This is a genomic window from Tropicimonas sp., from assembly GCF_047971885.1.
Classification (GTDB): domain Bacteria; phylum Pseudomonadota; class Alphaproteobacteria; order Rhodobacterales; family Rhodobacteraceae; genus Tropicimonas.
Genome location: NZ_JBKEAE010000133.1, coordinates 1 through 47,541, shown reverse-complemented (window position 1 = coordinate 47,541; position 47,541 = coordinate 1). Strand labels below are relative to the sequence as shown.

Annotated in this window: 45 protein-coding genes and 1 pseudogene; 23 read left to right on the top strand and 23 right to left on the bottom strand. The window is 66.7% G+C overall.

Annotated elements, in window-relative coordinates:
• A partial coding sequence (locus ACK5IR_RS11525) for a calcium-binding protein (protein ID WP_416929020.1) occupies positions 1-2,683 on the top strand: 2,683 nt, incomplete at its 5' end.
• Positions 2,684-2,944: 261 nt separating this feature from the next.
• Here ACK5IR_RS11525 and ACK5IR_RS11520 read toward each other — a convergent pair.
• The 5 genes and pseudogenes from ACK5IR_RS11520 to ACK5IR_RS11500 form a co-directional block, all read right to left on the bottom strand.
• Positions 2,945-3,465: pseudogene (locus ACK5IR_RS11520) on the bottom strand (IS5 family transposase); the annotation flags it as partial.
• A 186-nt stretch (positions 3,466-3,651) separates the two neighbouring features.
• Complete coding sequence (locus tag ACK5IR_RS11515; protein ID WP_416929018.1) at positions 3,652-4,539, bottom strand: TonB family protein; 888 nt, start codon at positions 4,537-4,539, stop codon at positions 3,652-3,654.
• The gene (locus tag ACK5IR_RS11510; protein ID WP_416929016.1) at positions 4,536-4,916 is read right to left on the bottom strand and encodes an ExbD/TolR family protein; all 381 of its coding nucleotides are present in this window, start codon (positions 4,914-4,916) and stop codon (positions 4,536-4,538) included. The genes ACK5IR_RS11515 and ACK5IR_RS11510 overlap by 4 nt, the downstream gene beginning before the upstream one ends.
• Entirely contained in the window at positions 4,913-5,290 is a 378-nt protein-coding gene (locus tag ACK5IR_RS11505; RefSeq protein WP_416929014.1) for an ExbD/TolR family protein, read from the bottom strand. Before ACK5IR_RS11505 ends, ACK5IR_RS11510 begins: the two co-directional genes overlap by 4 nt.
• A gap of 6 nt (positions 5,291-5,296) precedes the next feature.
• Positions 5,297-6,001, bottom strand: a complete 705-nt coding sequence (locus ACK5IR_RS11500) for a MotA/TolQ/ExbB proton channel family protein (protein WP_416929012.1) — start codon at positions 5,999-6,001, stop codon at positions 5,297-5,299.
• A gap of 388 nt (positions 6,002-6,389) precedes the next feature.
• Here ACK5IR_RS11500 and ACK5IR_RS11495 point away from each other — a divergent pair, with 388 nt between their 5' ends.
• Complete coding sequence (locus ACK5IR_RS11495; protein ID WP_416929010.1) at positions 6,390-8,114, top strand: alpha/beta hydrolase-fold protein; 1,725 nt, start codon at positions 6,390-6,392, stop codon at positions 8,112-8,114.
• Between the two features lie 36 nt (positions 8,115-8,150).
• Here the strand turns inward: ACK5IR_RS11495 and ACK5IR_RS11490 are convergent, their stop codons facing one another.
• Positions 8,151-8,450 (bottom strand): DUF2218 domain-containing protein, encoded by a 300-nt coding sequence (locus tag ACK5IR_RS11490; RefSeq protein WP_416929008.1) that lies wholly within the window; start codon positions 8,448-8,450, stop codon positions 8,151-8,153.
• Positions 8,451-8,597: 147 nt separating this feature from the next.
• On the opposite strand from ACK5IR_RS11490, the gene ACK5IR_RS11485 reads away from it, so the two are divergent.
• The 4 genes from ACK5IR_RS11485 to ACK5IR_RS11470 are packed head-to-tail and all read left to right on the top strand — an operon-like array spanning position 8,598 to position 12,190.
• Positions 8,598-9,503, top strand: a complete 906-nt coding sequence (locus ACK5IR_RS11485; RefSeq protein ID WP_416929006.1) for a siderophore ABC transporter substrate-binding protein — start codon at positions 8,598-8,600, stop codon at positions 9,501-9,503.
• Positions 9,504-9,517: 14 nt separating this feature from the next.
• On the top strand, positions 9,518-10,471 hold the full coding sequence (locus tag ACK5IR_RS11480; RefSeq protein ID WP_416929004.1) for an ABC transporter permease: 954 nt from the start codon (positions 9,518-9,520) through the stop codon (positions 10,469-10,471).
• Entirely contained in the window at positions 10,464-11,426 is a 963-nt protein-coding gene (locus ACK5IR_RS11475; RefSeq protein ID WP_416929003.1) for an iron chelate uptake ABC transporter family permease subunit, read from the top strand. Before ACK5IR_RS11480 ends, ACK5IR_RS11475 begins: the two co-directional genes overlap by 8 nt.
• Positions 11,423-12,190 (top strand): ABC transporter ATP-binding protein, encoded by a 768-nt coding sequence (locus ACK5IR_RS11470; RefSeq protein WP_416929001.1) that lies wholly within the window; start codon positions 11,423-11,425, stop codon positions 12,188-12,190. The genes ACK5IR_RS11475 and ACK5IR_RS11470 overlap by 4 nt, the downstream gene beginning before the upstream one ends.
• 32 nt (positions 12,191-12,222) lie before the next feature.
• Here ACK5IR_RS11470 and ACK5IR_RS11465 read toward each other — a convergent pair whose 3' ends face one another.
• From ACK5IR_RS11465 to ACK5IR_RS11445, 5 genes are all read right to left on the bottom strand, one after another.
• Positions 12,223-12,387 (bottom strand): hypothetical protein, encoded by a 165-nt coding sequence (locus tag ACK5IR_RS11465; RefSeq protein WP_416928999.1) that lies wholly within the window; start codon positions 12,385-12,387, stop codon positions 12,223-12,225.
• Positions 12,384-13,526: a YeeE/YedE thiosulfate transporter family protein gene (locus ACK5IR_RS11460; RefSeq protein ID WP_416928997.1), complete on the bottom strand. Its 1,143-nt coding sequence runs from the start codon at positions 13,524-13,526 to the stop codon at positions 12,384-12,386. Before ACK5IR_RS11460 ends, ACK5IR_RS11465 begins: the two co-directional genes overlap by 4 nt.
• Positions 13,526-14,464, bottom strand: coding sequence for a sulfurtransferase (locus ACK5IR_RS11455; RefSeq protein WP_416928995.1), 939 nt, complete (start codon positions 14,462-14,464; stop codon positions 13,526-13,528). The genes ACK5IR_RS11460 and ACK5IR_RS11455 overlap by 1 nt, the downstream gene beginning before the upstream one ends.
• A 253-nt stretch (positions 14,465-14,717) precedes the next feature.
• The gene (locus ACK5IR_RS11450; RefSeq protein WP_416928993.1) at positions 14,718-17,081 is read right to left on the bottom strand and encodes a PIG-L family deacetylase; all 2,364 of its coding nucleotides are present in this window, start codon (positions 17,079-17,081) and stop codon (positions 14,718-14,720) included.
• Between the two features lie 18 nt (positions 17,082-17,099).
• Positions 17,100-18,269, bottom strand: coding sequence for an ROK family protein (locus ACK5IR_RS11445; RefSeq protein WP_416928991.1), 1,170 nt, complete (start codon positions 18,267-18,269; stop codon positions 17,100-17,102).
• A 122-nt stretch (positions 18,270-18,391) separates the two neighbouring features.
• Here ACK5IR_RS11445 and ACK5IR_RS11440 point away from each other — a divergent pair, with 122 nt between their 5' ends.
• From ACK5IR_RS11440 to scpB, 7 genes are all read left to right on the top strand, one after another.
• Positions 18,392-19,648 carry an extracellular solute-binding protein gene (locus ACK5IR_RS11440; RefSeq protein WP_416928989.1) on the top strand — a complete coding sequence of 419 codons (1,257 nt, stop codon included), beginning with the start codon at positions 18,392-18,394 and terminating at the stop codon, positions 19,646-19,648.
• A 21-nt stretch (positions 19,649-19,669) separates the two neighbouring features.
• On the top strand, positions 19,670-20,563 hold the full coding sequence (locus tag ACK5IR_RS11435; RefSeq protein ID WP_416928987.1) for a carbohydrate ABC transporter permease: 894 nt from the start codon (positions 19,670-19,672) through the stop codon (positions 20,561-20,563).
• On the top strand, positions 20,563-21,441 hold the full coding sequence (locus ACK5IR_RS11430) for a carbohydrate ABC transporter permease (RefSeq protein WP_416928985.1): 879 nt from the start codon (positions 20,563-20,565) through the stop codon (positions 21,439-21,441). Before ACK5IR_RS11435 ends, ACK5IR_RS11430 begins: the two co-directional genes overlap by 1 nt.
• 53 nt (positions 21,442-21,494) lie before the next feature.
• On the top strand, positions 21,495-22,979 hold the full coding sequence (locus tag ACK5IR_RS11425) for an argininosuccinate lyase (protein WP_416928982.1): 1,485 nt from the start codon (positions 21,495-21,497) through the stop codon (positions 22,977-22,979).
• 3 nt (positions 22,980-22,982) lie between these two features.
• On the top strand, positions 22,983-24,068 hold the full coding sequence (locus ACK5IR_RS11420; RefSeq protein WP_416928980.1) for an ABC transporter ATP-binding protein: 1,086 nt from the start codon (positions 22,983-22,985) through the stop codon (positions 24,066-24,068).
• Positions 24,069-24,131: 63 nt separating this feature from the next.
• The gene (locus ACK5IR_RS11415) at positions 24,132-25,055 is read left to right on the top strand and encodes a DUF1403 family protein (protein WP_416928978.1); all 924 of its coding nucleotides are present in this window, start codon (positions 24,132-24,134) and stop codon (positions 25,053-25,055) included.
• Position 25,056: 1 nt separating this feature from the next.
• Positions 25,057-25,674, top strand: coding sequence for an SMC-Scp complex subunit ScpB (scpB, locus tag ACK5IR_RS11410; protein WP_416928976.1), 618 nt, complete (start codon positions 25,057-25,059; stop codon positions 25,672-25,674).
• A 226-nt stretch (positions 25,675-25,900) separates the two neighbouring features.
• On the opposite strand, the gene ACK5IR_RS11405 is transcribed toward scpB, so the two are convergent.
• Complete coding sequence (locus ACK5IR_RS11405) at positions 25,901-26,539, bottom strand: GntR family transcriptional regulator (RefSeq protein ID WP_416928974.1); 639 nt, start codon at positions 26,537-26,539, stop codon at positions 25,901-25,903.
• A 26-nt stretch (positions 26,540-26,565) separates the two neighbouring features.
• The gene (locus tag ACK5IR_RS11400) at positions 26,566-27,477 is read right to left on the bottom strand and encodes a dihydrodipicolinate synthase family protein (RefSeq protein ID WP_416928972.1); all 912 of its coding nucleotides are present in this window, start codon (positions 27,475-27,477) and stop codon (positions 26,566-26,568) included.
• 103 nt (positions 27,478-27,580) lie between these two features.
• Between ACK5IR_RS11400 and ACK5IR_RS11395 the strand changes: the two genes are divergently transcribed.
• The 4 genes from ACK5IR_RS11395 to ACK5IR_RS11380 are packed head-to-tail and all read left to right on the top strand — an operon-like array spanning position 27,581 to position 31,819.
• A complete protein-coding gene (locus tag ACK5IR_RS11395; RefSeq protein ID WP_416928970.1) occupies positions 27,581-28,984 on the top strand; it encodes an FAD-binding oxidoreductase in 1,404 nt (467 codons plus the stop codon).
• Positions 28,981-29,502 (top strand): TRAP transporter small permease, encoded by a 522-nt coding sequence (locus ACK5IR_RS11390; protein ID WP_416928968.1) that lies wholly within the window; start codon positions 28,981-28,983, stop codon positions 29,500-29,502. The genes ACK5IR_RS11395 and ACK5IR_RS11390 overlap by 4 nt, the downstream gene beginning before the upstream one ends.
• Complete coding sequence (locus ACK5IR_RS11385; protein ID WP_416928966.1) at positions 29,499-30,776, top strand: TRAP transporter large permease; 1,278 nt, start codon at positions 29,499-29,501, stop codon at positions 30,774-30,776. Before ACK5IR_RS11390 ends, ACK5IR_RS11385 begins: the two co-directional genes overlap by 4 nt.
• 38 nt (positions 30,777-30,814) lie before the next feature.
• Positions 30,815-31,819 carry a TRAP transporter substrate-binding protein gene (locus ACK5IR_RS11380; RefSeq protein ID WP_416928964.1) on the top strand — a complete coding sequence of 335 codons (1,005 nt, stop codon included), beginning with the start codon at positions 30,815-30,817 and terminating at the stop codon, positions 31,817-31,819.
• A 64-nt stretch (positions 31,820-31,883) separates the two neighbouring features.
• Here the strand turns inward: ACK5IR_RS11380 and ACK5IR_RS11375 are convergent, their stop codons facing one another.
• From ACK5IR_RS11375 to ACK5IR_RS11355, 5 genes are all read right to left on the bottom strand, one after another.
• Positions 31,884-32,774 (bottom strand): sugar phosphate isomerase/epimerase family protein, encoded by an 891-nt coding sequence (locus ACK5IR_RS11375; protein ID WP_416928963.1) that lies wholly within the window; start codon positions 32,772-32,774, stop codon positions 31,884-31,886.
• A 70-nt stretch (positions 32,775-32,844) separates the two neighbouring features.
• Positions 32,845-33,492 (bottom strand): nucleoside/nucleotide kinase family protein, encoded by a 648-nt coding sequence (locus ACK5IR_RS11370; protein WP_416929022.1) that lies wholly within the window; start codon positions 33,490-33,492, stop codon positions 32,845-32,847.
• Positions 33,493-33,512: 20 nt separating this feature from the next.
• The gene (locus ACK5IR_RS11365) at positions 33,513-34,214 is read right to left on the bottom strand and encodes a class II aldolase/adducin family protein (protein WP_416928961.1); all 702 of its coding nucleotides are present in this window, start codon (positions 34,212-34,214) and stop codon (positions 33,513-33,515) included.
• The gene (locus tag ACK5IR_RS11360; RefSeq protein ID WP_416928959.1) at positions 34,211-35,623 is read right to left on the bottom strand and encodes an FGGY family carbohydrate kinase; all 1,413 of its coding nucleotides are present in this window, start codon (positions 35,621-35,623) and stop codon (positions 34,211-34,213) included. The genes ACK5IR_RS11365 and ACK5IR_RS11360 overlap by 4 nt, the downstream gene beginning before the upstream one ends.
• 5 nt (positions 35,624-35,628) lie before the next feature.
• A complete protein-coding gene (locus ACK5IR_RS11355) occupies positions 35,629-36,666 on the bottom strand; it encodes a LacI family DNA-binding transcriptional regulator (protein WP_416928957.1) in 1,038 nt (345 codons plus the stop codon).
• A gap of 185 nt (positions 36,667-36,851) precedes the next feature.
• Between ACK5IR_RS11355 and ACK5IR_RS11350 the strand changes: the two genes are divergently transcribed.
• The 4 genes from ACK5IR_RS11350 (at position 36,852) to ACK5IR_RS11335 (ending at position 41,494) form a co-directional block, all read left to right on the top strand.
• A complete protein-coding gene (locus ACK5IR_RS11350; RefSeq protein ID WP_416928955.1) occupies positions 36,852-37,856 on the top strand; it encodes a substrate-binding domain-containing protein in 1,005 nt (334 codons plus the stop codon).
• 101 nt (positions 37,857-37,957) lie between these two features.
• Positions 37,958-39,475, top strand: coding sequence for a sugar ABC transporter ATP-binding protein (locus tag ACK5IR_RS11345; RefSeq protein ID WP_416928953.1), 1,518 nt, complete (start codon positions 37,958-37,960; stop codon positions 39,473-39,475).
• On the top strand, positions 39,468-40,475 hold the full coding sequence (locus tag ACK5IR_RS11340; protein WP_416928951.1) for an ABC transporter permease: 1,008 nt from the start codon (positions 39,468-39,470) through the stop codon (positions 40,473-40,475). The genes ACK5IR_RS11345 and ACK5IR_RS11340 overlap by 8 nt, the downstream gene beginning before the upstream one ends.
• Positions 40,472-41,494: an ABC transporter permease gene (locus tag ACK5IR_RS11335; protein WP_416928949.1), complete on the top strand. Its 1,023-nt coding sequence runs from the start codon at positions 40,472-40,474 to the stop codon at positions 41,492-41,494. The genes ACK5IR_RS11340 and ACK5IR_RS11335 overlap by 4 nt, the downstream gene beginning before the upstream one ends.
• A gap of 34 nt (positions 41,495-41,528) precedes the next feature.
• On the opposite strand, the gene ACK5IR_RS11330 is transcribed toward ACK5IR_RS11335, so the two are convergent.
• From ACK5IR_RS11330 to ACK5IR_RS11320, 3 genes are read right to left on the bottom strand one after another with little or no spacing between them, the layout of a single operon-like run.
• Positions 41,529-42,236 (bottom strand): 5-formyltetrahydrofolate cyclo-ligase, encoded by a 708-nt coding sequence (locus ACK5IR_RS11330; RefSeq protein ID WP_416928947.1) that lies wholly within the window; start codon positions 42,234-42,236, stop codon positions 41,529-41,531.
• Between the two features lie 24 nt (positions 42,237-42,260).
• Positions 42,261-42,749, bottom strand: a complete 489-nt coding sequence (locus ACK5IR_RS11325) for a hemerythrin domain-containing protein (RefSeq protein WP_416928945.1) — start codon at positions 42,747-42,749, stop codon at positions 42,261-42,263.
• A gap of 15 nt (positions 42,750-42,764) precedes the next feature.
• Complete coding sequence (locus ACK5IR_RS11320; RefSeq protein ID WP_416928942.1) at positions 42,765-43,223, bottom strand: group III truncated hemoglobin; 459 nt, start codon at positions 43,221-43,223, stop codon at positions 42,765-42,767.
• Positions 43,224-43,309: 86 nt separating this feature from the next.
• Here ACK5IR_RS11320 and ACK5IR_RS11315 point away from each other — a divergent pair, with 86 nt between their 5' ends.
• Positions 43,310-43,732, top strand: coding sequence for an Rrf2 family transcriptional regulator (locus ACK5IR_RS11315; RefSeq protein WP_416928940.1), 423 nt, complete (start codon positions 43,310-43,312; stop codon positions 43,730-43,732).
• Between the two features lie 50 nt (positions 43,733-43,782).
• On the opposite strand, the gene ACK5IR_RS11310 is transcribed toward ACK5IR_RS11315, so the two are convergent.
• Positions 43,783-45,375, bottom strand: coding sequence for a fucose isomerase (locus ACK5IR_RS11310; RefSeq protein ID WP_416928938.1), 1,593 nt, complete (start codon positions 45,373-45,375; stop codon positions 43,783-43,785).
• Positions 45,376-45,698: 323 nt separating this feature from the next.
• On the opposite strand from ACK5IR_RS11310, the gene ACK5IR_RS11305 reads away from it, so the two are divergent.
• Complete coding sequence (locus ACK5IR_RS11305) at positions 45,699-46,337, top strand: GntR family transcriptional regulator (protein WP_416928936.1); 639 nt, start codon at positions 45,699-45,701, stop codon at positions 46,335-46,337.
• Positions 46,338-46,942: 605 nt separating this feature from the next.
• On the opposite strand, the gene ACK5IR_RS11300 is transcribed toward ACK5IR_RS11305, so the two are convergent.
• Positions 46,943-47,541: IS630 family transposase (locus tag ACK5IR_RS11300; protein WP_416928934.1), on the bottom strand; the 599-nt coding region annotated here is incomplete at its 5' end.

Genomic DNA, 47,541 nt, shown 5'->3' with positions numbered 1-47,541 from the left:
AGTTCTGGCCGACCTTGAGAACGCGTCGGTCAACACCGGCGAGGCGGCGGGCGATACCTATCTGAGCGTAGAGAACCTGTATGGCTCGAAATACAACGACGATCTGCGCGGCGATGCCGGGGCCAACACGCTGTGGGGCGCGACCGGTGCCGACAAGCTCTATGGCCGTGGTGGCGACGACGTGCTGCTGGGCGGTCTTGGCGCCGACCGGCTCGACGGCGGCGCGGGTACCGACCGGGCGCAATATTCGGGCGCGGCATCGGCCGTGCGCGTCGATCTCGGCAACAGCGCGATCAACACCGGCGAGGCAATGGGCGACAGCTATGTGAGCATCGAGAACCTGTGGGGCTCGGCGCATGACGACGACCTGCGCGGCAATGCCGGAGCCAACGCGATCTGGGGCGACGGCGGCAACGACGTTCTGCGCGGCTGGGCCGGCAACGACACGCTTTACGGCGGGGCAGGCAACGATATTTTGCTGGGTGGGCTCGGCGCCGACCGGCTCGACGGTGGCGACGGCATCGACCGGGTGCAGTATTCCGACTCCACGGCAGGGGTGCGGGTCCACCTTCAGGTCCCGTCGGCATTCAACACCGGCGAGGCGGCGGGCGACACCTATGTCGGGATCGAGAACCTGCATGGCTCGAAGTTCAGCGACGAGTTGTATGGCACCGGCGGCGACAACATGATCTGGGGCGATCAGGGACACGATGCGCTCTGGGGCGGTGACGGAAACGACGTGCTGTTCGGCGGTATTGGCGCCGACCGGCTCGACGGCGGCGGCGGCACCGACCGGGCGCAGTATTCCGACGCAACCGCGGCGGTACTGGCCGACCTCGACGATGCGTCGCTCAACACCGGCGAGGCGGCGGGCGACACCTACAAGAGCATCGAGGACCTCTGGGGATCGCAGTACAACGACAGCCTGCGCGGCAACGCCAAGGCCAACAAGCTCTGGGGTCGCGACGGTAACGATCAACTGCACGGCCGCAACGGCAACGACACGCTCTATGGCGGTCTGGGCAATGACGACCTCTACGGCAACCAGGGCGCCGACCATCTCGACGGTGGCGAGGGCACCGACCGGGCGGGCTACATCTATGCGCTGACCGGGGTCACGGTGGATCTGGCCGATGCGTCGAAGAACACCGGCTACGCGGCGGGCGATACATTCGTCAGCATCGAGAACCTGCTCGGCTCGAAACACGACGACCGCCTGTCAGGCAACGGCGTGATCAACACCCTGTGGGGCGGCGACGGCGATGACCGGCTCTATGGCCGGGGCGGCAACGACGTGCTGCTTGGCGGGGCGGGGGCCGACTGGCTCAACGGTGGGACGGGCACCGACCGGGCGCAATATTCCGCCGCGACGGCGGCGGTGCGGGCCGACCTGTCCAATGCCAGGATCAACACCGGCGAAGCCGCCGGCGACCGCTACGTCGATATCGAAGGGCTGTTCGGCTCGAAATACAACGACGATCTGCGCGGCGACGATCTGGTAAATACTCTCTGGGGCGATGCCGGCAATGACGTGCTGCATGGCTGGCGCGGAGACGACCACCTGCTTGGCGGGGCCGGCAACGATACCCTGCTGGGCGGTCAGGGCGCCGACAGGCTGGATGGCGGAGACGGCATCGACCGGGCGCAGTACAATACCGGTTCGGCCGGTGTCGTGGCGGACCTTCAGGTTGCCGCGAACAATACCGGCGACGCTCGGGGCGATATCTATGTCAGCATCGAGAACCTCTACGGCTCGAAATACGTTGACGACCTGCGCGGCAATGCCGGCGCCAACGTGATCTGGGGCGACGGCGGCAACGATGTGCTGCGCGGCCGGGCCGGTGCCGACCATCTCGTCGGCGGCGCGGGCAACGACGTGCTTCTGGGCGGTATCGGCGCGGACAGGCTTGATGGCGGCGACGGAACGGACCGCGCCCAGTACAGCGAGGCTTCGGCCGGTGTCAGGGCGGATCTCGGCAATGCGGCGAACAATAACGGCGAGGCGATAGGGGATGTCTATGTCAGCATCGAGAACCTCTACGGCTCGAACCACAACGACGATCTCTGGGGCAACGGCGCGGCCAACGTGCTGTGGGGCGATGGGGGTAACGACGCGCTGCGCGGCTGGGCCGGCAACGATACGCTTTACGGCGGGGCCGGTAACGACGTGCTCTATGGCGGGACCGGGGCTGATATCCTCGACGGCGGCGCCGGAACCGACCGGGTACAATACTCGGGCGCGGCAGCGGCCGTGCGCGTCGATCTGGCCAATGCGTCGGTCAATACCGGCGAGGCGGCGGGGGATACGTTTGTCGGTATCGAGAACCTCTATGGCTCGAAATACAACGACGACCTGCGCGGTAATGCCGGTGCCAACACGCTCTGGGGCGATGCCGGCAACGATACCCTCAACGGCCGTGCCGGCAACGATGTCCTTTCCGGTGGCGCCGGCGCGGACGTGTTCGTGTTCGGAAAAGACTACGATCAGGATCGTATCGTCGGCTTCGAGAACAATATCGATACTGTCAGGCTGCTCGGCTTCGGCGTCACCAGCTTCGCCGCGGCGCGCAACTTCGCCACGGAAACCGGCGGAAACGTCGTCTTCGACTTCGGAAGCGGCGACAGGCTGACCGTCGAAAGCATAACCCTCAACGCCCTCGCAGACGACATCGCCTTCGCCTGACAGGCTGCCGAAATAGCCGGGACAATGTCCCATGCACCGGAGCAGAAGTTCGCGAGTGCACCCTGAGCCGGGTGTGCCGCGGGCTTTGTTTTGTACTCCGGACTGCGAGTGCCCGGGGCGGTCGGGCGAGGTTGTTGGCGGTATCGTGAGGATGAAGCGGGAACGCATCCGCTCGACGCCGTGATAGACGGTTTTGGCATGGCGAAGGGCTTTGTTGCGTAAATCGGGGAGTGATCGTACTTCCCCTTTCGCTGGACGGACTTATTCTACGGGCTCTGTGACAGGTATGCCAGGAGCGGTGTAGCGGTTGAGAACGGCTGCACGGACCTGGCTTTCCGCGACCTGCCGATCAGAGTCTCTTGCCATCAGGGATTGGCCAGGAAGTTTGATGCAATTGATCCTGGTCTCGACGCGGCTTCGGCGGTGATATCCGCTCCATCGCCGCCACAGTGCTCGGCCCGGATAGCGCGATGCGTTGACCGCTTCGTTCCGGGCGATGGCCGCCGCGCTGGCGGGCTTCCACGGTTTGGCGTTCTTGCGGGGCGGTATGACGGCCTGGGCACCACGTGCGGCAATCGCGTCATGGCATTTGCGCGTGTCATGGGCCCGTCCGCGGTCACTGACCCACCGTCCTGTTCGGGTGGAATTTGGTACAGCAACTCGGGCAGCACAGGTGCATCGCCGATATTGCCGGTGGTGACCCCGACGGCCCGAACCTCCAGTGTTTCTTCGTCGATCCCAATGTGTATCTTACGCCAAATCCGGCGCTTCGGTTCCCCGTAAGCTGCGGCGTCCAGATTATCTCAGGATCAAACCAGATCGACAGCGATCCGCGCTGCTTCAGCGCGCTATTGTACGATTGACAGTCGTGGACTTGTACTTCGTCGGGGCCCAACTGCTCATACCACCCGGCTATCATGCTGGATTCGCAAGATGAATCCCCTACGTATTTGCGCAGCAAAGCCCACTCAGTTGAATACGAGGGTCACCGAGAAATTATGCGCGTTCCCCGGCAATCCTGCCGGCGCGCTCGGGAAACGCCCGGCGCGGCGCACCGCCTGTATGGCGGCCTGATCGAAGGCGGCGATGCCGGAGCTTCGGGTAACCGACACGCCCTGAAGCTGCCCCGCGGCGCTGACCGTCAGGGCAATGCCGACCCGCGCCTTCTGGCGTCGTCCCGAAGGATAGCGTTTGGCGCGCTCGATCCGGCTGCGGATTTTGGCGCCCCAGACCTGCTTGAGCGATGCGGCCTGCGATTTCGACACGCCGGTCGAAACCGCCTGGCTGCCGCGCCCCGCCTGGGCACCGCCGCCGGATCCGGCCGCCCGTTGCCCTGCCTGGCCGGCCGAGGCCTGCTGCGCCTTGCGGCCGGGCGTGGCGGTTGGCGAGGGCGGTGTGCGTACCGGGTCCGGGGTTTTCGCCTGCGCAACCGGCGGGACCGTGCGCCGCTTCGGCATCGGTGTCGTTTCCGGGGCCAACTCGGTTGCCCGCTCCGGGTCCGGCGGTGGCGGAGGCTGGCGGATAGCGGCGATCCGGTCGGGCTGGACCGGGCTGATTTCCTCGGGCTGGCGCAACTCCGGCAGGGCGACCAGATCCGCCGGCGCGGGGGGCGGATCGAAGGCGACGGGAAGCGAAGGTTCGGGTTGCCGAGGCGCGGGTGCGGCCACCTCGGGCGGGCGTTTCCAGTCGGCGACCATGGTTTCCACCTGCTCGGTTGCCGCGAGGATGGTGACGAAATCCTCGCCGCCTGCGCCACCCGCCTCGGCACCGCCCCGGGGCATCTGAAGGAAGAACGCGAGGTGAATCGCCAGCGCGAGGGCGATGAAAACCCAGAATTCCGCTAGTCGCAGCGTCATCCGCCCACCATCACTTCGACGCGCTGGAATCCCGCCCCGGCAAGCTGGCGCAGCAATTGCGCCAGACGGGCCGCCTCCAGATCCGCATCGGCGCGTATCTGCAGCGGGGTGGACTTTTCGCGGATCTCGATCAGCAGTTCCAGCGCCGGGGCGCCGGTCAGACCGCTATAGCCCGGCAATCCGTCGCGATTTATGTACAGGCGGTTCTCCGATGCCGGGTCGATGGCATCGGGCGCGGTGGGCAGGACAACCTCGAACGGTTCGGGCGGCGCGATCTGTGCCGTCATCAGGAAGAAGATGAGCAGCAGAAAGACCACGTTGATCATCGGAACGATGCTTTCGCGCGGCGGACGGTGGCGGCGACCTCTGATGTTCATTCGACCAGCACCACGGTTCCGAAACCGGCAGCGTTCAGCGCCTGGGTGACATCGACGACGCGCTGCAATGTGGCGCCATCGCGGCCCTGAAGGATGATCGTGTCGCTGCGCGTCTCGGTCATCATCCCGAGCCGTGCGGGCAGCGTATCGGGGGCGATCTCGACACCGTTCAGCATCAGGCCCTCCGGCAGGATCTCGACCAGTCGCGGCGGGCCGGAATAGCCCGCCCCCGCGCCCGAAAGCGGTAGCGGAATGGCCCTGTCGCCGCCGAAGCGCGAGGCGAGCATGAAGAACACAAGCAGCAGGAACACCACATCGACCATCGGCGTAAGCGACGGGTGGCGGCGTTTTCGTTGCGGACGAATGCCTGGCATCGGCGCTTACTCGGCGGCTGCCGCCAGCGATGCGACGTTCCGCTTGCGGTGGCCGGTGACGAAAATGCGGCTGACGCCATCCTCGACATCGGCGCCCATGCTGTCGATGATCCCCTCGAACCATGCGTGCGCCATCGACGCGGGGATCGCTACCGCCATGCCGGCAGCGGTGGTCAGCAGCGCCTCCCAGATGCCGCCGGCCAGCGTTGCCGGGTCGGCGCGCGCGCCCGCCTCCTGCAGGGCCTGGAAGGCCGCGATCATGCCCAGAACGGTGCCGAGCAGGCCAAGCAGCGGTGCGATCGTGGCGATCAGTTCCAGTGGCCTGAGCCCGCCACTGGCGTTTTCGATCTCGCGCCGGGCATAGCGGGTCGCATCCTCGCGGGCGGCTTCCTCGTCATAGGTTTCGCGCGCATGCAGGGCGGCATGGACGCAGCGGGAGCGCAATCCCCGTCTGCCGGCGACAATCGCCCTCGCCTCGGCCGGCCTGCCGTCCTCGTAGGCGGCGACAGCATCGCGGGCCCGGCCGCGCGACCAGGCGCCGATCAGCGCCAGCCGCCAGGTTTTCCACAGGATCAGGGCGACGGTGATCACCGAAAGCGCGGCAATCGCCCAGATCGTTGGTCCGCCGTCCCGGAGGAACTGTATCGCCGGCGCGGTGAACGCCTCGGCATGGTCGAGGAATGTTACGGGACCGGCGGATGGTTCGGGCATGTCGGCTGTCGCGGGCATCCCTCCAGCCGCAGGGATGGTATCGACAATGTCGGCAGGTTGTCCCGGCGTGTCGACAGGGGCGGGCGGCGCGGCAACCTCCGGGATGGTGCCGGCCGCATCGGGGCCGGCGGGCGACGCAGGCGTATCGACCACCCCGGGAGGCCCGTGATCTGTCGGGGCACCATCGGCACCACCCGTCCCGGCAGTCGGCGCGGATACTTGTTGCTCAGATGCCACCTCGAACCTCCATTCGATATTCCGGGGGCCGGCCCCGCCTGACTCGCATTGCGTAATAACGCAGTATTTTTATCAAGTAAAAGCCTCATACCAGAATTTCTTCGAAAGAACCCGCAGCGATGCCGAAACCGGCGCTCGACGAGGAGTTGAAATGAACCCAGATGCATCTGATTCATCCCACTTCACCCCCGGCCGGATGTCGGACCAGTCGCGGACCGAGGTGATGAATGCCCGCATCCGGGCGCTCCTGCTGCCTCTGGCGCTGTTGCCGGCCCATGCTGCCGCCCTTGACCATATCGCGATTGATACCCTGCCGATCAGGGTGCCGCAACATGTCGTTATATCCAACGGTACAGAACGAAGCTATGGCATCCACGTTTCCGCGGGAACCTATCTTCAGGGCGATCTGGCGGTTGCGCTGGGCAGGATTTCGCTGCACCTCGAAACGCCGGAACATGTGCATCTGCGGTTGCTGGAGGAAAACGCGCGCGGGACGCGCACCTTTCGCCACGTTTCGGACGGGGCGCCGCTGCTGCTGACCATCAGTGCAGGCGACGATGCGCCGGCCGAGGCGACCCTCACCCTGACCCACGCAATCCCGCCCGGGGAGCAGGAAGGACAGGATGCACTGCCGCAAAGCCCCACTCTGCGCGCCCTGGCCGGGGTGCTGGCGTCCGGCGGCGACACCGATAGCTTCTGGGCCGACATGGCGGCGCGCGGCACCCCGCTCAGGGAGCCGGCGCCGGACGGCAGCAGAAACCAGATACTTGTCACCTTTCTCTACCGGGGCGCGGCGCGGAATGTCCGGCTCTGGGGCGGGCCGTCGAACGATCACGACTGGCTCGAACGGCTGGGCGACAGCGAAGTCTGGTACAGGACCTATCTGGTACCCGACAGCCTGCGGCTGTTCTACCGGCTTGCCCCGGATGTGCCGCGGATCCCCGGCAACCCGGGCGAGCGCCGCCGTGCCCTGCTGGCAGTCGCACAGGCCGATCCGCTCAACACCACACCGGTTCCGGGCGACGCCCCGGATGCCTATGGCCGGTACAGCTATCTGGAACTCGGTGGGGCGCCGCCGCAACCGGGCTATCCGCCTGACTTGGTTATATCCGGACGGATAGAACACTATCCCTTCACCAGCGCGATATTGGGCAATATGCGGGATATCACGCTCTACCTCCCGGCCGGCTTCGATCCGGAGGATCCGGCCAATGTGCTGCTGTTCGTTTTCGACGGCGCGGATTACCTGAGTGCACGGGCGCCGATCCCCGGAATGCTCGACCGGCTGATCGCACAGGGCCGCCTGCCACCGGTAGCGGCGGTTTTTGTCGATGCGGTCGATCCCGACCTGCGCGCGCGGGAACTGACCTGCGATCCCGGCTTTGCCGACATGCTGGCAACGGAACTGCTGACAGAGGTTGTCACCCGGACCGGGCTGGCGCAGGATCCGGGCAGAACGGCGGTGGCGGGCTCGTCCTTCGGCGGGCTGGCAGCGGCCTGCGCCGCGTACCGGCATCCGCAGGCGTTCGGCAATTTCCTGTCGCTGTCGGGGTCCTACTGGTGGCAGCCGGCGGACTATCCGCCGGATGGTACGCCCGCCGATGCCATGCCCCATGTTTCGGACCTGTTCGCACGCGCCCCGCGCCTTCCGCTGCGCGCCTATCTTTCGGCCGGGACATTCGAGGCCGGCAAGGGGGGCGATACGGATATTCTCGGCGGGACCCGCCACTTGCGCGATGTGCTGCGGCTGAAGGGGTACGAGGACGTGTTTTACCGCGAATACGCCGGCGGGCACGATTACGCCATCTGGCGCGGCAGCCTGACCGACGGACTGCTCGACCTGTTCGGCACATCCGGACAGGACACGGGGAGGTGAGCTTCGGTCGCGGAACCGCCGGACGGGTGGCCGGGCTCAGGCGTCGGGTCCGGAAAGCACCCAGTCCATCGTCGTGAAAGCCTCGCGAAAGGCGAAGCGTTCGAGATGGCTGTCGACCACCGCCCGGCAGCGGTCGGCTGCATCCCTGTCGCCGGTGTCGCAGGACACGAATAGATGGCTCTGGTCGGCCCTGAGTTCGACCCGTCCGAAGGGGAACTGAAGGCACCCCCATTCGGGTTCGAAGCTGACGTCGATCTTGTGGGCAAAGTGCTTGCAGAGCTGCTGCAGGTACCTGCTGCCGTGGGCAGTTGTGAAGGTTCCGGTAAGGGAGTACATGGCTATTCCTGATTTTTTTCGTCAGAGTAATCGCTGGACCCTTCCGGCTCAAGCAATTAGACACCGAATCGAAATGCGGGGTCGAAATGCGGGATGCGGGCCCTTGCCAGTGTAACGCCCCTTGGGCCCCTCAGCAGGAGCATTTCGATGCGTTCTTTCATCGCCGGTGCAATCGTTTCCCTCGCCGTCGCCATGGCATCCGCCCCGGGCATGGCCGATCCGGTGACGATAGAAACCGCAACCGGGCCGGTTTCGCTTCCTGCCGCCCCGCAGACAATCGCCGTGTTCGACATCGCGGCGATCGATACCCTGTCGGCACTGGGGGTGGAAATCGCCGGTGTGCCGCGCCCGCATTACGTTTCGTATCTCGATGATGTGGCCGCCGGGGCAACCCCTGTCGGTACGCTGTTCGAACCCGACTACGAGGCGCTGGCATTGCTTTCGCCCGAGGTGATCGTGGTGGGCGGCCGGACCGCCGCGCAGGTTGGGGCGCTGTCGCGTATCGCACCGGCCATCGACATGACGATCTGGGGCGACGATCAGGTTGCGCAGGCGCTGGCCAGGCTCGACGCCTATGGCCGGCTGATGGGGCTGGAGGATCGTGCGGCCGCGGTCAGGGCGACCTTCGAAGGCAGGCTCGCCACCGCAAAGGCGGCGGTCGCCGGCAAGGGGAATGCGCTGATCGTTCTGGCCAACGGACCCAAGATTTCGGCCTATGGCGCCGGTTCGCGCTTTGGCTGGCTGCACCGCGAGCTGGGTCTGCCCGAGGCGAAGGAGGGCGTGGATGCCCAGACCCATGGCGAGGCGATCTCGTTCGAGTTCATCGCCGAGGCGGATCCCGACTGGCTGATCGTCATCGACCGCGGCGCGGCGGTGGGGGCCGGTGGCGCGGGGGCTGCCGAAACGCTCGACAACGAACTGGTTTCCGGAACGAGGGCATGGCGCGATGGCCATGTGGTCTATCTCGATCCCGGCCGGCTCTATATCGCGGGGGGCGGCATCCGCTCGATGACCGGAACGCTGGAGGAACTGACCGAGGCGTTCGGCGGCTGATCCGCCCCGGCATCATGCGGACGCCCTATCTGATTACCCTGGCCGCGCTTGTGGCGCTGGCGCTCCTGTCGGTTCTGACCGGCGTGGCCGAGTTCGATCCGCGCCATCTGGCGCACGACCCCGAAGCCATGCGGCTGCTGCTGACCAGCCGCCTGCCCAGAACGCTGGCCGCCCTGCTGACCGGCGCATCGGTGGCGGTGTCGGGGGTCATCATGCAGCTTCTGGTCCGCAACCGGTTCGTCGAGCCCGGCACCACCGGCACGACCGAGGCCGCCATGCTGGGTCTTCTGGTCGTCACGCTTGCCGCACCCGCCCTGCCCATCTTCGGCAAGATGCTGGCGGCGGCGGTCGCCGCCCTGCTCGGTATGGGCGGCTTTCTGCTGCTGATCCGCCGCCTGCCGCCGCATCAGCCGTTGCTGGTGCCGCTGGTCGGGCTGATCTATGGCGGGGTCATCGGTGCCGCAGCGGTCTTCGTCGCCTACCAGGCGGACATGTTGCAGTATCTCGGCGTCTGGATGAGCGGCGAATTCTCCGGCATCCTTGCGGGACGCTACGAATTGCTGTGGCTCGCCGGGCTGATGGCGATTGTCGCCTATGTCTCGGCCGACCGGTTCACCGTCGCCGGGCTTGGCCGCGAGACCGCCATCGGCCTCGGGCTGAACCACGGGCGGGTAGTGGCGCTCGGGCTGCTCACCGTGTCGATGGTGACGGCGCTGGTGGTGGTGACGGTCGGCATGGTGCCGTTCGTCGGGCTGGTGGTGCCCAATATCGTGGCGCGGATGATGGGCGACAACCTGCGCGCCAGCCTGCCGGTGGTGGCGGGCATGGGGGCGGGGTTCGTTCTGGGCTCGGATATCCTCGGGCGCGTCGTCCGCTATCCCTACGAGATCCCGGCCGGAACCATCTTCGGCGCCGTCGGTGCAGCCGTCTTCCTGTGGCTGCTGCTGGGGAGACCGTCGCGTGCCTGACCGCCGCCTTGCCCTGCTTGCCGGACTACTTGCCGCCGCCTGCGCGTTCTTTCTGTTCTGGGGGCCCGGCGGCAGGAGCGGCTTCATTCTCGAACTGAGGGCGGTCAAGCTTGCCGCGCTGCTGGTTGTCGGTGCCGCCATCGGCACGAGCACGGTCGTCTTCCAGACTGTCACCGGCAACCGCATCCTGACGCCGGCGATCATGGGCTTCGACGCGCTGTTTCTGCTGTTGCAGACGGTGCTGGTTCTGGTGTTCGGCGGTTCCGGATATCTGGGCATGCTCGGGCCGGGCAAGTTCGTGCTTGAAACCGTGCTGATGATGGCGGCGGCGATGGCGCTTTTCTCGCTGCTGCTGGGCCGTGGGCGCGAGGATATCCACCGCATGCTGCTGGTCGGCATCATCTTCGGCGTCTTCTTCCGCACCCTCACCAATTTCCTGCAACGGATTGTCGATCCGTCGGAATACGCCGTTGTCCAGGGGGCGATGTTCGCCAGCTTCAACTCGGTCGATCCGCAGCAACTGGCGATCGCGGCGCTGGTGTCTGCGGCGGCGCTCGGCGTGCTGGTGCGGCTGACCGGCCGGCTCGATATCGTGGCTCTCGGGCGGATTCCGGCGGTCGGTCTCGGGCTTGGATACGACCGCCTCGTCTTCACGCTCATGGCACTGGTCGCGGCGCTGGTTTCCGTCTCGACGGCGCTGGTCGGACCGACCAGCTATCTGGGGGCGGTCACCTTCCTCGGGCTGGTGGTCGCGAGCCTCGCCCATTCGCTGATGCGCAGCCACCGACACGCGCTGCTGCTGCCCGCCGCGGCGATGATCTCGGCGCTGGTTCTGGTTGCCGGCCAGGGCCTGTTCGAGCGGGTATTCCACCTGCAATCGACCCTGTTCGTGATCGTCGACTTCTTCGGCGGAATGTTTTTTCTGTTCCTTCTGCTCCGGGGATATCTGCGATGATTTCGGTTCGGAACCTGAGCCACCGGATCGGCGATGCGACGATCCTGCGCGATATCACGCTCGACCTGCCCGAAGGCGGCATCACGGCGCTGATCGGGCCGAACGGCGCCGGCAAGTCCACGCTGCTGAACCTGATCGCGCGGCTGGTGCCGATCCAGCGCGGCGCCATTGCCGTGGACGGACTGGATGTGGCGGCAACCCCGTCGCACAGGTTGGCGCTGAAGCTCGCCATCGTTGCCCAGCAGCTTGGCGTCGCCAGCCGGTTGCGGGTGCGCGACCTGATCGGCTTCGGGCGCTGGCCGCACCACAACGGCCGGCCGACGGCAGGAGATGCCGCCGCCGTATCGCGGGTCATCGCGGATTTTGCCCTCGGCGATCTCCAGCACCGCTTTCTCGACGAGCTTTCGGGTGGCCAGAAGCAGCGCGCCTTTGTCGCCATGGGGGTGGCGCAGGATACCGACTGGCTGCTGCTCGACGAGCCGCTGAACAACCTCGACATGTTTCACGCCCGCGTGCTGATGGCGCGCATCCATGCCCTGACCCGTCAGGCGAGCGGGCGCCGGCGCGGCGTGGTGATGGTGGTGCACGATATCAACTATGCCGCGGCCTGGGCCGATCACATCGTGGCGCTCAGGGATGGGGCGGTGGTCGCCTCGGGCGGCCCTGTCACGGTACTGACCGGACCGGTTCTTTCGGACCTGTTCGGCATGGAGATCAGGGTGGCGCAGATGGCGGACAGGCCGCTGGTACTGCATCACCTGTAGCCCGGGCGCGGTCCGGACCGGACGACCGGCGCTCAGTCTGGCAAGGCGCCGCAGAACCCGCCCGTGGCCGCCGCCCCCGATCCGAAGGCGATCGGTGCCGGGGCCTGATAGGGGTTGGGCGGGAAATGTGCCAGATCGAAAACCAGCAGCGCGGCCAGCCCGGCAATGGCGAGCGAGGCGGTGAAACGGCGGGTCATGCGCGCGCCTCCAGCCCGACGAGCGGCCTGATCCGCACGCCGAGGAAGGCGCCGGCAAAGGCCGCCACGAACCACACCCAGCCGTGCAGGCTGCCGGTCGAGATGCCCGAGAAGAACGCCCCCACATTGCAACCGAATGCCAGGCGCGAGGAATAGCCGAGCAGGAACCCGGCCACCACGGTCGCGGCCCAGGCGCGTGCCGGATATCGCGGCAGCTTCTGGCTCAGTCCGCCCTGCCGCCACGCCGCGACACCGAAGGCGCCGGCGACGAGGCCGATATCGGTCAGCGAGGTATAATCGGCCAGAACGCTCTGCCGCACCCGTTCGGCCGACCCGGCCGCCGACCAGAAGGGCGAGCCGGACAGATCGCCGCCGAGCGCCGTCACGCCCTTGGCCACCCACAGGCCCAGCCCGTAGACAACCCCCCACGGCTGCCCCGCGACCAGCAGGTTGCCGATGGCAAGCGCCGCCAGAACCGCCGCCGCCACCAGATAGCGCGCCGGCACCCGCCGGGTACCGGGCTTTGCCAGCGCCAGAAACAGCAGCGCCGACAGGGCCAGCGCCGCGAGCGTGATGCCCAGCCCGCCAAACCCTTCGAGTTGCAGGACCGGCAGCGCCCCGAGCGAGGTCCACCAGATCAGGTGCCAGGCGCCGGCAAAGCTGCCGATGCAGAAGAAGGGCAGCGCCAACAGGCCGACGGGATTGCCCGAACCGGCGTTGACCAGCGTGCCCGAGCCGCAGCCCAGTACCACCTGCATCGCCGCGCCGAAGACGAAGGCGCCGCCGATCATCGCCCAGCCGACAGGCGCCTGTGCCCCCACCAGTTCACCTGGATGCGCGGCGAGCAGCGGAAAGGCCACTACCGATACCAGCGCGATCGACAGAAGCTGCGCCAGAACGCCGCCGGGTTCGCGCCGCAGGATCATCGCCCGCCACGGCCCGGCAAAGCCGAAGCGCAGCCCTTCGAGCGCGATGCCGAAGCCGAGCCCGATGGCCAGCACCAGCCCGAACCGCACGCCGGAAAACAGTGCCGTCGCCGCCACCAGGGCCAGCGCGGCGAGGATCAGCGCGGTGCGCCTGACCCATGCGCCTCGGGCATCCGCTGCCGCCGGACCGGACGCGACCGATGCGACCGACATCAGTTTCCGCCCTTCAACTGGTGCAGAAGGTTGCCGAACAGTCCCGGCACATTGGCCATCTCGCCATCGGTCTGCGAATATTCGACCATCGAGCCGGGATAGAGCCTGACGTTTTCGATCCCGGCAACCTCGGACAGCGCGAACCAGTCGGTCGCCGCCCAGTGACCTGTGTTGCAGAACGAGACGACCCCTTCGTCCGCATCCACCCCAAGCGCCTGTTTCAGCGCGGCGATATCGCCCGAGGTGTCGATGGCGGTCGCGCCCGGGCGGAAGAAGGTGGTGTAGGGCAGGTTCTCGGCGCCCGGCAGGGTGCCCGGGCGCCTTGCCGCGCCATGGCTCCGCTTGCCGTCGAAGAACGCCTGCGGGCGGGCATCGATCAGCACGGCTTTTTCCTCGCCGCCGACGATCCGCGCCACCTCGTCGGTGGTCGCGGTCCAGCGGTTGTCCCAGATGATGGAAAGCTCGGTCGCTTCGGGGATGACGGCGCTGTCCGAAAGCGGCAGCCCGGCGTTGACCCAGGCCATCGCACCGCCGTTCAGGATCGACAGATCGGAAAAGCCGGAGCTTTTCAGCGTCCAGTAAACCCGTGCCGAGGCGCCGAAATCGGTGTCGGTGTCGCCTTGCGAGACAACCACGACCGGGCGGGCCGGATCGAGGCCGAGCCCTTCATAGGTGGTCTCCAGCGTTTCGACCGGCGGCACCGCGCCCGGATTCCCGGCCGGGCCGCGGAACAGCCCGTAGGGGGCCGATACCGCACCGGCGATATGACCGGCGTCATAGCCCTCGGCCCGGATATCCAGAACGACCGGCGCATTGTCGCCGCCCAGCACCGCGTCAAGCCCGGCCGGGGTGACAAGCGGGCCGAGGGCTTCGGCATGGGCCAGCCCTGTGCCGAGGGCGGCAATACAGGAAAGAAGGCGAACGATATTCCGGTTCATCGGTGAGTCCTCGGGATTTGGCAACCGGCCCCTCAATCCAGCGAAAACGCCCCCGGCGCAAGCCCGCGTGGTGGCACGGGATTCTCCCGGGCGGGAAACGGTTCCGTTGCCGGGGGGACTGTGGCAACAGGGTTCGAGATGGCGCACAAATCCGGAACGGCAGCACCCCGCCCGCCGCGACGGTGGACCAGCCGTTCTTTTTGGTGCCCGGTCCGTTCGGAAATCTCTGCGGTTGAGGCGCCGCCCGCCGCTCCTATCGGCGCCGGGCAAGCAGGTTCGCCATCAGTCGGAAGGCGCCGGGAACCAGATTCTCCATCTGATGATGCAGGGTCAGCGCGCAATGGATGTGCCGGCCCTTTCCAAGGTCGGCGACCAGCAGGATACCGCGATGCGGGTCTTCGCCCGGATCGGCCATTTCGAGCAGCGGCCTGTAGGCGCGGTCCCAGTTGCGGGCGAAATAGAGCCCGCGCTCCTTCGCCCAGCCGGCCCAGTCCTCGGCCCCGATGCGGTTGGGGGTGCTCAGCAATTCATGCGCCTCAAGCTGGCGGACCGGGGCGGTTTCGTCGGTGACGCGCCAGCGCAGCGAGGGCTGGCCGATCTCGATGCGCCGTGGCGGTATCCTGTGCGGGTCCCAGTTGTCCCACGGGCGGTGGTAGAGCGTCAGCAGCGTGCCGCCCGCCTCGATCCAGCGGTGAAGGCGCGGCATGGCGGCGGCCAGACCGGCGCGGAACCGCATGGCGAAGATGCCGACAACGATGGTGTCGAAACGCGCCAGCGCCCCGTCGCCGGCAAGGTCGGCATCGGCCAGTTCGGTCACATCGGCACCCATGGCTGCCAGCCAGTGGCCCACCCGGTCGTTGCCCCCGCCCACATAGCCTATGCGCACATCGGGCAGTTCGGCGGTCAGGACACGGATCCGCAACACGGTGGGCGCAGCACGCGCCGTCGGGCTGATGTGGGGGTGATCGATCCGGTGCAGGCTGAAGGCCTGGCAGCCGCCGACGTGCACCGGCAGACGGTAGAGCCCGGGTGCTACCTTCGCCGGCAGGGCAAGCAGAACGCCGGTGTCCGAGGTTTCGGCACGCCAGCCGCACGGCAGATCCAGCGTGGCTTCCGCCCCCTCCGGGCTGACACCCGTGAACCTGACGGCGATCTCGCGGCGCGCTGTGGCGAGGTTTACCACCGCGGCATTCGGGGCAACCGGCGCCACCGGCGATGGAACGGCCATGGGCTCGGCCTCGAAGGGCAGGCGAACCCCGACATCTTCGCCATGGGTCGAAAACCGCAGAAGCAGCGCCGGCGCGGGAGGTGCGGCGGGATCGAAGCTGGCCCGGTACGGATCGCCCATGGCCGCGTCGCGCCGGGGCGAAAGCGTACCCTCCGCGCGGTGCCAGCCCTGCGGCAGGTCGGGAAGAAGCGTGGCCTTGTCCGCCGCGCCCTTCCCCAGTTCGAGGGTCAGCGCCGTATCCTGCCCGGGGGTGAGGAAAACCTCGCCCACCCGCCCGCGCGCCTCGATCCCGAGCGCCAGCCGCAGCACATGGCCAAGCTGCACCTGCTTGGCGTCGAGCCGGTGCAGAAGCTCGCCTCGCATCGGCCCGGGGCAATTCGCGCCGGCGCGCCTTGTGGCGGCCAGCGCATCGGCAGCGGCGGCGGCCACATCGGCAAACCGGGGATAGGCGGCAACCGCCCGGTCCACCGCCGCCCCCGCCGCCGCCAGATCGGCCGCGATCGCCCCGGCTCCGGGCAGCGCGGCCAGATCGGCCAGCGTTGCCGGAAGCCCCGCCGCAAGTGCTGTGTCCGGGCCGGGAACATGGCTTTCGGCCAGGTGCAGCGGCCAGTTGCGCCCCTCGCCCGGAGGCACCCAGCGGCCCATGCCCTGTGTGCGGTGAAAGGCGCGCGACTGCTGGCCGATCCGCGCCCAGTTCCAGCCGCTGACCGGATCGCCACCGGCCCCGTCGATGGCAAGTGTCGCGGGTGGCGGCGGCGCATCGTCGTCATAGGCGGCTCCCGCCCCCGACCACGCCGGCAGGTAGAGCTTCTTCACCTGCCAGACCGGCAGGTTCGACGGATATTCCGGGTCGCCGGCAGCGGCCATCACCTCGTGGGCGGCGCGTGTCATGGCGCGGTGATGCCCGTGCTGGCCCGGCACGTCGAGAAAGGTCGGGCACAGGATATCGGGTTGTTCCGTCCGGACGATCTCGACAAACCGCGACAGCGTGCGCGCATGGCCCCATTTTCCAAGCGTTTCACCGCCGCTTTTCGAAAAGCCGAAATCGGTGACAGGGTCTTCGGGGTGCTGGCCCAGCCAGTAGAGCCGCATGCCCAGAATACCGCAGGCGCGCTCCATCTCGCGCGTCCTGAGCGCCCCGAGGTCGGCCCCCGCCTCGGTGCCGATGTCGTTCTGTCCGCCCTCGCCCCGGGTGGCACAGACATAGGACAGGTTGATCCCGTCGCGAAAGGCGAGCGCGGCCAGCATCGGGGAGATTTCGTCGTCGGGGTGCGCGCCGCTCTGCATGAAGCGGATCACGGATGTCAGCGGCCTGAGCGCCCACCACAGATCGAGGATGCGCGGATGGCGGCGGTCGGCGTCAAGTCTGATCTGGTCCGGGGTTGGCATCGGCGATCCTCGCGGGCATCAGGTGGCGACGGTTATCTTGGGGACGAAAGCCTGTTCGAGAACCAGCGCCGCCGCCCCGAGCGTCGCTGTCATCCGCCCCGAGGCGCCGCGCATAAGTCGCGGATGGCGCCGGTCGCCGCGGTTCGAGACCGAGTGCCCGGGAAGCCGCACGGCTCCGATGAGGCGGTCGAGCAGGCAATCGGGCATCGCGCCGCCGAGGATCACCGTTTCGGGGTCGAACAGGTTTTCGACGATGCCGACCGCCGCCGACAGCGGCTCGGCGGCGCGATCGAGCCAGTTTGTCAGCGCAGGCTCGCTGGCCGAACAGAGCCGCTCCAGATCGTCGACCGTGGCGGCCACGATCCCCGTTTCGGCCAGGCTGCGCTGCACCGCATTGCGGCTGACCAGGGATTCGAGCGCTACGTATCGCCCGCCCGCCGGGACCATCAGGTGCCCGATCTCGCCGGCGTTGCCGTAGGCGCCGGTGACCAGCGCACCGTCGCATACAACGCCGAGCCCGAGCCCGGTGCCGAAATAGAGCAGCGCGAAATTTCCCAGCCCCTGCGCCACGCCCCGTACCCGTTCGGCCATCGCCGCCGCGTTGGCATCGTTTTCGACCAGGACCGGCAGACCGAGCGCCGCGGAAAACCATGCATCGACCGGGCTGTCGCCCCAGTGCGGCAGTTCCGAGCCGGCATCGCGGATCCCGGTTTCTCCGAACGGCCCCGGCATGACGATCCCGGCACCCATGATGCGCCCGGACCCGACGTTTCCCGCCGCCGCGACCTGCCGGGTCAGGTCGCGCACGGTGTGCGTGACCGTCTCGCGGTCGGTCGCCCCGAGCGCGCGGCGTTCGGCGGCGACGCATTCGCCGCACATGTTGAGCATGGTCGCAAAAACCGCCGCCGGGCGGATTTCCACCCCGATGGCATAGCCGCCCGCCGGGTTCAGGGCATATTGCACCGCCGGCAGACCGCGCCCCGCCGCCCGCCGCCCGCATTCCACGATCAGCGCATCGTCGAGCAGGTTGGCGATGATGTTCGATACCGCCTGCGTCGAAAGCCCCGAGGCGCGCGCGATCTCGGCCCGCCCGATGCTTTCGGCCGCCCGGACCCGGCGCAGCACCACCTGGCGGTTGTGGTTGCGCGCCCTTTCGGCATTCGCCCCTATCGCGATGTCTGCCAGCATGCCATTCTCCTTGCAGCCGCCATTAACTCAACTCACTTGAAAACTCAACATGATTGAGTTAACGCTGCCGATAAGCGGCCGGGCCACTGCCCGGACCGTCGGGTGAAACAGGGAGAATTTCCATGATTGCTGCAAAAGCGAAGGCACTTGCGCTTGCAACGGCCGCGACCGCACTGTTCACATCCGCCGCCGATGCGGTCGAGATCGAATACTGGCAGTATTTCTACGACACCCGCGTCGAGGCGATGGAACAACTGATCGCGCAGTTCCAGCAGGCCAACCCCGACATCACCGTAAAGATGACCACCTTTCCCTATGCCGACTACCGCACCAAGGTCGCCGCAGCGGTGCCCGCCGGCGAAGGGCCCGATGTCGTGCAGCTTTTCTACGGCTGGCTCAACGATTACGTCGAGGCCAGCCTGATCCAGCCGCTACCCGCCGAGGCCTTTCCCGCCGCCGAGATCGACGCCTCGTTCTTCCCGATGGTGCAGGCGATGAAATCGGATGGCCGCTACTGGGCGCTTCCCACCGCCGTCCGCTCGCTGGCGCTGTTCTACAACGAACGGCTGCTCGACGAGGCGGGCGTGGAGCCGCCACAGACACTCGATGCGTTCATCGAGGCCGCGCACAGGCTGACCGGGAAGGACGCGGCGGGCAATATCACCCAGGTCGGCGTCGCCGCAGGGCTCAATGCGCAGGATCACCACTGGTGGCGCGAGGTTCTGGTACGCCAGTTCGGCGGCGACCCCTATCTCGATGACTACCGGACGGTGAACTACAACGACGAGGCCGGGCTGGCGGCGCTTGATTTCTATGTCGGTATGGGTACGGGCGACGATCCGGTCACCGTGTTCGGCTTCATGGACGAGCCGCAGGCCGCCTTCAAGGCCGGCCGCGCCGGGCTGATGATCGACGGCTCGTTCCGTATCGGATCGCTGGCCGAAACGCGCGGGCTCAAATGGGGCGTGACCGAACTGCCGGCCAACGGCGACGGGGTGCGGTCGAACTATGCCTCCTACTGGGTGAACGCGATCACCACCAGGGCCGAGGGCGAAAGGCTCGACGCAGCGGTGAAGTTCATGCAATTCGTCACCTCGGACGAGGCGATGCAGCTCTGGCTCGACGTGGTGGGCGAGCTTCCGGCCAAACCCTCGGTCGGGCTGATCGAGCGGAACGCCGGCGATCCGGTTTACGGCCCGTTCATTCGCGGGCTCGAATACGCCCACACGACCATCTTCGCCGACGAAAGCGCGCAGCGCCAGCTTATCATGGATGCCGCCGAGCGGATCACCTTGCAGGGGATGGACCCGGCCGAAAGCCTCGCCATCGCCGCGGCAGCGGAACAGAAGATCCTCGACGACTACTACGCCGAAGAGTGAGCGGCACCTGCCGGATGCGCGATGAAACTCTACCGCAATCTCACCATTCGCCAGAAGCAGATCGTCTGGGCCTGGGGGTTCCTCGCCCTGCCGGTCGTTTTCTATGGCGTCATCCGGTTTTACCCGACGTTCAACGCCATCCTCATCAGCTTTCAGGACTGGAACCTGCTGGGCGAGCGCCGGTGGGCGGGACTTGCCAATTACCGCAGGCTGGTGGCCGATCCGGTTTTCTGGAAGGTGTTCGGCAACACCTTTCTCTACCTCATCATCGGCACGCCCGTCAGCCTGGTGCTGAGTTTTGTCGTCGCCTACCATCTCGACCGTGCGCGCTTTATGCACGGCTTTCTGCGGATGCTCTATTTCCTGCCCTTCATGACCAGCGCCGTCGCCATGGCCTGGGTCTGGCGCTGGTTCTACCAGCCGGTGCCGATCGGGCTGTTCAACAATTTCCTCGCCAGCTTCGGCATTGCGCAGGTCAGTTTCCTGAACTCGACCACAAACGCCCTGCCCTCGGTACTGGCGCCGGCGGTCTGGGCGGGGCTCGGGTTCCAGATCATCATCTTCATGGCCGGGCTGCGCGCCATTCCGCAAAGCTATTACGAGGCGGCGCGGATCGATGGCGTTTCCTCGTGGACCGTCCTGTGGGAGATCACGCTGCCGCTGCTCAGGCCGACCATCGTCTTCATCGTCGTCTTCTCGTCGATCGGCTTCCTGCGCATCTTCGATCACGTCTACAACATGACGACGAACAATCCCGGCGGGCCGCTCAACGCCACCAAGCCGCTGGTGCTGATGATCTACGAAACCGCCTTTACCTCGTTCGACATGGGATATGCCGCCGCGCAGACCGTCGTTCTGTTTCTCGTGCTGCTGGTGGTCAGCCTGGTGCAGCTTCGCCTGCTGAGTGACCGCTGATGCCGCAAGCCGATGCCATCCGCGCCACGTCGCAAACGCTTCTCGGGCACGCAGCGCCGCCGCGGCGGGCGAACATGGGTCAGGTGCTGCGCTGGCTGGCGCTGTTCGCCGGCGGGATCCTGATGGTGATGCCCATCGCCTACATGATCTCGACCTCGCTGAAATGGCCGCACGAGGTCTATAACCTGCGCCTGATCCCCGAGGAGCCGACGCTGGAGAACTATACCTATGTGCTGGCCGACGGGCGATTCTACTGGTGGTTTCTGAATTCGATCCTGATCGCCAGCCTCACAACGATGTCGAACGTCCTGTTCGACAGCCTTGTCGGCTATACATTGTGCAAGTTCCGCTTTCCCGGCCGCTACATCGTCTTCATCGCCATCCTGTCGACACTGATGATCCCGACCGAGATGCTGGTCATCCCGTGGTACCTGATGTCCCAGCAGTTCGGCTGGCTCGATACCCGCTGGGGCATCATGTTTCCCGGTCTGATGACGGCTTTCGGCACCTTCCTGATGAAACAGTTCTTCGAGACGGTACCGGACGATTTCATCGAGGCCGCGCGCATCGACGGGCTGAACGAACTGCAGATCTGGTGGATCGTGGCCCTGCCGCTGGTGCGCCCGGCCCTTGCGGCGCTGGCGATCTTCGTCTTTCTCGGCAACTGGACGGCGTTCATCTGGCCGCTGATCGTGACCAATTCGCCCGCGATGTACACGCTGCCGGTGGGGCTTTCGTCCTTCGGCGACGAGGCGGACGTGGCGTGGGAACTGATCATGACGGGGGCGGCGATTTCCACCCTTCCGACGCTGGTCGTCTTCCTCGTCTTCCAGCGCTACATCATCAAGGGTGTGGTCATGGCGGGGCTGAAGGGATGAGCCGCGCTGATGCCCCTGCCCGTCAGCCCCCGTCACAAGCGATGAAAAGCCCCATGTCAGACACCACCGCCTTTCCCGATCCCACCTACCGCGACACGGTGCTTGCGCCGCTGTTCGAGGGGGTGAAAACCCACTACGCGGAGCATATGGGCGCGCTGAACCGCGCCCATCTGGTCATGCTGGCCGAAACCGGGATCCTGCCCCGCGCCGATGCGGCGCGGATCGCCCGGGCGCTGCGCGACATCGACACGGAAACGGACATCGCCGCGCTGAGCTATACCGGTGCCCACGAGGATTATTTCTTTCTTGTCGAGGCGGAGCTTCGCAGGCGGATCGGCGATCCGGGCGGGGCGCTGCACACGGCACGTTCGCGCAACGACATGGATCATACCCTGTTCCGGATGGCCCTGCGCACGCGCGGCGAAGCCCTTGCCGGCGCGGTTCACGACCTGACGGCGGCGCTGATCGCCAAGGCGCAGGCCGAGGCGGAAACGCTCGTCGTCGCCTATACGCACGGCCAGCCGGCGCAGCCCACCACCTTCGGTCATTACCTCGGCGCGGCGATCGAGGTGCTGCTGCGCGATGCCGCGCGGCTCGATGCGGCGCTCGACGGGCTTGAATTCTGCCCGATGGGGGCGGCGGCGATCACAACCTCGGGGTTTCCCGTCGACCGGGGCCGGGTTGCCGATCTGCTGGGTTTCGAAGGCCCGCAGATCAATTCCTACGGCTGCATCGCCTCGGTCGATTACATCACCGGGCTCTATTCGGCGATCAAGCTGGTATTCCTGCATCTCGGCCGCGTGATACAGGACATGCAGTTCTGGTCGGCCTTCGAGGTCGGCCAGCTTCATGTGCCCGATTCCTTTGTTCAGATCTCGTCGATCATGCCGCAAAAACGCAACCCGGTACCGATCGAACACCTGCGCCATCTGGCCAGCGTCACCGTGGGGCGCTGCGATACCATGGTCGGCACCATGCACAACACGCCGTTCACCGACATGAACGACAGCGAGGGCGAGGTGCAGCAGGCCGGCTATGCCGCCTTCGAATCCGGCGGCCGGGTGCTGGCGCTGCTGACCGCCCTGCTGCCGGCCTGCTCGATCGACGACGCCCGCGTGCGGCGCAACATCGATGCGGGCTGCATCACGATCACCGAACTTGCCGATACGCTGGTCCGGAACGAGGGGCTGAGTTTCCGCCAAGCGCACGAGATCGCCGCCGCGACCGCGCGCGCCGTCATCGCGCGGGGTGTTGCGCTCGGCGATGGCCATGCCGCCTTTGCCGAGGCCTTCGCCGATTGTACCGGCCGCGCGCCGTCGCTCGGCGCCGGGGAATATGCCATCGCCGTGGCACCCGAGACCTTCATCGTCCGGCGCGACCGGCCTGGCGGCCCGGCCCTGGCGGCGCTACTCCCGGCGCTGACCGCCTGTACGGAAACGCTCGCCGGCCTGCGGGCCCGGCGCACCGCTCGCCGCAACCGCCACCGCGCGGCGGCGGGCCGGCTCGACGTCGCGTTCGCCCAGCTTGTGGAGACCTGAACCTTGGCCGAACTGATCCTGCGCAACCTTGTCAAGACCTATGGCGGAACGCCGGTTCTGCACGGCATCGATCTGGAGGTCGCGCACGGGGAATTCGTCGTGCTGGTCGGGCCTTCGGGCTGCGGAAAATCGACCACGCTGCGGCTGATCGCCGGGCTCGAGGAGGTCAGCGACGGCACCGTCGAGATCGGCGGGCGTGTGGTCAACAACCTCGAACCCAAGGATCGCGATATCGCGATGGTGTTCCAGAACTATGCCATCTACCCCCACATGACGGTGCGCCGGAACATCGGTTTCGGGCTGCGCAGCGCCGCACTGCCAAAGGCCGAGAAGGAGCGGCGCATCGAGGAGGTGGCGGAAATCCTCGGCATGACGGAATATCTCGGGCGCAAGCCCGGCCAGCTTTCGGGCGGCCAGCGCCAGCGCGTCGCCATCGGGCGGGCGATGGTGCGCGATCCGGCGGTTTTCCTGTTCGACGAGCCGCTGTCGAACCTCGACGCCCAGCTTCGCACCCAGATGCGGCTGGAGATAAAGAAGCTGCACCAGCGGGTTGGTGCCACCATTGTCTTCGTCACCCACGATCAGGTCGAGGCGATGACCATGGCCGACCGCATCGTCATCATGAAGGACGGCCACATCCAGCAGGTCGGCACCCCGGCCGACGTCTATCACAGCCCGGCCAATACCTTCGTCGCCCGTTTCATCGGCGCGCCGTCGATGAACATGATTCCCGGCCACGCCGATGGCGCCGGGGCGATCCGGCTTGCCTCGGGTGGCATCCTTCCGTTCCCGGTGCCGCTTGCCGCCGGGCAACGGGTGACGGTGGGTGTGCGGCCCGAGGATCTGACCCCCGCCGGCGACGGGCCGGCGCTTGTCGAGGGGCCGGTCACGGTGCGCGAGCCACTCGGCCACGAGACGCTGATCTATATCGGCGGCGAACCGGGCGAGATCGTCGCCAAGGCCGATGGCCGCATGCCGCCCGGGATCGGCGAGCCGGTGCGGCTGGGGGCTGCCAGCGAAAACGTGCATGTCTTCGATGCCGCGACCGGCGATGCGATCGGATACCCCTCTAATCCCGCCCATTCGTAATTTCGCGGCGGTTCGCCAACAATATCGTGGCCATAAGCGCCGCTGTGTTCTAGGCTCCGCGCCATGACAGGACAGAGCCGGCACAGCTCCCCTGCGGGGCAGCATCCCCCCGCCCCGCCGCACTGGATCGGCGCGGTGCGCGAGCAGGGCCTCGCCGCCGCCGCGTTCCGGTCGGGTGCGGCGCTTGCCGCGCTGCATCCATGGGTTGCGGCGCCGCGCGATGACCTGCCGCAGGCACTGCTGCGCGACCGGCTTGCGCTGCGGGCGGCCGAGGCCTGTGTCATGCTGAGCGGCCGGACGGAGCGCGCCGCCGAATTACGTGACGAGGTGCATCTTGCCCGGCCCGGCGAAACGCCCGGCCCCGCCGGCAGGATATTCGCGCTGTGGCGCAAGGCGGCCGTGGTGCCGCTGCGCGGCAGGTGGCAGGCACGGCTGGCGGAGTTTCTTCCCGAAACCGTCGTCGCCGTTACGGACGGGCCGATGACGGGTGCCGACCCCGTTGCCGGCGCGGTCGACCGGCTGGCCCGGCTTCTGGCCGAATATCCGCACGAGGAACCGGCGGCGATGATCCTTGCCGACGCCAGTCTTGCCAGCGCGCTTGGCTGGGAGCGGCTGGTGCCGCTGTTTGCCCTGCGGCTGAGCCGCCGCGACCTGAGGGCCGGGCGGGCGGAGTTGCACATGGCCGCGCATCGCGCGGTTGCCGCCGCTGCGGTCGAGGCGGCCCGTAGCGCCGATTCGCTGACGCATCGTGCCGCCCGCCTGCGCGCCGTTGCGCCCAGGCTGCGCGCAAGGGGCGCGGCGGATGCGGTGGCGCTTTTCCTCAGCGAGGATGCGCTGTCGCCGGCCATCGCGCTGTCGCCGGTGATCCGCGGCCGCGCCACCCCGATGAGCGACCGTGCCGCGCGGCGGTTATGCGACAGGCTGGTCGCTCTGGGCGCGGTTCAGGAACTGACCGGTCGCGCCAGTTTCCGGCTTTACGGGCTCTGACATGGCACGGAACCGCGCCGATCCGCCCTTCGATCGCGAGTTGGAGGACCTGCCGCAGGCGCTGCGCTGGCGCCAGTGGATGCGCCGGATCGAGGCGGTTCTTTTCGCCTCGTCCACACCCGTCGGGCGCGAGGCGCTGGCGCGGGTCGTCGGACGGCAGGGAAATGTCGACCTGCTGGTCGAGGACCTGCGGGCCGAGCTTGCCGATCACCCCGTCGAGGTGGTCGCCGTCGCCGGCGGCTGGATGATGCGGACGCGTCCGGACTATGCCGGGGCGATCCGGGCGGCGGCCGACGTGGGCATGCAGCAACTCGACCTGAGCGAGTTCGACATCGCGGTACTGGCCGCGATCGCCTATCACCAGCCCATCACCCGCAGCGGGCTGGGCGAGATATTCGGGCGCGACATAAGCCGCGACCTGATCGGGCGGCTGCGCGACCGCGACCTGATCGCGCCGGGGCCGCGCAGCCCCCGTCCGGGCGCGCCCTATACCTTTGTCACCACCGATGCCTTCCTGTCGGCATTCGACCTGCAATCCCTGCGCGACCTGCCCGACCGCGACCTGATCGAGGATGCGGGCCTTGCGGCGGGGGGCCGGGGCACGCCCGATCCCGCGTAACCCACCCCGGCGGTCCGCTGCCGGCATTGCCAACCGGCCCGGCCCCGTTTCCGCTCATGCCAACGGCCGCAGAACCGACCGTTCGCAAATGCCTGCGCTCCTACACCGCGCGGTGGGGCACTGCCTGATCAAACATGTAGGCTGAAGTTGGCTTTACCCGGACCTCCGCGACGGTGACCGCGTTCCCGACGCGGCGAAAGGTCCCGTCGGTCATCCTGCCGGGCCGTCAGATGCTGACGGCGCGTCGTCTGGCGCTTTCCAGATGCGCCTCCAGCGCCGCTTCGGCTCCGGCGACATCGCGGGTGGCCAGCGCGTCGATCAGCGCCAGATGCTCGTCCATGACCGAAACCACAAGCTCCGGCAGCATGCGTGTGGTTTCGTTGCGGATCAGGCGGATCTTGATCGAGTTCGTCCGGTAGATCGACGCGATCAGGCTGTTGCCGAGCGCGTCGATCATCCGGTCGTGCATGTCCCAGTCCATCTGCTGCGCCTCGGCCAGAAGCGCCGGGGTAACTTGTTGCCGCGCGGCGGCACGGATCGCCAGATGCCGCGCGCGCCAGTCCTCGATCTCTGCGGCGGGTGCGGCGGAAACAAAATTTCCAACCGCTTCGCGTTCGAGAATCAGGCGAAGCTGAAAGGCGTTGCGGATCAGCCCGATATCCACCTGAAGGATTTGCAGGCCGCGGTTGGCAACCGTGCGGATCAGCCCGTCCGCCTCGAGCCGCGGGATCATCTCGCGGATCGCACCCAGCGGCATGCCGGTCAGTTTCACCAGTTCGCGCTGCGACACGAACTGTCCCGGGACGATCCGGCGGGTCAGCAATTGTTCGGTAAAGGTCTCGTAAGCCTGTTCGCGCAAGTTCATCGCCGGTCCCGCTCTTCTTTCCCTCCCTATAGTAGGGAAACGACGCGCGGCGCTAGCCTCCCGACGATTTCGGGTGCGGCGTCGGACAGGGGCGGGCGGGCGCGGGACCAGCCGGCATCGCCCGCCACCGCCCCCACCAGCGCCTTGACCAGTGGCGTGACCGGCACCTTGACGATATCGTCGACCAGCGCATTGAGCGCCGGGTTGGCAATGCCCTGACGCACCAGTCGGCCGATCTGCGCCGGCATCAGGTTGGCCATGCCGCTGATGGCGCCGGCCCCGCCGAGCGGCGCGGCGCGGGCAAGCATCCGCTCGTCGCCGACAAGAATCGCCAGATCCTCCATCGGCAACAGACCGGCGATGTGCTCCCAGTCCCCGGCGCTGTCCTTGACGCCGAGAATAGCATTGCCAAACCCATCCTTGATCCGCCGGATCAGCGGCGCGTCGAAATGGACACCGGTCACCTGCGGGATGTGGTAGAGGATGATCCGCGCATCCTCCCGGTCGAGGCGCGCGACAAAGCCCGCCACCCAGCGGAACAGGGCGTCGTCGTCGATCCCCTTGAAATAGAACGGCGGCGCGAGAAGCAGCCGGTTGACACCCCGGTCCATGGCGATCTGCGCCTGCCAGACCGCCCCCTCCAGATCGCTGGCGGCGATTCCGGCAGTCATGCAATGCGCGGCGATACCCGATTCGAGAACCGCATCGAGCATCGCCACCCGTTCGGACATGCCGAGCGAGGCCCCCTCGCCGGTGGTGCCGAATAACGTCATCCCGTCGGCCCCGGCCCGCATCACATGCGCAGCATGCGCAACGAGACGCGGCAGATCGACGGAGCCATCGCTGGCGAACGGCGTCACCATCGCGGCGGAAACGCCGAAAAGATGGGCGCGCGAGCCGGCAATGGTCTCCGGTTCCGGGATGGTGGGCATGGGCATGGCGATCTCCGGCAAATGTCCGACCAGTGACATGTTGGTCTGTTGACACAAACATATCAAGATGTAAATTATCAACCGTTCGGAAGCACAGGGGGGTGCGATAATGGACGATACGGGCAGGGCGGGAAACGTGGCCCTCATGCTGGGCGGGCTGCCGGAGGCGGCGGCGCGCGCGCTGGTCGATCCGGTGCCACCGCGCAACCGCAACGACTGGTCGGCACTTTCGCCCGAAACGCCCGCGGCGCTGTTCTGTCCCCGCACGACCGCCGAGGTTGCGGCGATCCTGCGCGCCGCCGATGCCGCCGGCGTGTCGGTCGTGCCGCAGGGCGGATTGACCGGGCTGTGCGGCGGCGCCCGCCCGATTGCCGGCGGCATCGCGCTGTCGCTGGAAAAGATGGCCGGAATAGAAGAGATCGACGAAGCATCGGCCACCATGACGGTACTGGCCGGAACGCCGCTCGAAACGGTTCAGCGCGCCGCGGCGGAGGCGGGGATGTACTTCCCGCTCGACCTCGGGGCGCGGGGGTCCTGTGCCATCGGCGGCAATGCCGGCACCAATGCCGGCGGCAACCGGGTCATCCGCTACGGCATGACGCGCGATCTTGTCCTCGGGGTCGAGGCGGTGCTGCCCGACGGAACGGTGGTGAATGCGCTTTCCAAGCTGATAAAGAACAATACCGGCTACGACCTGCGCCAGTTGTTCATCGGGTCCGAGGGAACGCTGGGAATCATCACCCGGCTGACCCTGCGCTTGTTTCCCGCACCTGCCTGCACCCATGCCGCGATCTGCGGCCTGCCCGATTACGATGCGGTTCTGCGCCTTCTGTCGGGCGCCCGGCGCAGGCTCGGCCCGATGCTCTCGGCGTTCGAGGCGATGTGGCCGGATTACTGGCAGATCGCCTGCGCGGTGCCAGGGGTCCGCGACCCGCTGGAAAGCTGCCACCCCCATACCGTGCTGATCGAAACGCAGGGCATGGACGAGCAGATCGACGGCCAGCGCATGGCGGCCTTTCTCGAAGAGATGTTCGAAGCCGGGGTGGTTGCCGATGCGGCGCTGTCGCAGAGCCTGGCGGACGTGCGGGATTTCTGGGGCGTGCGCGATGCCGCGTCGGAATTCAAGGCAACGCTCGGCCCCCATCATGCCTATGATGTCGGCCTGACGACGGGGCGGATGGACGCCTTCGCCCACGCCTGCCGCACGGCGGTCGCAACCGCCGTCCCCGGCGGACGTTCGGTCTATTACGGCCATGTCGGCGACGGCAACCTGCACCTTCTGGCCTGGCTTCCCGGCGCCTCGCCGCAGCCGGGCGAGGCGCTCGACCGGGCGGTCTATGAAACGGTGCGCCGCTTCGACGGGTCGGTTTCGGCAGAACACGGGATCGGCATCACGAAAAAGCCCTATCTGGCCTATTCGCGCAGCGCCGAGGAAATCGCGCTCATGAAACGCCTCAAACATGCGCTCGACCCGCGCGGCACCCTGAATCCGGGAAAGGTGATAGACGCATGAAACTCCTGCGCTTTCTGGATGCAAATCTCGAACGGTTCCTTGTCGCGGCAATCCTGTTTGCCCTGGTGGCTATCCTTGCCGCGCAAGTGGCGTTCCGCTACCTGCTTGGCGCGCCGCTGGTCTGGTCCGAGGAACTGGCGCGCTACCTGCTGGTCTGGTGCACCTTCATCGGGGTCAGCCTGGCGGTGCGCGAGGGGCGCAATATCTCGGTCGATCTGCTGCCGACCATGCTGGGCGATCGCTGGACGCGCGGCTTCGGCGTCATCGCGCTGGTCGGCTCGGCGATCTTCTTCGCGCTGGTGGTCTGGTACGCGATCCCGCTGACCCGGCGCATCGCGCGGATCGGGCAGACCTCGCCGGGGCTCGGGATCCAGATGTGGATCGTCTATGCCGCCGTTCCGGTGGGGCTGGGGCTGGCGTTTCTCAGGGCACTTCAGGCGCTTTGGCAGGTTATGCGCGGCGGGCCGTTGCCCGGCGCCGACGCGACCGCACAACACAGTGAGGGGGCGGCATCATGATTGCGGTCTACGCGCTGGTTTTCTTCCTCGTCCTGCTGCTTCTCAGCGTTCCGGTCGCCTTTGCGCTCGGCTACGCGGCGTTCCTGCCCGGATGGCTGGGGGCGCCGACCAATGCCGGGCAGGTAATCCGCTCCATCGTCACGGCACTTGACAGTTTCCCGTTGCTCGCGGTGCCGCTCTTCATCCTTGCCGGCGAGATCATGACCCAGGGCGGCCTTGCCAAGCGGCTGTTTTCCTTTGCCGATGCGATCTTCGGCCGGTTTCGTGGCGGGCTTGCCATGTCGACGGTGGTTGCCTGCATGCTGTTCGGCGCGATCTCGGGCAGTTCCCCCGCGACGGTTGCCGCCATCGGCTCGATGGCCGTTCCGCTGCTGCTGAGGCGCGGCTACGACCTGCGCTTTTCCACCGCGCTGATAACGGCCGCCGGAACGCTCGGGGTGATCGTTCCGCCATCGATCCCGATGATCATTTACGGCATGTCGGCACAGGTCAGCGTTTCGGCGCTGTTCATCGGCGGTATCCTTCCCGCCTGCGTCATCGGCAGCCTGCTGATGGTCTATGCGCATATCTACGGCCGGCGGCATGCCGGGAGAATCACCTCGTCGGCCGGGACGGTCAGCGTCGGCACCGCGTTTCGCGACAGCTTCTGGGCGCTCATCGCGCCGATCTTCGTGCTGGGCGGCATCTACGCCGGTGCCTTCACTCCGACCGAGGCCGCGGCCATCGCCTGTGTCTATGGCGCTTTTGTCGCCATGTTCGTCTTCCGCGAGCTTTCGCTCCGCGACATGGGGCAGGTGCTGGTGAATACCGCGCTGACGATTGCGCCGATCCTGATCATTGCCGGCACCGGCGCGGCGCTCGGCCGGGTGCTGACACTGCTTCAGGTGCCCGCCGCCATCGGCGAATTTGTCGGCGGCGCCATCGATGACCGGCTTGTCCTGCTGTTGCTGGTCAACGTGATCCTGCTGGGCGTCGGCATGGTGATGGAGACCCTTTCGGCGATCATCGTGCTGACGCCGATCCTGTTGCCGGTGCTGGCGCCCTACGGTGTCGATCCGGTGCATTTCGGCCTGATCATGGTCGTCAACCTCGCCATCGGTTTCGCCACCCCGCCGGTGGGGGTGAACATCTATGTCGCCAGCGGCATCACCGGGCTGTCGGTGGTCCAGATCTGCCGCGGGCTGATCGTGCCGGTGGCGCTGCTGATCGTCGGGCTGATCGTCATTACCTACTGGCCGGGCCTGACGCTCTGGCTGCCAAGTCTGGCGGGCTGATCCGGCAGACACCTGCAATCAAGGAGGAGAATTTACCCATGAAACTGCATCCCATCGCGCTCGGCGCCATGCTGCTTGCCGGCACGGCGATTCCCGCCGCCGCCGCCGATTACACGATGATCCTGGCCCATACCCTGAACGATACCACCCATCCGCTCTATCAGGCCTTCGTGATGATCGAGAAGGAGATCGAGGAGAAATCGGAAGGCCGCATCGACGTTCAGCACCAGCCGGGCGGCGCGCTTGGCGGCGACCGCGAACTGATGGAATCCATGCTTCTCGGCGATGTCCAGTTCGTGCCGACCTCGACCTCGGGCGCGGTGCAGTTCGTGCCGGAATTTGCCGCCTTCGAAATCCCCTACGCATTCCCGACCGATACGGCGCGTCTTCGCCGCATCCTCAACGACAGCGAATTCACCGCCGCGCTGGAGGAAAAGCTTGCCGCCCAGGGTATGAAATTCGGCAAGTTCTACAACGGGGGCTTCCGGCAACTGACCACATCCGGCACACAGGTGCACACGCCGGCCGATATCAAGGGCAACAACCTGCGCATCCGCGTCCCCGAGAATCCCTATTCGGTGGCAACCTGGTCGGCCATCGGTGCCGCCCCGACGCCCATCGCCTTCCCCGAGCTTTACGGCGCCCTGCAGCAGAAGGTCGTCGACGGGCAGGAAAACCCCTATGGGCACATCCTTTCGCAGCGCTTCTACGAGGTGCAGGACTACCTGACCACAACCAGCCATATCCTGCTGGCCAACGTGAATCTGATCAACAAGGACTGGTACGATTCGCTGCCCGAAGACCTGAAACAGGTCGTAGATCAGGCGCTGGCCGATGCCGAGGAGTTCCAGTGGACCCTTCAGGACGAGATGCTGGGCGAACAGCGCGCCGCCATCGCCGAACACATGGAAATCATCGACCTGACCGAAGACGAGCTTCAGCAGTTCCGCGAGGCGACCGCCCCGATTCAGGACATGGTGCGCGGCGAGATCGGCGACGAGATGGTCGACACGCTGATGAGCTCGATCGCCAGCGTCAACTGAGCGGGCCTGACCCGGAGCAGATGGCGCGCCGACGCGGATTGCGGCCGGCGCGCCAGCAAGCCGTTCAGCCGTTCAGAAGCTTCGCGGTTCGCAGCGATTCCCGCGCCGCCTTGAGCTGGCTTTGCGTGTATTGCATCGCGTGACGGACCAGATCGTCGCTGTCGTCCCAGGTGTTGCGCCAGATCCCGAGGATGCCGGTCAACGGATCGCCGACCACCCTGGACGAGAAGGATTCGAAGGTGATCGCGCCGGAATATCCGGTCCGCACCAGCGCCTTGAAGATCGCCGGCAGGTCGATGGAGCCGGTCCCGAGATAGCCGCGATGCGATTCGCCGGTGTGGAAATACCCCAGCATGTCGCCGGTCCTTTCGATCGCGACAACCGAATCCGCCTCCTCGATATTCATGTGATAGACATCGAGGTGTACCTTGACGTTGGGCCGGTCGACCATGCGGCAGAACTCGATCGCCTGCGCATGGGTGTTGAGCATGTTGGATTCGTAGCGGTTCACCACCTCCATGCCCATGGTGATGCCGCTGGCGGCAGCCTTGTCGGCGACGCGCGCGATCACCTCGGCCGATTCCCGGATACCGCGATCTGTTGGCGGGACCATGTATTTATGGAACGCCGAATAAAGAATCCCGCTGATGTGGTGGGCACCGATGTCGCGGGCGACCGAAACCACGTCGAGCAGGCGCGCTTCGCCCGCCGCGATCCGGTCGGCATCGCCCGACGAGATATCGGTATCCGCGTCCAGCCCCAGCGACAGAACCGAGTCCAGCCCCGCATCGTCGAGAAGACGACGCGTAAACGCGACATCGAAGCGCGACGGATCGAGCGCCGGCATCTCGATCAGGTCGAAACCCATTTCCGCCGTTCTGGAAATGGCAAGGCGTGCCTCGGCGTCGCTCCAGCCGCCGACCCAGACATTCGCATGCAGACCAAGCTTGTTCATCTGCGGTTCCTTTCTCACGTTGCACGTTCGTTGTGGCCATTGCGGGAACGCGGCTGCGGCCCCGCCGGAGTCAGCTTTCGCCCGAGCCGATTGCCCGGACCATCAGATCGGCGGGCAGGCTTTCGGTCAGCACCGTCTCGATATTGACGAAATCGTTGCCCTCGAGCTGGCGGCGCATCGTCTCGGGCGGCATGCCGAACCGTTCCCAGCGCCGGCGCAGGCGGGTGTGCAGCACCTCGCGCGGCACGTCGAGAAATACCGTCAGATCGAAGAAAGGGCCAAGCTCGCGCCACAGGTCGCGATCCAGCAGCAGATAGTTGCCCTCGACCAGAATCAGCCGCACCTCCGGGCCGATCAGCCGCGCACCGGCGCGCGCGATCTCGATCGAGCGGTCGAAGACCGGCACCGCCACGGTCCGGTCCGCCTCGTCGCGCAGCCGGGCAAGCATGGCGCGGAACCCGCCGACATCGAAGGTGAAGGGCGCGCCCTTGCGGGCGCGGTCGCCACGCGCCTCCAGCACCATGTCGTCGAAATGATAGCCATCCATCGGCAGGACCGCGGCGATGCCGGGACGGCGGGCGTTGATTTCGCCGCACAGCCGGTCGGCAAGGGTGCTCTTGCCCGAGCCGGGCGCCCCGGCGATGGCGACAAGCCGCCGCGTCCCGCCCTGCTCGCGGAAAAGACATTCTGCCAGCGCCGCGCGGCCGATTTCCCGCATGTCGCCCATCGTCTCCCCCGTCATGCGTGCCCACCCGCGGGCAGCGAGGCCCGGGGCGCGACCGGTTCGTCGTTCGGCGGCCGGCCATATCCCATGCGGCGGATCTGTTCGATCACGCGGTCGATTTCGGCCACCGGCAGAACCGGCGGCTCGCCAAGCACCAGCGCGGCAAGATACATCCGGGCGAGGGTCTCCACCTCGATGGCGAGCCAGAGCGCGCCGGCAAAATCGCTGCCGAGCGCGATCTGCCCGTGGTGACCCAGCAGGCAGGCCATGCGCCCATCGAGCGCCACCAGCGCGGCATCCGACAGCGCCTGCGTGCCGAAGGTCGCATAATCCGAACAGCGGATATCCGCGCCGCCCGCCACCGCGACCATGTAGTGAAAGGCCGGAATGGGGCGCATGTGGCAGGCAAGGCTGGTCGCATGGACCGAATGGCAATGCAGGACAACGTTCGCATCCGGCCGGCTGACGAGGATATCGCGGTGGAACCGCCATTCGGATGAGGGACGCCGCCCCTCGAAACCGCCGTCCATGCGCATCTCGACGATATCCCCGGGCTGCATCCGGTCATAGGGCAGGGAGGACGGGGTGATCAGCAGACCGTCGCCATGGCGCACCGAAAGGTTGCCGGCGGTTCCCTGGTTGATGCCGATCCGGGTCATCTCGCGGCAGGTTTCGACCATCTGCCGGCGCAGGCCGGCTTGATCTGACATGTTCATGAACGTGCCTCCGTTGATAATGCACCGGCCCGGGCGCGCCAGGTCCGGGCGTATTCGGTCAGGCCGGGCACGTCGAGCGGCCGGGACCGGCCGGGCAGCCGTTGCGAGGCGCCCGCCCGCCCGTGCAGGGCCAGCTTGGCCGCGCCGCTGGCAACGCCGTTCGCCCGCGTGTTGAACAGGACCGTCTCGTCCGGCACCAGCGCCGCCACCAGCGGCGCATAGAGCGGATCGCCCAGATAGGACCCGTCGAGCACGATCGTCCCCTTGTGGCCAAGCGCGCGCAGGCATTCCGCCGTCAGCAGGGCCAAATGCAGCACGCCAAGCGACGAGCGCTCCACCGGATCGAGTGCGCCGCGGCCGATCACATGCCCCCTGCCGGCGCTGCCGGGGAAAATCCCGTCGTCCGCCCCGAAGGTCGGAACGCTCATCACCCGGGCGGCGACCAGCCGGCAAACGGAATCCGCCGCTGCGGGGGCGGGTCCGCCCGGCTGGTCCGCGATGGCCGAATATTCCCGCCCGCCCATGCAGAGCACCCCGCCGAGCAGGGCGCCGGCCACGTCCGCGTTGGTGGTCATGCCGCGATCCGGGTCGAGCGCGGCAGGATCGACCGTATCGGACAGGCCGACGATCCATGTGCCGGTGGAAACCACGGCGAGCCGCGACAGGCCCTTGCGCTGGTAATTGTAGAAATTGACGCTGGAATCGTGCGCGCCGACCAGAACCCGCACCTGCGGCGAGAGGCCTGTCCGCCGGGCCACCTCCGGGCGTACCGGTCCAAGCGCCTCCCAGGCGCGCCGCAGGGGCGGCAGGAGCCTGTCCCAGCCATGCCTGCGCGCAATGGCCGAAGGCTGCCCCGCACGCAGGTTCCACAGATCCGATTGCGCCGCGAGGCAGGTGATCTCGCTCGACGTGATGCCGGAAAGGCGCCATGCCCAGTATTGCGGCAGGCCGAGGAAGGCGGTGCCCTGCGCGAATGCGGCGGGCATGGCATGCTCTACCCACAGCAACTGCCGCGCCTGATGGGTCGTGCCGAGCATGATCGCGCTGCCCCGGTCGGCGAAATCGCCTCCCTCGCGCCGGTAGGTATCGGCAAGCCAGCCCGGCGCGTTCTGCTCGTAATCCAGCATCGGGCAAAGCGGTTCTGCCCGATCGAGATCGCCGGGCGAGACAAGCACCCCGGCCGAGCCATGCCCCGAAGTGACGAAATCGGTGATATCGTGGCGTCCGGCCGCTTCCGCCAGCGCATCGAAAAGCCAGTCTTCGGTCGCGGCGAGGTCGTGGCGGCGCATCCCGTCGCGCACAATCACCGGATTGGCGGTCGATACCTGTTCCAGGATCGTGCCCGCCGCATCCGCGATCAGCAGCTTCACGTTGGTCTTGCCGATATCGAATACCGCGATTACGCCCATCGTCGTTACTCCGCCACCCCGGCCAGCAGCCGGCGGTTCGACGGGGTGACGGCAAGTTCCGGCGCGATCATCACTTCCTCACCCTTCCGGCCTTCGGTTGAATCGAGATAGTCGAAGCAGGCCGCTGTCAGCGCCGCCACGTTCTGGCGCATCATCACCACCGGAACAGGCAGGCAGGCGGCGAATGGGTCCCAGTCGAAACAGGCGATCACGCACCTGCTGGCCGCTTCCGGATTGCGGGCAAGAAAGGTGGAAAACCCTTCCATCGCGGTGATCGAGTTGATGAACAGCCCCCCCGGCAGGCCCTCGGGGCGCGCCGCCAGACCGCACAGGACCTCGTGCGCGCGCAGCGGATGATAGCCGCAGCGGGCGATCATTTCGTCTCCGACGGCAATGCCGGCACCTTCCAGCGCGTCCCTGAACCCCGCGATGCGAAGCTCGGTGGCATATTCGCCCTCTCTGCCACCGATGAAGTGGAACGCGCTGTCCGGCGGGGCGAGCTGCAAGAGCTGCTCGCCCAACTCACGGGCGCCGCGCCGGTTGTCGGTCAGCACCGAAAAGGCGTTCCGGCCGGGAAAATCGACATTCACGTGGCGCGTGCCCGCCTCGTCGCACAGCGCATTGAAGCGGTCTGGATCCTCGCTGCCGACGAGGATCAGCGATTCCACCTGCTGCGCCAATAACGTGCGGACGACGCTTTCTTCGGTCTCGCGGTCGCGCTGGGTGCTCACCACCACGGGGCAGAGCCCGCGCTTGCGCGCCTCGGCTTCGTAATGCTCGACCAGTCCGGCGAAGAACCGGTTGCGGTGATGGGGAATCACCATGCCGATCATCCCGGTCCGGTTGGTCCGCAGACCGCGGGCCCGCAGGTTCGCCCGGTAGCCGAGCCGCCGCGCCGTATCGGCGACCTTGCCGGCGGTTTCCGGGTTGATCCGGTACTTCGTCCACGATCCGTTCAGCACAAGGCTGACGGTCGAGGCCGACGTGCCCGTCGCCTCGGCGATGTCATAGATCGTCACCCGCTTCTTCCTCTTTCCCGGCATGCCTTCTCCCTGCGCTGGCTCACGGTCTTGTCGCTGCGCCATCGCCTCGTGGCCAGAGGGGAATCTGACTTGACTCACATTGCTAAATGGATTTAGCGTTTATTGCAACCCGAACATGGCCGGCCCTGGGCCGAAATTGCGCGGGCAGGATCAAAGTCACCGACATGTCTGTGGGAGGAAAACACATGACACACCCGACGATTTCCCGCCGTAGCCTGATGGGCACGGCACTGGCGGTCATTCTTGCGGCCGGCGCTCCGGCGATGGCGGCAGACGGACCGACCATCGGCGTGGTGGCCAAGATCGGCGGGATTCCGTGGTTCAACGCCATGGAAGCCGGCATCACGGAGAAATCGCAGGAACTGGGCGTGAACGGCTTCATGGTCGGCCCGACCAGTGCCGATCCGGCGCTTCAGGTGCGCGCGGTCGAGGATCTGATCGCGCAGGGTGTCGATGTGATCGGGATCGTACCCAACGATGCCGGCGTGCTCGAACCGGTGCTGAAGCGCGCGATGGAACAGGGGATCAGGGTCATCACCCACGAATCGCCCGCCCAGCAGAACGTCGACTGGGATTTCGAGCTCGCCTCGGCGCAGGGCTTTGGCGAGGCCTATGGCGTGCGGCTGGCCGAGATGCTGGGCGGCACGGGCAAATATGCCGTTTTCGTCGGCTCGCTGACCGTTCCCCTGCACAACGCCTGGGCCGATGCGGCCATCGCCTATATCGGCGAAAACCACCCCGGAATGGAACTGGTCGGCGACCGCTACGGCGTTGCCGAAAATGTCGACGAATCGCGCAAGACCGCGCTCGACCTGATGCGGGCGAATCCCGATCTGAAGGGCTTTCTCGCCTTCGGCAGCCAGGGGCCTATCGGTGCCGCGCGCGCCGTTGAGGAGCGCCGCAAGGGGGGCGAGGTTATCGTTCTCGGGCCGTTCTCACCCGGTCAGGGCCGCAAGCTGGTGCACGACGATATCCTGTCGGGCGGTTTCATGTGGAACCCGAAAGTCGCCGGGGAGGTGTTCGTTACGCTTGGAAAAATGCTCTCCGAAGGGGTCGAGATTACCGACGGGATGGAGATCGAGGGACTTGGCGTTGTCCACCCCGATTACGAGAACAAGGATATCATTGTCGACGAACTGGTCGAGATCAACAAGGACACGATCGACGACCTTGCCGCCATGGGGCTGTAGGGAGGCGGCCTTCTGCCACGCCCCGGTCCGAAACGGGGCACCCGCCGCCATGCCTCCCGAACGGCGGCGGGTGCCCCGCCCACCCAAGGAAAGTGCACATCATGCCAGGCGACACTCCGCTTGCCGATCAGCGCCCGGTCCTGCTCCGGCTGAGGCACGTATCGAAGCGGTTCGGGGGCGTGCAGGCCCTCGACGACATTCATTTCGAGGTTCGCGAGGGCGAGGTGCTGTGCCTCGCCGGCGAGAACGGCTGCGGCAAGTCCACCCTCATCAAGGTCGTCAACGGGGTCTACATTCCCGATCCGGGCGCCGAGATAGAATTCGGCGGACAGCCGATGACCAACCTGACGCCCGGCAGGGCGCGCGAACTGGGCATACAGGTGATCTGGCAGGATCTGGCGCTGTTCCCCGAGATGAGCGTGGCCGAGAACATCGCGTTCGAACTGAACCTCGGCGGCGCGCCGAAACTGGCCAATTACGCCGAGATGCGCGAACGCGCCCGGGTCACGCTTGACCGGCTCGGGGTGGCGATCGGCCTCGACCGGCCGGTCAAGTCGCTGTCGATCGCGCAGCGTCAACTGGTCGCCATCGCCCGCGCGCTGATCGCCGAGGCGCGGCTGGTCTTCATGGACGAACCCACCGCCTCACTCAGCCGGGACGAGACCGAAGCGCTGATCCGCATCGTACGGCGGCTGTCCTCGGAGAACATCGCCGTCGTCTTCGTCAGCCACCGGCTGGCCGAGGTACTGGACATCTGCACCCGCGTCACCGTGCTGCGCGACGGAAAATATGTCGGGACCTATCCGACCGAGGGCATGACCCAGACCCGGCTGACCGAACTGATGACCGGTAACGTCTTCGACAGCGTGGTGCGCAGCCCGGCGGCGCGCGGCGGCGAACCGGTACTGAGCCTGCGCGACCTCAGCCGGTCGGGCGAATTCTACAACATTTCCCTTGACATTGCGCCGGGCGAGATCGTCGGGCTGACCGGGCGGCTGGGGTCGGGCCGTACCGAGCTTGCCCATGCCATCTTCGGCATGACCCGGCCCGATACCGGGCAGATCCTGCTGAACGGCAAGCCGCTGGAAATGCGGTCGAACCGCGATGCCATCGCGGCGGGCATCGCCTATGTCTCGGAGGATCGCCTTGCGCTCGGCCTGATCCAGCCGCAGTCGATTTCGGACAATATCTCCATCACGGTGCTCGACAGGCTGCTTGACGCGACGGGGCTGCTTTCGCCGGCAAAGCAGGGCAGCCTGGTCGACGACTGGATCGCCCGGCTCCGGGTGAAGATCGGCGACCCGCGGGATGCGGTTTCGACCCTGTCGGGCGGCAACCAGCAGCGCATCGTGCTGGCAAAATGGCTGGCGACCGAGCCCCGGCTGCTGATCCTCGATTCCCCCACCGTCGGGGTCGATGTCGGCGCGCGGGCGGGGATTTTCGAGATCGTCGCCGAACTGGCACGGCGGGGCCTGGCGATCCTGCTGATCTCGGACGAAACGACCGAGGTCTATTACAACGCCGACCGGGTCCTGCTGATGCGGGACGGGAACCTGGTGAACTCGTTCATCCCGGCCACTGCCGACATCGAGCAAATGGAGGAAGAGGTTCATGCGTAGCCCGCGCTGGACGGGATCGACCGAAAGCTGGCTGGCGGTGGTGATCCTGCTGATCTGTCTCTACCTGTCGTTCGCGACCGACACGTTCCTGACGCTGGTCAACCTGACCGACCTGATGAATTCGTCCGCCGTCAACATCGTTTTCGCCGCCGGTCTGCTGGTGGTGCTGATCGCCGGCGGGATCGACATTTCCTTCGCCGTCGGCGCCTCGGTGGTGCAATACCTGGTCGCCATCACGGTATTCCGGATCGGCGGCGGCAACTGGGCCGTCGGCATGGTGCTGGCGCTGTTTTTCGGCTTCTGCCTCGGCGCGATCAACGCGACGCTGATCTACCGCTTCAGGATCGTGTCGATCATCGTCACCATCTCGACCTTCAACCTGTTCTTCGGGCTGCTGATGTTCTTTACCGGTGGCAGATCAATCTACAACATGCCCGACTGGTGGACCAGCCGGATCGTCCTGTTCGAGCGCGAAACCGATCTGGGCTGGGCAGAGATAACTCTGCCGGTGGCAGTGATGGTCGCCGTCGTCTTCGCCACCTGGCTGCTGCTCCGGCGGCTGAATTATGGCCGGCAGCTTTTCGCCATGGGCGACAACACCGAAGGGGCGCGGCGGCTCGGCATCAACCTCGGCGCCATGCATTACCTCGCCTATGGCTGGCTGGGCATGTGCGCCGGCATCGCCGGCCTGATGCAGGCGCATTACGCGCAGGAGATCGTTCCCAACGCGCTTTACGGGCGCGAACTGGAAGTGCTGGCGGCGGTTGTGCTGGGCGGGGCGCGGCTCGGCGGCGGGCGCGGCACGCTGCTTGGCGCGGTGCTGGGGCTGGCGCTGATCTCGATCACCCAGAACGGGCTGAACCTGATGGGCATCTCGCCCTATGCCTTCCGCATGATCGTCGGCGCGATCATCCTGATCGCCATCAGCCTGTCCAACGAGACCCTCGGATTGCTGCGCGAGCAGGTCCGGGCGCTGAGAGCCGAGGGAGGCGTGAAATGAGCCAGGAGACGCAAGGCAAGGTGCCCGCGCGGCCAAAGAGCAGACCGGCCACCGCATTGCTCAACGGCGAGAATGCCGGCCTGATCGGGGTACTCATCCTGTTGCTGGCGCTGTTCGGACTGATCGACCCGAATTTCCTCAGTACGGCGACCTTCACCTCGATCGCCTTCCAGTTGCCCGAGCTTGGCCTGCTGACACTGGCGATGCTGATCCCGGTCATCTCGAACGGCTTCAACCTGTCGGTGACCTTCACCGCCAACATCAGCGGACTGGTGCTGGCCTGGATCCTGATGGCGGGTGGCGGGCCCGAGGCGGGGGTGCTGGTGTTTCTTCTCGGCATCGTTGCGGCGCTGCTCACCGGTCTGGCCTGCGGCGGGCTGCTGGGAACCATTGTCGCCTTCACCGGGGCGCATCCGATCCTTGCCTCGCTGTCGATGATGATCTTCCTGCGCGGTCTGGGCGAGTTCCTGACCCGCGGCGGCAGCGTTTCGGGCTTTCCCGAATTCGTGTCGGCACTGGGACAGGGGACGATCCTCGGCGTTCCGATCCCGCTGCTGATCTTTGCCGGCTGCGCCATCCTGTGGACGATCGTGCTGCAACGCACAAGGCTGGGCTTCTCGATCTACATGCTGGGCTCCAATCCGGAGGCAACGCGCTATTCGGGCATCAACACGCGCCGCGCGCTGGCGATGGTCTACGTGCTGTCGGGCTTCATGTGCGCGGTGGCCGGCATCATCATGGCGGCACGGTTCAACTCGGTCCGGGTCGGCCATGGCGAGGCCTATATCCTGATCACCGTGCTGGCCTGTTTCCTTGGCGGGGTCGATCCGTTCGGCGGCTTCGGGCGCGTTCTGCCGGTGGTTCTGGCGCTGCTCATCCTGCAGACCATCAGTTCGGGGCTGAACCTGCTGGGCGTGAACCAGCACCTTTCGACGGCGCTGTGGGGCGGTATCCTGCTGACCGTCATGGTCGGCCGCTTCCTGTGGAAACGCTACGGCCCGGTGCCCGCCCGGTCCTGAGCCTCGTCCCGGGACGGGCGAGGGCGGTGCGGGCTCAGCCCAGTTCCGCTCCGGTCCGGGGGCCATCCTCGGTAACGATGACATCGAGCGGAATGTCGTGCGGCTGCGGATAGATGGTGGCGAGCCGCGCCGCGCCGACACCGACGCCGATGGTGAACGGGCGCGGCGACAGCGCGGCGAGCGTGCGGTCGAAATAGCCCCCACCGTACCCCAGCCGGTACCCTGCGGCATCCCAGCCGACCAGCGGCGCCAGCGTCACCTGCGGTACCACCGCTTCCGCCCCGGGCGGCGGCACGAGGATGTTCCAGTGGCCGCGCACCATGCGCGTCTGCGGGGTCCAGCGGCGGAACACCAGCGGGGCGGCGCGGGTCTCGACCAGCGGCAGCGCGATCTGCGCCCCCATGTCGTGAAGCCCGCTCAGAAGCGGCCGCAGGTCAAGCTCTCCCCTGATCGGCCAGTAACCCGAAAGCACAAGCCCCGGGGCATCGCCCAGACGCTCCGCGAGCAGGCGGCGCAGGATCGAGGCGACGATCTCCCCGATCCGGGCGCGATCGGAAACGCTCATCTGCCCGCGCATGTCCAGCAAACGGCTCCGTTCCGCCTTGCGCCAGCGGGCGACATCGCGCGCCTGCTCCGGATCGACACCGAGCGGATCGAAATAGGCCGGATCAACCTCGTGGGCCATGCAGGGGGGCGACGCGTAGCAGCTGCCCTCGCCGGGTTTCGGGTCGCTGCCGCTCATGGCCGGCGCAGACCGCGTATCGCGCTAGCCACCCGCCCGGCCACCCGGCTCGAACTGCGGGAACAGGATGTCGTTCTCGAGGCGCATGTGTTCCTCCAGGTCGGCGATGAATTCCTCAAGCCCGGAGTAGAGCGCCGTCCACGTGCGGCAGGCTCCGTCCGGCAGGGTCGGGCCGCCGGTCATCTGGCGGATCTGCTGCACTTCGACGTCGTGATCGGCATGGTCGGCCCGCATGACCGCGATCGGAGCCTCGATCCCCGGCATCCCACCCTTGCGGATGGCCGGAAAGAGGATCAGTTCCTCCTTCTTCATGTGCACTTCCATGTCGCCGGTCAATTGGCGCAGAAGCGCCGACAGGCCGGCGGGAACGTTCGCATCGCCGGCATGGACGGTTTCGACCTTTTCGGCCAGTTCAGCCAGCACCGGGAGCTGCGCTCGGTGGCGGGCATGGTATCGTGTCTCGATATGGCGGGTCAGTTCCGCCGCATCGTCGACAGGGGCAGTGTCGTTCATTGTTGTTCCCTCCCTTCAGCGCAGGACCGGCGCGGCAGCAGCGTCCCGCGCGGCATTCTCGACGGCGATGTTCAGCGAGCGGGCGATCCGCTCCGCCCGGATGATAACATGATGGGCACCCTCGGCGGTGCAGACCTCGTGCGCGGTTTCCCCGAACAGCGCCAGCCAGCGTTCGAAATGCGCCCATCCGATCGGCAGCACCGCATGGGCCGGAACCGGCGAGCCGTGATAGCGCCCGGTCATCAGCGCCACCGAGGACCAGAAGCCGACCATCCGCTCGAGATGCGGCCCCCAGTCCGATATCCGCTCCTCGAAGATCGGCCCAAGCATGTCGTCGGCCCGCACCTTGCCGTAGAACCGGTGCACCAGCGTGGCCAGAATCTCCTCGTCCAGCCCCGTCTCTTCCATCAGGGCGCGCGTCAGCTCAGGCCGTGCCGAGACGATCCGGGGGTTGTCGGGCTGATCCGAGACCATGGCTGTCTCTCGTGGCTGCGGGTTGCATTCCTGTCTACTTTCTTTAATAGGTATTGTAAATACCAGTTAAAGGGCATGCAGCGGAGATGCGCCTGACATCTTTCACCGATTACGGCCTGCGGATGCTGATGCGCATGGCGGGCGATCCCGGGCGCGCTTTCTCGACGGCCGAGATGGCCGACGAATTCGGTCTGTCACGCAACCATCTGTCCAAGATCGTCCAGTGCCTCGCCCGGGCCGGAATCGTCGAAACGCGGCGCGGCGGCGGCGGCGGCGCCACGCTGGCCAGGGCGCCCGCCACGATCCGGCTGGGGTCGCTGGTTCGCCTGCTGGAAGACGGCCATGTGCTGGCCGATTGCTTCTCGGCCGATGGAAAGCACTGCAGGATCAGCGGGCAATGCCGGCTGAAAGCGCGCTTGCGATCGGCCGAGACGGCATTTTTCGCCGATCTCGACAAGACCACCCTTGCCGATATCGCGCTTGTCCCAATGGATTTTCTGACCGGTTGACCGGCGCACCGGCCCGGTGCGACAGCACCGGACGATCTCTCACCGCCGCGTCAGGAAACGCCGCAGAGGCTCACCGCGATACCGAGGTCGCGCGCCAGCGCTGCCCTGGCGTGCATCGCCCGGTCGGCCTCGGCCGCCGAGGTGGCGTAGACCACGTGGATGTGATTGGCCTTGTGGCGCGCCATCATCTGGTCGCGGGTGACCCCGGCCAGCACCGCGTTCATGATCGGCCATTCGGGCGTCGTTCCCTGCGAGCGGCGCGCGATCTCTTCCGGTGGAAGCTCGACCGCCTGGCCACGCCCGATATCCATGTTGAGCCGCCCGCCCTCGACGAAGATCCGCGACCAGACGATCTCGCCGGCCCGGGCGATCCCCTTCAGGGTGCCGCCACCGGCCGGAAAGAACATCGGCGGCTGGCGGAAGCTCTCGGACCCGGCCCATCCGCCGGGATGGTGGGCGGGGGGGGCGGCGCCCGAAATCTCGAACACCCAGACGAAGTCATCGCGGCTGCCCGACAGGTCCGGCCCGCCCCAGCGCAGGTCGTGCAGGGTGTTCTCGACCGGCTGGCCAAGCGCCCGGTGCAGGCGGTTGGTCAGCACCCCGTCGAGGGCGGCACATTCGTCGACCTCGTTGAAATGCACGATGGCCTGGCCGTCGCGGATCACCGAGCCATCGGCGCGGGCGACCGGCGGGCGCTCGTCGTTGTTGAGCATCCCCTCGACCAGATCGGAGGCCGGCAGCAGATCCTTCAGGCCCTGCTGGTACTGGATGCCGATGGCTTCGCAGCCGAACTGATCGGCCAGCCGCACGGCGGCAATATACATCCGGCACTGGTCGATCACCTGCGCCTCGGTCAGGTCGGTTGCCGGATCGCTGCCGAAATGGAAGGTCATGCCACGCTCGATCATCCAGTCGAAGGCGGCGGCGGCATCCGCATCGCTGACCTGCCTGGCGGCATGATAGAGCGCCGATTGCGACAGGCGTTCCTTGAACACGCCCAGCGGGATCAGCAGTTCGTCGGGGATGATGGCGTTGTACATGCCCATGCATCCCTCGTCGAAAACGCCGAGAATGGTCTTGCGTCCGCGCAGATCGGCGGCGATTTCCGCCACCAGCGCGCTGTCGGCGGGCGAAAGCCCGCCGCCATCGTAGGGGCGCACATGCGAGGTGTCGTGGGCGATGGCCCCGGTATCGAGCCACTCGTCGAGCTTTCCGAGGAAAAAGGCATCGTCGAAATTCTCGCTCCACAGCGACGAATAGGCAACGCCCGCCTTGGTGAGCGAGCCGTTGAGGTTCAGCAACCCGACCAGCCCCGGCCATTCGCCCGACCAGTTCGCCAGCGTCAGGATCGGCCCGCGATGGGTGGTCAGCCCCGGCAAAACATGGTGCGAATATTGCCAGACCGCCTCGGCGACGATCAGCGGCGCATCGGGATCGAGCGCGGCGAAAACATCCATACCCTCGCGCTGCGAGGCGATGAACCCGTGGCCTTGCGGTTTGACCGGATGCGCGCGGACAAGCTCGTGGCCCATCCCGGCCAGCACCGCGGTCAGCTTGCGCTCCATCGCCTCCTGTGCCGGCCAGCACTGGATATTGGCGCTCTCGCGCAGATCGCCGCTTGCGACAAGCAGGATACGGGTCATGATCTCATTCCTCCCTCGTGGTGGCCCGGACGGCGCGGGTTGCGTGCCCCACATCCCGCGGGCGATGGCGGAATCGCCTGATTTCGCGCAAAAGATGGCCCCGGACGATCAGCATTCGGCATTGACAGATTTTTTATTGCACACCTAACATGTCAGCAACAGGGAATTGCGGGCACAATGACACATCCTATTCCTCCGGCCATCTGCGCGACCACGGCGACCTTGCCGGCCGAGACCGGCCCATCAGGCTTTTTGCCCGGAGCGGTAGCGCGCATGCGCCGCATGAGTGCGGGGAAACGGACCGGACCGTCGCGGTGCTGGCGATGAAGGCGCGCGATCGGGCCTGGGAGGGGTTCACGCGCCGCGTCCTCGCCGGCGAAATCCTGCCCGGCCAGTTCGTCACCCAGCGCGAACTGGCGGAGATTACCGGCTATCCTCTTGGCGCGATCCGCGAACTGGTGCCACGGCTCGAAGCCGAGGGGCTGATCGTCACCGCGCCGCAGCGTGGATTGCAGGTGGCGCAGGCCGATTTGAAGCTGGTTCGCAACGCCTTCCAGTTCCGCGAATTTCTGGAGGTTCCGGCGGTCCGGCACTATGCGCGCGTTGCCGATCCGGGGGAACTGGCGGGACTGCGCGCCGAACACGAGGCCGTCATCGAACGCCGGACCGAGGAAGACGACAACTGGCTGATGCAGGATGCCGAGCTTGTCGACCTGCGGCTGCACGAGGCGATCATCGGATCGCTCGACAACGAGATCGTATCGAACGCCTATCGGGTCAACTGGATCAAGATCAAGCTGATCCGCCTGGCGGAAACCCGACTCTACGTGCCGATGATCCCGCAGGTGATGGGAGAACACCTGAAAGTCATCCATGCGCTCGAACGGCGTGACGCGGACGCGGCGGCCGAGGCCGTCCGGAGCCATATCGACGTGGCGCGGCGACGGGCCGTGGACATCTGACACCAGATCCGTTTGATCAGGTCCGGGCTGAATGATCGTGCCACCAGCGGAAGCCGGTCTGGCAGCGGATGCGCTCCAGGTCGTTTGAGAGCGCGACGCATTGGACGGCGACGGCGGCATCAAGGTCGTCAACGGTTGCGAAATGACGGTTGGCGACGGGCTCGTCGACGTGGACCTGCAGCGTTTCGGCCGGTTGCAACCCGGGCGATCAGGGCGGCAGGAAGATCAGGCGAATGTCCTTCGACACCTCGCGCCCGCCTGCCTCTCGGGCGAACAGGCCAACCATCGTGGGGAAAACGATTCGGTAGATTGCTTTCCGGACCTCCTCATACTTCGGACAGGTCCCCGGAAATGCACTGCGACAGGTACCAGTAGCTCTGCCGGTGGTCGGCGGCACAAGGGCGGTGATGTGAAGCCACTCAAACCGGTGATGGCCGCCGTCTCCGCGCGCGCGCCGCAGTGCCCGCGACCCGCCGTGAAACAAGGCTTCAGCCCGATGCGGTGCCCGTGCGTGGCAAAGACGGCGATCCGGCGCCCGGGTGTTCGAATTGCGCGACCGGAATCCCATAAGCACGTGCTCAGGCATATGCCTAATACCAACGGCCCTACAGACTGACTGCTCTTGCGTATTCGCGGTCGGCGATTGATCTGATCCGGCTAGGATCGTTTGCAAAGAAGTTCCATGCATTGCAGCATCGGGCGACGATATCGTCGTAGGTGTCGAAGAGCGAGGTGGCGAGGCGGTTGGCGCTCAGCCAGGCCCAGATGTTCTCGGCCGGGTTCAGTTCCGGCGCATAGGGCGGCAGCGTGACGATGGTGAGGTTGTCGGGGACGCGCAGCGCGTTTGCGCCATGCCAGCCGGCGCCATCCATCACCACGATGGCGTGTGCGCCCGGCGCCACGGTCTTCGCGATCCCGGCGAGATGGGCGTTCATGGCCCCGGTGTTGGCGAAGGGCATGACCAGCGCGGCAGTTGTCCCGCGCGCCGGGCAGACGGCACCGAATATACAGGCCCGTTTGTAGCGGGTATCGCGGGGCGCGCGGGGGCGGGTTTCGCGTTCTGCCCAGATCCGGGTGAGTGTTCCCTGCTGGCCCACCCTCGCATTCGTCGGGAAAACGATCCCCCGGATCGTTTTCTGATCCTCCTCATTCCTGGAACCAGACTTCCGGCGGCTTTCCGCGCGCTGCTTCCGGCAGAGTGGCG

What these genes read in the sequence shown, in the direction of transcription:
- ACK5IR_RS11515 (WP_416929018.1), bottom strand. Translation starts at nt 4,539, where the DNA reads ATGACGCTGCGACTAGCGGAATTCTGGGTTTTCATCGCCCTCGCGCTG.
- ACK5IR_RS11510 (WP_416929016.1), bottom strand. Translation starts at nt 4,916, where the DNA reads ATGAACATCAGAGGTCGCCGCCACCGTCCGCCGCGCGAAAGCATCGTT.
- ACK5IR_RS11505 (WP_416929014.1), bottom strand. Translation starts at nt 5,290, where the DNA reads ATGCCAGGCATTCGTCCGCAACGAAAACGCCGCCACCCGTCGCTTACG.
- ACK5IR_RS11500 (WP_416929012.1), bottom strand. Translation starts at nt 6,001, where the DNA reads ATGCCCGAACCATCCGCCGGTCCCGTAACATTCCTCGACCATGCCGAG.
- ACK5IR_RS11495 (WP_416929010.1), top strand. Translation starts at nt 6,390, where the DNA reads ATGAACCCAGATGCATCTGATTCATCCCACTTCACCCCCGGCCGGATG.
- ACK5IR_RS11490 (WP_416929008.1), bottom strand. Translation starts at nt 8,450, where the DNA reads ATGTACTCCCTTACCGGAACCTTCACAACTGCCCACGGCAGCAGGTAC.
- ACK5IR_RS11485 (WP_416929006.1), top strand. Translation starts at nt 8,598, where the DNA reads ATGCGTTCTTTCATCGCCGGTGCAATCGTTTCCCTCGCCGTCGCCATG.
- ACK5IR_RS11480 (WP_416929004.1), top strand. Translation starts at nt 9,518, where the DNA reads ATGCGGACGCCCTATCTGATTACCCTGGCCGCGCTTGTGGCGCTGGCG.
- ACK5IR_RS11470 (WP_416929001.1), top strand. Translation starts at nt 11,423, where the DNA reads ATGATTTCGGTTCGGAACCTGAGCCACCGGATCGGCGATGCGACGATC.
- ACK5IR_RS11465 (WP_416928999.1), bottom strand. Translation starts at nt 12,387, where the DNA reads ATGACCCGCCGTTTCACCGCCTCGCTCGCCATTGCCGGGCTGGCCGCG.
- ACK5IR_RS11460 (WP_416928997.1), bottom strand. Translation starts at nt 13,526, where the DNA reads ATGTCGGTCGCATCGGTCGCGTCCGGTCCGGCGGCAGCGGATGCCCGA.
- ACK5IR_RS11455 (WP_416928995.1), bottom strand. Translation starts at nt 14,464, where the DNA reads ATGAACCGGAATATCGTTCGCCTTCTTTCCTGTATTGCCGCCCTCGGC.
- ACK5IR_RS11450 (WP_416928993.1), bottom strand. Translation starts at nt 17,081, where the DNA reads ATGCCAACCCCGGACCAGATCAGACTTGACGCCGACCGCCGCCATCCG.
- ACK5IR_RS11445 (WP_416928991.1), bottom strand. Translation starts at nt 18,269, where the DNA reads ATGCTGGCAGACATCGCGATAGGGGCGAATGCCGAAAGGGCGCGCAAC.
- ACK5IR_RS11440 (WP_416928989.1), top strand. Translation starts at nt 18,392, where the DNA reads ATGATTGCTGCAAAAGCGAAGGCACTTGCGCTTGCAACGGCCGCGACC.
- ACK5IR_RS11435 (WP_416928987.1), top strand. Translation starts at nt 19,670, where the DNA reads ATGAAACTCTACCGCAATCTCACCATTCGCCAGAAGCAGATCGTCTGG.
- ACK5IR_RS11430 (WP_416928985.1), top strand. Translation starts at nt 20,563, where the DNA reads ATGCCGCAAGCCGATGCCATCCGCGCCACGTCGCAAACGCTTCTCGGG.
- ACK5IR_RS11425 (WP_416928982.1), top strand. Translation starts at nt 21,495, where the DNA reads ATGTCAGACACCACCGCCTTTCCCGATCCCACCTACCGCGACACGGTG.
- ACK5IR_RS11415 (WP_416928978.1), top strand. Translation starts at nt 24,132, where the DNA reads ATGACAGGACAGAGCCGGCACAGCTCCCCTGCGGGGCAGCATCCCCCC.
- scpB (WP_416928976.1), top strand. Translation starts at nt 25,057, where the DNA reads ATGGCACGGAACCGCGCCGATCCGCCCTTCGATCGCGAGTTGGAGGAC.
- ACK5IR_RS11405 (WP_416928974.1), bottom strand. Translation starts at nt 26,539, where the DNA reads ATGAACTTGCGCGAACAGGCTTACGAGACCTTTACCGAACAATTGCTG.
- ACK5IR_RS11400 (WP_416928972.1), bottom strand. Translation starts at nt 27,477, where the DNA reads ATGCCCATGCCCACCATCCCGGAACCGGAGACCATTGCCGGCTCGCGC.
- ACK5IR_RS11395 (WP_416928970.1), top strand. Translation starts at nt 27,581, where the DNA reads ATGGACGATACGGGCAGGGCGGGAAACGTGGCCCTCATGCTGGGCGGG.
- ACK5IR_RS11390 (WP_416928968.1), top strand. Translation starts at nt 28,981, where the DNA reads ATGAAACTCCTGCGCTTTCTGGATGCAAATCTCGAACGGTTCCTTGTC.
- ACK5IR_RS11385 (WP_416928966.1), top strand. Translation starts at nt 29,499, where the DNA reads ATGATTGCGGTCTACGCGCTGGTTTTCTTCCTCGTCCTGCTGCTTCTC.
- ACK5IR_RS11380 (WP_416928964.1), top strand. Translation starts at nt 30,815, where the DNA reads ATGAAACTGCATCCCATCGCGCTCGGCGCCATGCTGCTTGCCGGCACG.
- ACK5IR_RS11375 (WP_416928963.1), bottom strand. Translation starts at nt 32,774, where the DNA reads ATGAACAAGCTTGGTCTGCATGCGAATGTCTGGGTCGGCGGCTGGAGC.
- ACK5IR_RS11370 (WP_416929022.1), bottom strand. Translation starts at nt 33,492, where the DNA reads ATGCGGGAAATCGGCCGCGCGGCGCTGGCAGAATGTCTTTTCCGCGAG.
- ACK5IR_RS11365 (WP_416928961.1), bottom strand. Translation starts at nt 34,214, where the DNA reads ATGAACATGTCAGATCAAGCCGGCCTGCGCCGGCAGATGGTCGAAACC.
- ACK5IR_RS11360 (WP_416928959.1), bottom strand. Translation starts at nt 35,623, where the DNA reads ATGGGCGTAATCGCGGTATTCGATATCGGCAAGACCAACGTGAAGCTG.
- ACK5IR_RS11355 (WP_416928957.1), bottom strand. Translation starts at nt 36,666, where the DNA reads ATGCCGGGAAAGAGGAAGAAGCGGGTGACGATCTATGACATCGCCGAG.
- ACK5IR_RS11350 (WP_416928955.1), top strand. Translation starts at nt 36,852, where the DNA reads ATGACACACCCGACGATTTCCCGCCGTAGCCTGATGGGCACGGCACTG.
- ACK5IR_RS11345 (WP_416928953.1), top strand. Translation starts at nt 37,958, where the DNA reads ATGCCAGGCGACACTCCGCTTGCCGATCAGCGCCCGGTCCTGCTCCGG.
- ACK5IR_RS11340 (WP_416928951.1), top strand. Translation starts at nt 39,468, where the DNA reads ATGCGTAGCCCGCGCTGGACGGGATCGACCGAAAGCTGGCTGGCGGTG.
- ACK5IR_RS11335 (WP_416928949.1), top strand. Translation starts at nt 40,472, where the DNA reads ATGAGCCAGGAGACGCAAGGCAAGGTGCCCGCGCGGCCAAAGAGCAGA.
- ACK5IR_RS11330 (WP_416928947.1), bottom strand. Translation starts at nt 42,236, where the DNA reads ATGAGCGGCAGCGACCCGAAACCCGGCGAGGGCAGCTGCTACGCGTCG.
- ACK5IR_RS11325 (WP_416928945.1), bottom strand. Translation starts at nt 42,749, where the DNA reads ATGAACGACACTGCCCCTGTCGACGATGCGGCGGAACTGACCCGCCAT.
- ACK5IR_RS11320 (WP_416928942.1), bottom strand. Translation starts at nt 43,223, where the DNA reads ATGGTCTCGGATCAGCCCGACAACCCCCGGATCGTCTCGGCACGGCCT.
- ACK5IR_RS11315 (WP_416928940.1), top strand. Translation starts at nt 43,310, where the DNA reads ATGCGCCTGACATCTTTCACCGATTACGGCCTGCGGATGCTGATGCGC.
- ACK5IR_RS11310 (WP_416928938.1), bottom strand. Translation starts at nt 45,375, where the DNA reads ATGACCCGTATCCTGCTTGTCGCAAGCGGCGATCTGCGCGAGAGCGCC.
- ACK5IR_RS11305 (WP_416928936.1), top strand. Translation starts at nt 45,699, where the DNA reads ATGAAGGCGCGCGATCGGGCCTGGGAGGGGTTCACGCGCCGCGTCCTC.